At 63.2% G+C, this 57,671-nt stretch carries 49 protein-coding genes; 22 read left to right on the top strand and 27 right to left on the bottom strand.

The features are described 5' to 3' along the window. Positions 1-133 precede the first annotated feature (133 nt). Entirely contained in the window at positions 134-1,330 is a 1,197-nt protein-coding gene (locus IAE39_RS05480; RefSeq protein WP_201200056.1) for an alkaline phosphatase family protein, read from the bottom strand. A gap of 138 nt (positions 1,331-1,468) precedes the next feature. On the opposite strand from IAE39_RS05480, the gene IAE39_RS05485 reads away from it, so the two are divergent. The 4 genes from IAE39_RS05485 to IAE39_RS05500 all read left to right on the top strand — a co-directional run bounded on the left by IAE39_RS05485 (position 1,469) and on the right by IAE39_RS05500 (position 4,350). Further along, positions 1,469-2,119 (top strand): FadR/GntR family transcriptional regulator, encoded by a 651-nt coding sequence (locus IAE39_RS05485; RefSeq protein WP_201200058.1) that lies wholly within the window; start codon positions 1,469-1,471, stop codon positions 2,117-2,119. A 13-nt stretch (positions 2,120-2,132) separates the two neighbouring features. After that, positions 2,133-3,413, top strand: a complete 1,281-nt coding sequence (locus tag IAE39_RS05490) for a CynX/NimT family MFS transporter (protein ID WP_201200060.1) — start codon at positions 2,133-2,135, stop codon at positions 3,411-3,413. 177 nt (positions 3,414-3,590) lie between these two features. After that, positions 3,591-4,067, top strand: a complete 477-nt coding sequence (locus IAE39_RS05495) for a nuclear transport factor 2 family protein (RefSeq protein ID WP_201200062.1) — start codon at positions 3,591-3,593, stop codon at positions 4,065-4,067. Then, complete coding sequence (locus IAE39_RS05500; RefSeq protein WP_201200064.1) at positions 4,060-4,350, top strand: GIY-YIG nuclease family protein; 291 nt, start codon at positions 4,060-4,062, stop codon at positions 4,348-4,350. Before IAE39_RS05495 ends, IAE39_RS05500 begins: the two co-directional genes overlap by 8 nt. A gap of 112 nt (positions 4,351-4,462) precedes the next feature. Here IAE39_RS05500 and yejK read toward each other — a convergent pair whose 3' ends face one another. Next, complete coding sequence (yejK, locus tag IAE39_RS05505; protein ID WP_201200066.1) at positions 4,463-5,470, bottom strand: nucleoid-associated protein YejK; 1,008 nt, start codon at positions 5,468-5,470, stop codon at positions 4,463-4,465. A gap of 370 nt (positions 5,471-5,840) precedes the next feature. On the opposite strand from yejK, the gene IAE39_RS05510 reads away from it, so the two are divergent. After that, complete coding sequence (locus IAE39_RS05510; protein WP_003255106.1) at positions 5,841-6,122, top strand: HU family DNA-binding protein; 282 nt, start codon at positions 5,841-5,843, stop codon at positions 6,120-6,122. A gap of 50 nt (positions 6,123-6,172) precedes the next feature. Here IAE39_RS05510 and rlmF read toward each other — a convergent pair whose 3' ends face one another. From rlmF to IAE39_RS05535, 5 genes are all read right to left on the bottom strand, one after another. Beyond that, a complete protein-coding gene (gene rlmF / locus IAE39_RS05515; protein ID WP_201200068.1) occupies positions 6,173-7,123 on the bottom strand; it encodes a 23S rRNA (adenine(1618)-N(6))-methyltransferase RlmF in 951 nt (316 codons plus the stop codon). Between the two features lie 163 nt (positions 7,124-7,286). Continuing rightward, positions 7,287-10,133 carry a valine--tRNA ligase gene (locus tag IAE39_RS05520; protein WP_201200076.1) on the bottom strand — a complete coding sequence of 949 codons (2,847 nt, stop codon included), beginning with the start codon at positions 10,131-10,133 and terminating at the stop codon, positions 7,287-7,289. A gap of 209 nt (positions 10,134-10,342) precedes the next feature. Next, on the bottom strand, positions 10,343-10,708 hold the full coding sequence (locus IAE39_RS05525) for a DNA polymerase III subunit chi (protein ID WP_201200078.1): 366 nt from the start codon (positions 10,706-10,708) through the stop codon (positions 10,343-10,345). A gap of 5 nt (positions 10,709-10,713) precedes the next feature. Further along, a complete protein-coding gene (locus tag IAE39_RS05530) occupies positions 10,714-11,142 on the bottom strand; it encodes a DNA polymerase III subunit chi (RefSeq protein WP_201200080.1) in 429 nt (142 codons plus the stop codon). Positions 11,143-11,192: 50 nt separating this feature from the next. Continuing rightward, the gene (locus IAE39_RS05535; protein WP_201200082.1) at positions 11,193-12,686 is read right to left on the bottom strand and encodes a leucyl aminopeptidase; all 1,494 of its coding nucleotides are present in this window, start codon (positions 12,684-12,686) and stop codon (positions 11,193-11,195) included. Between the two features lie 301 nt (positions 12,687-12,987). On the opposite strand from IAE39_RS05535, the gene lptF reads away from it, so the two are divergent. Both lptF and lptG read left to right on the top strand, forming a co-directional pair. Continuing rightward, positions 12,988-14,103, top strand: a complete 1,116-nt coding sequence (gene lptF, locus IAE39_RS05540; RefSeq protein WP_201200083.1) for an LPS export ABC transporter permease LptF — start codon at positions 12,988-12,990, stop codon at positions 14,101-14,103. Next, complete coding sequence (gene lptG, locus IAE39_RS05545; protein WP_201200085.1) at positions 14,096-15,157, top strand: LPS export ABC transporter permease LptG; 1,062 nt, start codon at positions 14,096-14,098, stop codon at positions 15,155-15,157. Before lptF ends, lptG begins: the two co-directional genes overlap by 8 nt. A gap of 183 nt (positions 15,158-15,340) precedes the next feature. Here the strand turns inward: lptG and IAE39_RS05550 are convergent, their stop codons facing one another. The 13 genes from IAE39_RS05550 to arcD (IAE39_RS05610) form a co-directional block, all read right to left on the bottom strand. Continuing rightward, positions 15,341-15,829, bottom strand: a complete 489-nt coding sequence (locus IAE39_RS05550; RefSeq protein ID WP_201200086.1) for an RDD family protein — start codon at positions 15,827-15,829, stop codon at positions 15,341-15,343. Positions 15,830-15,919: 90 nt separating this feature from the next. Next, complete coding sequence (locus IAE39_RS05555) at positions 15,920-16,132, bottom strand: cold-shock protein (RefSeq protein WP_201200087.1); 213 nt, start codon at positions 16,130-16,132, stop codon at positions 15,920-15,922. Positions 16,133-16,490: 358 nt separating this feature from the next. Continuing rightward, on the bottom strand, positions 16,491-17,612 hold the full coding sequence (gene gcvT, locus IAE39_RS05560; RefSeq protein ID WP_201200088.1) for a glycine cleavage system aminomethyltransferase GcvT: 1,122 nt from the start codon (positions 17,610-17,612) through the stop codon (positions 16,491-16,493). 27 nt (positions 17,613-17,639) lie between these two features. Continuing rightward, complete coding sequence (locus tag IAE39_RS05565) at positions 17,640-19,016, bottom strand: L-serine ammonia-lyase (RefSeq protein WP_201200089.1); 1,377 nt, start codon at positions 19,014-19,016, stop codon at positions 17,640-17,642. 150 nt (positions 19,017-19,166) lie between these two features. Beyond that, positions 19,167-22,022 carry an aminomethyl-transferring glycine dehydrogenase gene (gcvP, locus tag IAE39_RS05570; RefSeq protein WP_201200090.1) on the bottom strand — a complete coding sequence of 952 codons (2,856 nt, stop codon included), beginning with the start codon at positions 22,020-22,022 and terminating at the stop codon, positions 19,167-19,169. Between the two features lie 11 nt (positions 22,023-22,033). Further along, positions 22,034-22,417, bottom strand: a complete 384-nt coding sequence (gcvH, locus tag IAE39_RS05575; RefSeq protein WP_201200091.1) for a glycine cleavage system protein GcvH — start codon at positions 22,415-22,417, stop codon at positions 22,034-22,036. Between the two features lie 314 nt (positions 22,418-22,731). After that, entirely contained in the window at positions 22,732-23,937 is a 1,206-nt protein-coding gene (gene gltS, locus IAE39_RS05580; RefSeq protein WP_201200092.1) for a sodium/glutamate symporter, read from the bottom strand. Positions 23,938-24,103: 166 nt separating this feature from the next. Next, complete coding sequence (locus IAE39_RS05585) at positions 24,104-25,612, bottom strand: sigma-54-dependent transcriptional regulator (RefSeq protein WP_201200094.1); 1,509 nt, start codon at positions 25,610-25,612, stop codon at positions 24,104-24,106. Positions 25,613-25,780: 168 nt separating this feature from the next. Next, positions 25,781-26,149: a DUF5064 family protein gene (locus IAE39_RS05590; protein ID WP_201200096.1), complete on the bottom strand. Its 369-nt coding sequence runs from the start codon at positions 26,147-26,149 to the stop codon at positions 25,781-25,783. Between the two features lie 56 nt (positions 26,150-26,205). Then, complete coding sequence (gene arcC / locus IAE39_RS05595; RefSeq protein WP_201200098.1) at positions 26,206-27,135, bottom strand: carbamate kinase; 930 nt, start codon at positions 27,133-27,135, stop codon at positions 26,206-26,208. A gap of 180 nt (positions 27,136-27,315) precedes the next feature. Next, a complete protein-coding gene (locus IAE39_RS05600) occupies positions 27,316-28,326 on the bottom strand; it encodes an ornithine carbamoyltransferase (protein ID WP_016713102.1) in 1,011 nt (336 codons plus the stop codon). A 69-nt stretch (positions 28,327-28,395) separates the two neighbouring features. Beyond that, the gene (gene arcA, locus IAE39_RS05605; RefSeq protein ID WP_201200100.1) at positions 28,396-29,649 is read right to left on the bottom strand and encodes an arginine deiminase; all 1,254 of its coding nucleotides are present in this window, start codon (positions 29,647-29,649) and stop codon (positions 28,396-28,398) included. A 33-nt stretch (positions 29,650-29,682) separates the two neighbouring features. Then, entirely contained in the window at positions 29,683-31,110 is a 1,428-nt protein-coding gene (gene arcD, locus IAE39_RS05610) for an arginine-ornithine antiporter (protein ID WP_201200102.1), read from the bottom strand. 434 nt (positions 31,111-31,544) lie between these two features. Here arcD (IAE39_RS05610) and arcD (IAE39_RS05615) point away from each other — a divergent pair, with 434 nt between their 5' ends. Continuing rightward, entirely contained in the window at positions 31,545-32,972 is a 1,428-nt protein-coding gene (gene arcD, locus IAE39_RS05615) for an arginine-ornithine antiporter (protein ID WP_201200103.1), read from the top strand. Here arcD (IAE39_RS05615) and IAE39_RS05620 read toward each other — a convergent pair. The 6 genes from IAE39_RS05620 to gap all read right to left on the bottom strand — a co-directional run bounded on the left by IAE39_RS05620 (position 32,952) and on the right by gap (position 39,819). Next, positions 32,952-33,365, bottom strand: coding sequence for a YbaN family protein (locus IAE39_RS05620; protein ID WP_201200104.1), 414 nt, complete (start codon positions 33,363-33,365; stop codon positions 32,952-32,954). The genes arcD (IAE39_RS05615) and IAE39_RS05620 overlap by 21 nt on opposite strands. Before the next feature lie 54 nt (positions 33,366-33,419). After that, complete coding sequence (locus IAE39_RS05625) at positions 33,420-34,013, bottom strand: biliverdin-producing heme oxygenase (protein ID WP_201200105.1); 594 nt, start codon at positions 34,011-34,013, stop codon at positions 33,420-33,422. Positions 34,014-34,215: 202 nt separating this feature from the next. Further along, the gene (locus IAE39_RS05630) at positions 34,216-36,804 is read right to left on the bottom strand and encodes a TonB-dependent receptor (protein ID WP_201200106.1); all 2,589 of its coding nucleotides are present in this window, start codon (positions 36,802-36,804) and stop codon (positions 34,216-34,218) included. Between the two features lie 258 nt (positions 36,805-37,062). Then, positions 37,063-38,025 (bottom strand): FecR family protein, encoded by a 963-nt coding sequence (locus IAE39_RS05635; RefSeq protein ID WP_201200107.1) that lies wholly within the window; start codon positions 38,023-38,025, stop codon positions 37,063-37,065. An 88-nt stretch (positions 38,026-38,113) separates the two neighbouring features. Further along, positions 38,114-38,626 carry an RNA polymerase sigma factor gene (locus IAE39_RS05640; RefSeq protein ID WP_201200108.1) on the bottom strand — a complete coding sequence of 171 codons (513 nt, stop codon included), beginning with the start codon at positions 38,624-38,626 and terminating at the stop codon, positions 38,114-38,116. Positions 38,627-38,817: 191 nt separating this feature from the next. After that, positions 38,818-39,819, bottom strand: coding sequence for a type I glyceraldehyde-3-phosphate dehydrogenase (gap, locus tag IAE39_RS05645; protein ID WP_201200117.1), 1,002 nt, complete (start codon positions 39,817-39,819; stop codon positions 38,818-38,820). Between the two features lie 263 nt (positions 39,820-40,082). On the opposite strand from gap, the gene edd reads away from it, so the two are divergent. The 11 genes from edd to IAE39_RS05700 all read left to right on the top strand — a co-directional run bounded on the left by edd (position 40,083) and on the right by IAE39_RS05700 (position 53,611). Continuing rightward, positions 40,083-41,909: a phosphogluconate dehydratase gene (gene edd / locus IAE39_RS05650; RefSeq protein ID WP_201200119.1), complete on the top strand. Its 1,827-nt coding sequence runs from the start codon at positions 40,083-40,085 to the stop codon at positions 41,907-41,909. After that, complete coding sequence (locus tag IAE39_RS05655; protein WP_201200121.1) at positions 41,906-42,868, top strand: glucokinase; 963 nt, start codon at positions 41,906-41,908, stop codon at positions 42,866-42,868. The genes edd and IAE39_RS05655 overlap by 4 nt, the downstream gene beginning before the upstream one ends. A 201-nt stretch (positions 42,869-43,069) precedes the next feature. Then, positions 43,070-43,795, top strand: a complete 726-nt coding sequence (gltR, locus tag IAE39_RS05660; protein WP_201200124.1) for a two-component system response regulator GltR — start codon at positions 43,070-43,072, stop codon at positions 43,793-43,795. Then, positions 43,776-45,230 carry an ATP-binding protein gene (locus IAE39_RS05665; protein ID WP_201200125.1) on the top strand — a complete coding sequence of 485 codons (1,455 nt, stop codon included), beginning with the start codon at positions 43,776-43,778 and terminating at the stop codon, positions 45,228-45,230. The genes gltR and IAE39_RS05665 overlap by 20 nt, the downstream gene beginning before the upstream one ends. Before the next feature lie 296 nt (positions 45,231-45,526). Further along, positions 45,527-46,774, top strand: a complete 1,248-nt coding sequence (locus tag IAE39_RS05670) for a D-mannose isomerase (RefSeq protein ID WP_201200126.1) — start codon at positions 45,527-45,529, stop codon at positions 46,772-46,774. Between the two features lie 107 nt (positions 46,775-46,881). Further along, positions 46,882-48,168: an ABC transporter substrate-binding protein gene (locus IAE39_RS05675; protein ID WP_201200128.1), complete on the top strand. Its 1,287-nt coding sequence runs from the start codon at positions 46,882-46,884 to the stop codon at positions 48,166-48,168. 181 nt (positions 48,169-48,349) lie between these two features. Further along, positions 48,350-49,258, top strand: coding sequence for a carbohydrate ABC transporter permease (locus tag IAE39_RS05680; protein WP_009683405.1), 909 nt, complete (start codon positions 48,350-48,352; stop codon positions 49,256-49,258). After that, a complete protein-coding gene (locus IAE39_RS05685) occupies positions 49,251-50,096 on the top strand; it encodes a carbohydrate ABC transporter permease (RefSeq protein WP_201200129.1) in 846 nt (281 codons plus the stop codon). The genes IAE39_RS05680 and IAE39_RS05685 overlap by 8 nt, the downstream gene beginning before the upstream one ends. Positions 50,097-50,099: 3 nt before the next feature. Beyond that, positions 50,100-51,254 (top strand): ABC transporter ATP-binding protein, encoded by a 1,155-nt coding sequence (locus IAE39_RS05690; protein WP_201200131.1) that lies wholly within the window; start codon positions 50,100-50,102, stop codon positions 51,252-51,254. A 41-nt stretch (positions 51,255-51,295) separates the two neighbouring features. Next, positions 51,296-52,639: a carbohydrate porin gene (locus tag IAE39_RS05695; protein ID WP_201200132.1), complete on the top strand. Its 1,344-nt coding sequence runs from the start codon at positions 51,296-51,298 to the stop codon at positions 52,637-52,639. Positions 52,640-52,756: 117 nt separating this feature from the next. Then, positions 52,757-53,611 carry a D-hexose-6-phosphate mutarotase gene (locus IAE39_RS05700; protein WP_201200134.1) on the top strand — a complete coding sequence of 285 codons (855 nt, stop codon included), beginning with the start codon at positions 52,757-52,759 and terminating at the stop codon, positions 53,609-53,611. On the opposite strand, the gene hexR is transcribed toward IAE39_RS05700, so the two are convergent. Then, positions 53,604-54,467 carry a DNA-binding transcriptional regulator HexR gene (gene hexR / locus IAE39_RS05705; protein ID WP_201200233.1) on the bottom strand — a complete coding sequence of 288 codons (864 nt, stop codon included), beginning with the start codon at positions 54,465-54,467 and terminating at the stop codon, positions 53,604-53,606. The two genes, IAE39_RS05700 and hexR, sit on opposite strands and share 8 nt — an antisense overlap. Before the next feature lie 211 nt (positions 54,468-54,678). Between hexR and zwf the strand changes: the two genes are divergently transcribed. From zwf to IAE39_RS05720, 3 genes are read left to right on the top strand one after another with little or no spacing between them, the layout of a single operon-like run. Further along, positions 54,679-56,148 (top strand): glucose-6-phosphate dehydrogenase, encoded by a 1,470-nt coding sequence (zwf, locus tag IAE39_RS05710; RefSeq protein ID WP_201200136.1) that lies wholly within the window; start codon positions 54,679-54,681, stop codon positions 56,146-56,148. Then, positions 56,135-56,848, top strand: a complete 714-nt coding sequence (pgl, locus tag IAE39_RS05715; protein WP_201200138.1) for a 6-phosphogluconolactonase — start codon at positions 56,135-56,137, stop codon at positions 56,846-56,848. The genes zwf and pgl overlap by 14 nt, the downstream gene beginning before the upstream one ends. 17 nt (positions 56,849-56,865) lie before the next feature. Further along, a complete protein-coding gene (locus IAE39_RS05720; RefSeq protein ID WP_201200140.1) occupies positions 56,866-57,546 on the top strand; it encodes a bifunctional 4-hydroxy-2-oxoglutarate aldolase/2-dehydro-3-deoxy-phosphogluconate aldolase in 681 nt (226 codons plus the stop codon). The last annotated feature ends 125 nt before the right edge of the window (positions 57,547-57,671 follow it).

The following is a 57,671-nucleotide window of genomic DNA, read 5'->3' on the forward strand; positions in this document are numbered from 1 at the left end:
TTGTAGGAGCGGCCTTGTGTCGCGAAAGGGCCGCAAAGCGGCCCCAGCAATTTTTGCCTTAACGCTGAAATACTGGGGCCGCTGCGCGGCCCGTTCGCGACACAAGGCCGCTCCTACAAAAAGCGCGTCCCGCTTAATAGCTGCTTTCCTCTATGACAAATGCCTTGGCGGCCGGCCTGTTGCGCACCGCTGCCGGCGTACCATCAAGCACCAGCACGTAATCGTTCTGCTGCGCCATCCCGTCCGGGTCTGTCCACTGCCCGTCCCTGGCTGCTACCTGGGCAACCACATGCCCGTTTTTCAGTATCGTCAGGTAACCATTGGCCTCGCTGTTCCAGCGCAGCCGCCCTTTGCTCTCATCGGCCCGCGCCTTGCGCACGCCGGTATCACCTAGCAAGGGTGTGCCGTCCAGCAGCCAGTCCGGCTGCAGCTTGAGGCCCATGTGGCGCAGGATGGTGGGTGCCACCGAGGTCTGTGCGGGCAGCCCGTACAGGTTGTCGGGCCCAGGCATTTCCGCGGGAATGCTCGGCTTGGTCAGCTCCTTGTTCATCGGTTTGTTGCTGGCAATGAAAATGGTTTTTTCCTGCTCCGAAGCGCTGCCATGGCCCTTGCCCCAGTAGTCGCGGCCATGATCGGTGCTGACGATTACCAGCCAGTCCTCCAGTGGAAACATGCGGCGTCTTTGCTCCACTTTGTCCAGTAGCCGACCGATCTCGCTGTCGGCCTTGCGCAAGGCCTGCAGATAGGGGCTGTTGCCGCCTTCGCCATAACCCTCCCGGTGGCCGATCTGATCAGGTTCGTCCAGTTGAATGAAGGTAAAGTCGGCGGGCGTGTTGCCAAGGATCTGCAATGTACGTTCAATCACCTGCTCATCGGACAACCCACTCTCGCGTACGTCGGCACCATGCGCATCCTCCAGCAGATAGGCCGTGTTGATGGGGGGCCAGTTGACGATGCTGGAGAGGTAGGCATTGGGCAGTGCCAGGCGCAGGCGTTTGAACAGGCTGGGAAACGCCGGGTTGGCACGCAGCGACTCGGCGTCTGAAACAACGCCGTGTTTGTCGCTCCATACACCTGTCAGCAAGGTGACCCAGCCGGGGGCGCTCAATGTGGCCTGCTCACTGGCTTTGCCGTTGACACCCCCCGCGTACGCCTTGCCATGGTAAAGGCGTTGTTTCAGCTGGGTGGCGTCGCCCAGTTTCAGGTATTGCTCGAGCTGCACCCCGTCCAGGCCGATGAACAAGGCCTTGGGCCGGCGTGGAGGTTGAGTGGGATCACACCCCGGCAGCAAGGCCAGGAACAGCAGTAACAGCAGGCTCGCTAGTCGCATGTAGAGGCATCCTTGAAGTACGCCACGAGCGTTGCAACAAAGCGCGTTGCCAACAACTGGCAGAAATGACAGGTGGTTTACGGCGTCGCTTGTCATCCGGTAAGCTGCATGAATTCATCGGATGATTGGTTGAGTCGAATGAGTACAGAGCTGACCAAGCGCTCCTTGGTTGAATTGGCGGTTGAGCGCATGCGCGAGCGTATCGTGCTGGGCGATTGGCAGGTCGGTCAGCGCCTGCCCACCGAGCCGGAACTGGCCCTGCAGCTGGGCATTAGCCGCAACACCGTGCGCGAGGCCATGCGTGTGCTGGCTTTCAGCGGCCTGGTAGAGATACGCCAGGGTGACGGCAGCTACCTGCGTACCGCCCAGGACCCACTGCAAGCAGTGCAGGCAATGTCCCGCTGTAGCGCCGAGCAGGCCCGTGAAACACGCCACATTCTTGAAACCGAGGCCATTGGCCTGGCTGCGTTGCGGCGTACCGAAGCCGACCTGCAAGGGCTGCGAGATGCGCTGGCCGGCAGTGCCGGGCACTTTCATGGGGATATCGACACCTATGTAACGTGCGACCTGGTGTTTCACCAGCGGCTGGTCGATGCCGCGCACAACCCCGCGCTTAGCGAGCTGTACCGCTATTTCTCTGGCGTGGTGGCGGCGGCGCTGCAGCACAACATGGCGACCGTGCCACGCTGTCAGGCCACGTTCGACCTGCATGGGCAGATCCTGAACGCGATCGAGCAACGCGACGCGGAGCGGGCCAAACGCCTGAGCCGTACCCTCATCGAATCCTGAACCCGAGAAGGCCATGGCTGAATCCATCACCCGTAACACCCCGTCGCACGAGCGAGACCTCGATGAGTTGCTGATCGACGCCGAAGCTGACGACGAGCAAGTCCAGCAACAGCCCGTGCAACTGCGCCGCCCCTGGCTGCTGTTGCTCGGCCTGGTGCTGGTGGCGCTGAACCTGCGGCCGGCGCTTTCAAGCATGGCGCCGGTGCTGGGCCAGGTGTCCGAAAGCCTGGGGCTCAATGCCTCGCAAGCCGGCTTGCTGACCACCTTGCCGGTGTTGTGCCTGGGGCTGTTTGCGCCGTTGGCGCCGATGCTGGCAAGGCGTTTTGGCAGCGAACGGGTGATCGTTGGCATCCTCGTCATCCTGGCGCTGGGCATTGTGCTGCGCAGCAGCTTTGGCGTTGCCGGGGTGTTCCTTGGCAGCCTGATGGCGGGGGCCAGTATCGGCATTATCGGTGTGTTGTTGCCGGGTATCGTCAAGCGCGATTTCCCCCGGCATGCGGGCACGCTGACTGGCGTGTACACCATGGCACTTTGCCTGGGGGCAGCGATGGCGGCAGGTGCCACCGTACCGTTGGCCCGGCATTTCGATGGAAGCTGGGCTCTGGGGCTGGGCTTCTGGGTGCTGCCGGCCGTGCTGGCCATGCTGGTGTGGCTGCCGCAGGCCCGCCAGGGGCATGGCCTGCACAAGGTGGCTTACCGCGTGCGCGGCTTGTGGCGTGACCCGCTGGCCTGGCAGGTGACGCTGTACATGGGGCTGCAGTCGTCGCTGGCCTACATCGTCTTTGGCTGGTTGCCTTCGATCCTGATCGGGCGTGGCCTGAGCCCGACCGAGGCGGGCCTGGTGCTGTCGGGATCGGTGATCGTGCAATTGGTCAGCGCGCTCAGCGCGCCCTGGCTTGCCACTCGCGGCAAGGACCAGCGCCTGGCGATCGTGGTGGTCATGCTGATCACCCTGGCAGGGCTGTTTGGCTGCCTGTACGCACCGCTTTCCGGGCTGTGGGGCTGGGCGGTGGTGCTGGGCCTGGGGCAGGGCGGCACCTTTGCCCTGGCACTGACCTTGATCGTACTGCGCTCGAAGGACGCGCACGTGGCGGCGAACCTGTCGAGCATGGCCCAAGGGGTAGGTTATACCCTGGCGTCGATGGGGCCGTTTGCGGTGGGGCTGGTACATGACCTGACTGGCGGCTGGGCGGCAGTGGGGTGGATCTTTGCTGTGCTAGGGGTGGGCGCCATTGTGTTCGGGCTTGGGGCCGGTCGGGCTTTGCATGTGCAGGTGAGTAGCGAAAAAGTCTGAGACTGGTGGTGGCAGTACCGGCCTCTTCGCGGGCAAGCCCGCTCCCACAGGATCACCACAGATTCAAAGTTTGTGCGGTCCCTGTGGGAGCGGGCGAGCCCGCGAAGAGGCCGGTACTGGCATATGCACCCGGGGCAGATTATCGTGCTGCTTTCTACCCTAGGACGGACCAGCCCAATGAGCGATGCCAACCGCGACCTGATCACGCGCTTTTACCAGGCCTTCCAGCGCCTGGACGCCGAGGCGATGATCGCCTGCTACAGCGACGACATCGTTTTCAGTGACCCGGTGTTCGGCACCCTGCGCGGCCGGGATGCGGGCGACATGTGGCGGATGCTCACTACCCGTGCAAAGGATTTCACCCTGTCGTTCGACAATGTCCGCGCCGATGAGCGCGGTGGCGCTGCGCACTGGGTGGCGACCTACCTGTTCAGCCAGACCGGCCGGGTGGTGGTCAACGACATCCAGGCGCGCTTCGTCATTCGTGATGGGCTGATCTGCCAGCATGACGATACCTTCGACCTGTGGCGCTGGTCGCGGCAGGCGTTGGGTATGCCAGGTGTATTGCTGGGCTGGTCGCCGCTGGTGCAGAACAAGGTGCGCTTGCAGGCATTCAAGGGGCTACGTGCGTTCCAGCAGGCCCGGGGTGAGTGAAGTCGTCGAAGTGGTTGTCGGCAAGCCTTGGTACGTCTACCTGGTAAGGGCGGCCAATGGTTCGTTGTATTGCGGCATCAGCGATGACCCGCAGCGGCGTTTCGTGGCACATCAGAAAGGGCAGGGGGCGCGCTATTTCAAGACCAGCCCGGCGCAGGCGCTGGTTTATGTGGAGCAGTGGCCGGACAAGGGCGAGGCTTTGCGCCAGGAGCGTTTGGTGAAACGGCTGCGCAAGTCGGCGAAGGAGGCGCTGGTGGCCTCTTTTCAAGGCAGTCCAGCCTGATGTTGGTGGGCCATGTGGGAGCGGGTTTACCCGCGAACACCGGCGAAGCCGGTGCCATGCACCGCGTGGTGTCTTTCGCGGGTAAACCCGCTCCCACAGGGCTCTGAGGTTATTAATCCTTGCGCCGCTTCAACTGGTCCACCAGGGTGGTCGGCAGCCCTTTGATGATCAAGGTCCCGGCTTCCTCGTCATACTCCACCTTGTCCCCCAGCAAGTGCGCCTCAAAGCTGATCGACAGCCCCTCGGCGCGCCCGGTAAAGCGGCGGAACTGGTTGAGGGTGCGTTTGTCCGCCGGGATTTCCGGCGACAGGCCGTAGTCCTTGTTGCGAATGTGGTCGTAGAACGCCTTGGGCCGGTCCTCGTCGATCAGGCTGGACAGCTCTTCCAGCGTCACCGGCTCGCCCAGCTTGGTCTGGGTGGTGGCGTAGTCGACCAGGGTCTGGGTCTTTTCGCGGGCTGACTCTTCGGGCAAGTCTTCGCTCTCGACGAAGTCGCTGAAGGCCTTGAGCAGGGTGCGGGTCTCGCCAGGGCCATCGACGCCTTCCTGGCAGCCGATGAAGTCGCGGAAATAATCCGAAACCTTCTTGCCGTTCTTGCCCTTGATGAACGAAATGTACTGCTTGGAGTTCTGGTTGTTCTTCCACTCCGACAAGTTGATGCGCGCCGCCAGGTGCAGCTGGCCAAGGTCGAGGTGGCGGGAAGGGGTGACGTCGAGTTCGGCGTTTACCGCCACGCCTTCGCTGTGGTGCAGCAGGGCGATCGCCAGGTACTCCGTCATGCCTTGCTGGTAGTGGGCAAAGAGGATGTGGCCGCCAGTGGACAGGTTGGACTCTTCCATCAGCTTCTGCAGGTGCTCGACGGCAGTGCGGCTGAAGGCAGTGAAGTCTTTTTCGGCATCCAGGTACTGCTTCAGCCAGCCGCTCAGCGGGTAGGCACCAGACTCACCGTGGAAAAAGCCCCAGGCCTTGCCTTGCTTGGCGTTATAGCTGTCGTTGAGGTCGGCCAACAGGTTTTCGATGGCGTCGGAAGCGGCCAGTTCGGAGTCACGGGCATGCAGTACGGCGGGGCTGCCATCGGGCTTTTTGTCGATCAGGTGAACGATGCAATGTCGGATTGGCATGGAATTCTCGGCGAGCTGCAAAAGTTGGCAAGTTTAACCCAGACACCAGGTGGTGCAGTGGCCGGATGTTGGCAGAAATGCCGGTTGTTCGTTTTTTGTTCAGTTTTGTGCGTTTTAAGCTAAAACCCCCGAAAAACCTGCATTAAATCGAAGTGCGCAGCGGATATTTATCCATTCCTGTGGTAGCTTTGCGCGGTCTTGTGCCCCTCGTGTGGCGCATTGCTGGCAGCTTGCTGTCGTCGTGTCGAACCAAACGCCGATTTACGTATCTACATACGCGATTGGCGCGGCCCTCCACTTCAAGGGGCTGGCCCGATAACGTCGTAGTTCGCTGCATAACCATCGAATTTGATAGGGAAGGAACACCACCATGGCATTGACCAAAGACCAACTGATTGCCGACATCGCCGAATCGATCGCCGCGCCAAAAGCCACCGCCAAGAACGCTCTGGAGCAACTGGGCCAGATCGTTGCCGACCAACTGGAAAACGGCGCTGAAATCACCCTGCCAGGCATCGGCAAGCTGAAAGTCTCCGAGCGTCCTGCCCGTACCGGCCGCAACCCTTCGACTGGCGCTGCCATCGAAATCGCTGCCAAGAAAGTCGTCAAGTTCGTTCCAGCCAAAGTGCTGACCGACGCCATCAACAAGTAATTGTTGAAGCTTTGACGAAACCGCGCCCGGCTTGCCCGGGCGCGGTTTTTTCATGCCTGTGATTTACGCTGGGCGTGCCAGGCCTGGCGCGCTGCATCGTCGTGGAAGCTCCAGGCGACCATGCGGCTCTGCTTTTGCCCTTGGCCCATTTCGATAATGCGCACGGCCTTGGAGCCGGCCTTCTTCAGCGCGGCTTCGATCCCCGGCAGGTTGCTGGCCTTGGACACCAGGCTGGTGAACCACAGTATTTGCCCGGCGTACTGCACGCTTTCGCCGACCAGTTGGGTGACAAAGCGGATTTCGCCGCCCTCGCACCACAGTTCGTTGTTCTGGCCCCCGAAGTTCAGCACCGGCAGCTTGCGCTTGGGGTCCTGCTTGCCAAGGTTCTTCCATTTGCGCTGGCTGCCGCGGGTGGCTTCGTCGCGTGAGGCATGGAAGGGCGGGTTGCACAGGGTCAGGTCGAAGCGTTCGCCCTCCTGCAGCAGCCCACTGAGGATGTGTGCCCGGTTGGCCTGCTGGCGCAGGGTGATGGCCTTGCCCAGGCCATTGGCCTGGACGATTGCCTTGGCCGAAGCCAGGGCTACCGGGTCGATATCTGAGCCGAGGAAGCGCCAGCGGTAGTCGCTGTGGCCCAACAACGGGTAGATGCAGTTGGCGCCCACACCGATGTCCAGCGCACGCACCTGCGCGCCCTTGGGGACTTCGTCGGCATTGTCTGTTGCCAGCAGGTCGGCGGCTACGTGGATGTAGTCGGCGCGGCCGGGAATGGGTGGGCACAGGTAGTCGGCGGGGATGTCCCAGTGCTGGATGCCGTACTGGGCCTTGAGCAGGGCACGGTTGAACACCCGCACGGCTTCGGGGTTGGCGAAGTCGATGCTGGGTTTGCCGTGGGGGTTGGTGATGGTGAAGCGCGCCAGGTCCGGGTGGGCCTTGATCAGGCTGGGGAAGTCGTAGCGGCCCTGGTGGCGGTTGCGCGGGTGCAGGGTGGGTTTTTCGGTCATGGTCGGATCCGGTGTTGCAGGCCGTGGGGCTGCTTTGCAGCCCTATCGCGACACAAGGCCGCTCCTACAGGATAGCGGCGCCTGTCAAACCGGCGCCGTCCCTGTAGGAGCGGCCTTGTGTCGCGAAAGGGCCGCACAGCGGCCCCAACGGTCTATCAGGTTGTTACAGCGCTGCAATCCGCGCATGCTGCTCGGTGAAGTTGGCCAGGGCCTGTTCGGACTCGGCCAGCTTGGCGCGTTCCTTCTCGATCACCGCAGGCGGGGCCTTGTCGACGAAGGCGGCGTTGGACAGCTTGCCACCCACGCGTGCGACTTCACCCTGCAGGCGCTGGATTTCCTTGTTCAGGCGCGCCAGCTCGGCATCCTTGTCGATCAGCCCGGCCATCGGCACCAGCACTTGCAGGTCACCCACCAGGGCGGTGGCCGAAAGCGGCGCCTCGTCGGCGTCGCTCAGTACCGTGAACGACTCGACCTTGGCCAGCTTCTTCAGCAGGGCTTCGTTTTCCTGCAGGCGGCGCTGGTCTTCGGCGTTGGCGTTCTTCAGGAACAGCGGCAGCGGCTTGCCCGGGCCGATGTTCATCTCGGCGCGGATGTTGCGCAGGCCGACCATCAGCTCTTTCAGCCACTCGATGTCACCTTCGGCAGCGGCGTCGATGCGCGCCTCAACGGCCACCGGCCATGGCTGCAGCATGATGGTCTTGCCGTTGATACCGGCCAGCGGCGCGATGCGCTGCCAGATTTCTTCGGTAATGAACGGCATGAACGGGTGCGCCAGGCGCAGTGCCACTTCCAGCACGCGCACCAGGGTGCGGCGGGTGCCACGGGCGCGCTCGACCGGGGCGTTTTCGTCCCACAGTACTGGCTTGGACAGCTCCAGGTACCAGTCGCAGTACTGGTTCCAGATGAACTCGTACAGTGCCTGGCTGGCCAGGTCGAAGCGGAACTGCTCCAGCTGGCGGGTCACTTCGGCTTCGGTACGCTGCAGTTGCGAGATGATCCAGCGGTCAGCCAGCGACAGCTCGTAGGCTTCGCCGTTCTGGCCGCAGTCCTCGCCCTTGTCCAGCACGTAGCGGGCGGCGTTCCAGATCTTGTTGCAGAAGTTGCGGTAGCCTTCGACGCGGCCCATGTCGAACTTGATGTCACGGCCAGTCGAGGCCAGCGAGCAGAAGGTGAAGCGCAGGGCGTCGGTGCCGTAGCTGGCGATACCTTCGGGGAACTCGGCCTTGGTCTGCTTGGCGATCTTCTCGGCAAGCTTGGGCTGCATCATGCCGCTGGTGCGCTTTTCCAGCAGGGCGTCGAGTGTGATGCCGTCGACGATGTCCAGCGGGTCGAGCACGTTGCCCTTGGACTTGGACATCTTCTGGCCCTGGCCGTCACGCACCAGGCCGTGTACGTAAACGGTCTTGAACGGTACCTGCGGGGTACCGTCCTCGTTCTTGATCAGGTGCATGGTCAGCATGATCATGCGCGCAACCCAGAAGAAGATGATGTCGAAGCCCGTCACCAGTACGTCGGTGGAGTGGAACTTCTTGAGGAATTCGGTCTGCTCCGGCCAGCCCAGGGTGGAGAAGGTCCACAGGCCCGAACTGAACCAGGTGTCGAGTACGTCGTCGTCCTGGCGCAGGACCACATCGGCGCCCAGCTTGTGTTTGGCGCGCACTTCTTCCTCGTTGCGGCCAACGTAGACCTGGCCGGCCTCGTCGTACCACGCCGGGATGCGGTGGCCCCACCACAACTGTCGGCTGATGCACCAGTCCTGGATATCGCGCATCCAGGAGAAGTACATGTTTTCGTACTGCTTGGGCACGAACTGGATGCGGCCGTCTTCCACGGCGGCGATGGCAGGTTCTGCCAGCGGCTTGGTGGAGACGTACCACTGGTCGGTCAGCCACGGCTCGATGATGGTGCCGGAGCGGTCGCCCTTCGGCACTTTCAGCGCGTGGTCGTCGATGCTGACCAGCAGGCCCTGGGCGTCCAGGTCGGCAACGATCTGCTTGCGCGCGACAAAGCGGTCGAGGTTGGCGTACTGGGCCGGCAGCTGGGTGTCGACCTGCTCGTTGACGCTGCCGTCGAGGTTGAAGGCCTGGGCGCTGGCCAGCACGAAGGCGTTCTTGTCGAAGATGTTCAGCAGTGGCAGGTTATGGCGCTTGCCGACTTCGTAGTCGTTGAAGTCGTGGGCCGGGGTAATCTTCACGCAGCCGGTACCGAACGCCGGGTCGCAGTAGTCGTCGGCGATGATCGGGATGCGGCGGCCGACCAGCGGCAGTTCGACGAACTTGCCGATCAGGGCCTGGTAGCGCTCGTCGTTCGGGTTTACCGCAACGGCGGCATCACCCAGCAGGGTTTCCGGACGGGTGGTGGCAACTACCAGGTAGTCCTGGCCTTCGGCGGTCTTGGCGCCGTCGGCCAGCGGGTAGCGCAGGTTCCACAGGTGGCCCTTCTCGTCGTGGTTCTCCACTTCCAGGTCGGAAATGGCCGTGTGCAGCTTGGTGTCCCAGTTGACCAGGCGCTTGCCGCGGTAGATCAGGCCGTCTTCATGCAGGCGCACGAAGGCTTCCTTGACCGCTTCGGACAGGCCGTCATCCATGGTGAAGCGCTCGCGGCTCCAGTCTACCGACGAGCCCAGGCGGCGGATCTGGCGGCTGATGTTGCCACCCGACTGATCCTTCCATTCCCAGACCTTTTCCAGGAACTGTTCGCGGCCCAGGTCATGGCGGTTCTGGCCCTTGGCTTCGAGCTGGCGTTCCACCAGCATCTGCGTGGCGATACCCGCGTGGTCGGTACCTGGCTGCCACAGGGTATCGCGGCCTTGCATGCGGCGGAAACGGATCAGGGCGTCCATGATCGCGTTGTTGAACCCGTGGCCCATGTGCAGGCTGCCGGTCACGTTCGGCGGCGGGATCATGATGGTGTAGGACTCGCCTGCACCTTGTGGGGCGAAATAGTTCTCGGACTCCCAGGTGTTGTACCAGGAAGTTTCGATAGCGTGCGGCTGGTAGGTCTTATCCATGCGCGGCGGGACCCTGTGCATTTATTCGGGAAAGCCGGGAAGTATAACCAAGCTGGGGGCCGCAGGCGACAAGCTGCTGCTATCTGGCAGGGCAGGCATGGCCTCTTCGCGGGTAAACCCGCTCCTACAGGTGAAGTACCGCCTTCAGGCCAGTGGTGATCCTGTGGGAGCGGGTTTACCCGCGAAGCAGGCAACAGCGATGTCCGGTATTACTCCGAACGTTTGATCAACCGCTCGATCCGCGCATCCAGCCGGCGCTTGATCTCGTTCTCGATATGCGGGGTAAAATCGTTGATCACGTCCTGCATGATCATTTGCGCAGCAGCACGCAGTTCGCTTTCCAGGTGCAGCAGGGTGTCCTGGCGGCGCGTTTGCGGGTCTTCATCGGGCAGGGCCGCTGCAGGTGCCGCAGCAGGCGCGGGGTTGCCGGCGGGCTCGTCGAGCAATAACGGGATTTGCTCCACCGTTTCGGTCAGCAGCGGTGGTTGCAGGTCGGCGTCGCCCAGCAACTGGCGGATCGACTCAAGGTCGTCGAGCAGATGGGCGGAGTCGGGCAGGGGAGAGTGCTTGTCCATCGTCGTCAAAGTCGCTGTAAGCGGTGGTCTTGCAGAGCATAGCCCTGTTCGCGGTAGAAACGGAATCGCTCTCGGGCCGATTGGCGAATGCCGGGCTCCTCGACGACAATTTCCGCCACCCGTTCGAACTGGCCGACAAAGCCCGGCACACCGGCACCCAGGTTGATCAGCAGGTCATGGTGGTCGCCGGCATTGTCAGCCAGGCCCAGGGCCACGCCAGCATCGGCATGCACCTCGGCCAGGTCGTGGGGTACGAAGGCTTCGCCCTTGAAACGCCACAGGCGCAGGTCCAGCTCGTTGCGCTGCTCGGCGTCCTGGCAATGCAGATAGACCCGGTGGCCGAGGCGCCAGGCCTTCTCGCACAGCTTGCAGGCGAAATCGAGCCGCGCCGACAGCGAGTCGGTTGGCAGTATGTAGAAGTCGACTTTGCTCATGATCGGTATCGCCGGCCGGCGGTGCGCAAGACACCGCCGGCATCACGGCGTCAGGCGCCGGCGCGGTCCAGCAGGTACTGGGTCAGCAGCGGGACCGGGCGGCCAGTGGCGCCCTTGTCCTTGCCGCCGCTGATCCAGGCGGTACCGGCGATGTCCATGTGCGCCCAGTTGTAGGCCTTGGCGAAGCGCGACAGGAAGCAACCGGCGGTAATGGTGCCGGCCTTCGGCCCACCGATGTTGCCCATGTCGGCAAACGGGCTGTCCAGCTGCTCCTGGTATTCATCGAACAGCGGCAGCTGCCAGGCGCGGTCGTCAGCGCGCTTGCCGGCGTCGAGCAACTGGCCCACCAGGTCGTCGTTGTTGCCCATCAGGCCGGTAGTGTGGCTGCCCAGGGCAACGATGCAGGCGCCGGTCAGGGTGGCGATATCGATCACTGCCTGTGGCTTGAAGCGCTCGGCGTAGGTCAGGGTGTCGCACAGCACCAGGCGGCCTTCGGCGTCGGTGTTGAGGATTTCCACAGTCTGGCCGCTCATGGTGGTGACGATGTCACCCGGGCGGGTGGCGCCGCCGCTCGGCATGTTCTCGGCACAGGCCAGCAGGCACACCAGGTTGATCGGCAGTTGCAGTTCGAGCACGGCACGCAGGGTGCCCAGTACGCTGGCGGCACCGCACATGTCGTACTTCATTTCGTCCATGCCGGCGCCAGGCTTGAGGCTGATGCCGCCGGTGTCGAAAGTGATGCCCTTGCCCACCAGCACGAACGGCTTGTCGGCCTTCTTGCCGCCCTGGTAGTTGAGCACGATCAGGCGTGGCGGTTGGTCGCTGCCCTGGCCCACGGCGTAGAACGCACCCATGCCCAGGTCCTTGATCTTCTTCTCGTCCAGCACTTCAACCTTCAGCGCCTTGTGGGCTTTGCCCAGGTCCTTGGCCTGCTCGGCGAGGAAGCTTGGGTGGCACACGTTGGGCGGCAGGTTGCCGAGGTCGCGGGTGAAGGCCATGCCGGTGGCGATGGCGCTGGCGTGCTTGACCGCGCGTTCGACTTCGGCCTGGCCGGCCTTGTCCACCAGCAGGGTCACTTTTTTCAGGGCGCGTGGCTCGGCTTTCTGGCTCTTGTAGCGGTCGAACACATATTCGCCGTCTTGCAGGGTTTCGGCCAGCAGGCGGTATTTGCCGTAATGGGCATCGCGGTTGCTGACAGCGATATCGTCCAGGGCCAGCACGGCGTCCGCGCCATTCAGGCCCTTGAGCACGCCGGCGACGCTGGCGACCAGCTTGCGCCAGGCGCGGTCGCCCAGGGCCTCGTCCTTGCCGCTGCCTACCAGCAGCACGCGCTCGGCCTTCAGGCCCGCAAGGTTCTGCAGCAGCAGGGTCTGGCCTGGCTTACCGGCCAGGTCGCCGCGCTTGAGTACCGCACTGATGGCGCCTTCGCTGGCCTGGTCGACGGCCTTGGCAACTGCGCCAAGTTTGCGGCTTTCACCTACCGGAATGACCAGAGTGGCGGTTTTTACGGATGCAGCGGCTACGCTTTTTACAACCAGTTCCATGTCAGGGTCCCCGAATGATCGATACGTATGGCGCTGTGTGCTCCAGCGCTCTGGACGGGCCTGGCCGCGTCGACGCGTGCCAGCGGAAAAGCAGCCAGTTTGAGCCTGCGGCAAGCGTGCTGACAACCCCGTTGTGCACCTTCATGCGCGGCCAAGTGACAGGGGCAGTCAATCACAGGATAATGCGCGCACTTTACATGGAGGTTCGCCTTTGGCGAACCGGCATTGGTCTTGGATGTACTAAGTCATTGTTTGGCGCCATTTCATGGCAGTCCGCCTTGGCAACCCAGGAGTGTCTGGTTTGATCGTCTTTCGTTATCTGTCCCGCGAGGTCCTGGTGACCTTGAGCGCCGTCAGCGCCGTGCTGCTGGTGATCATCATGAGCGGGCGCTTCATCAAGTACCTGGCCCAGGCCGCCCAGGGCGTGCTCGACCCGGGGGTATTGTTCCTGATCATGGGCTTCCGCCTGCCGGGCTTCCTGCAGCTGATCCTGCCCTTGGGTCTGTTCCTCGGCATTCTCCTGGCTTACGGGCGCCTTTACCTGGAAAGCGAGATGACCGTGCTGTCGGCCACCGGCATGAGCCAGCAGCGCCTGCTGGGCCTGACCATGGCCCCGGCCGCACTGGTTGCCCTGCTGGTGGCCTGGCTGAGCCTGAGCCTGGCACCGCTGGGCGTGGCCCAGGTGCAGCAGATCATCGCCCAGCAGGACACCCTGACCGAGTTCGACACGCTGGTGCCGGGCCGTTTCCAGACCTTGCGCGACGGTTCGCGGGTGACCTACACCGAGCAGCTGTCGGACGACCGCGTCAAGCTCGGGGGCGTGTTCATCTCCGAAAAACGCTTCAACCAGGATAAAACCAAGGACCGTGCGCCGTCGGTGCTGGTCGCCGAAAAGGGCCACCAGGAAATCCAGGCCGATGGTAACCGCTACCTGGTGCTGGAAAACGGCTATCGCTACGACGGTAACCCTGGCCAGGCCGATTACCGTGCGATCAAGTACGATACCTATGGCGTGCTGCTGCCCAAGCCGGAAGTCGCCGAGGAAGTCACCGAGCGCGAAGCCATCCCGACCCTCGACCTGTTCGGCAAGACCGACCTGCGCGAGCGCGCCGAGCTGCAATGGCGGCTGTCGCTGCCCATCCTGGTGTTCGTGGTAACGCTGCTGGCGGTGCCACTGTCCCGGGTCAACCCGCGCCAGGGCCGCTTCCTCAAGCTGCTGCCGGCAATTCTTCTGTACATGGCTTACCTGACAATGCTGATTTCCGTGCGCGGCGCCCTCGAGAAGGGCAAGCTGCCGATTGCCTTGGGCATGTGGTGGGTCCACGGCCTGTTCCTGCTGATCGGCCTTGGCCTGATGTACTGGGAACCTTTGCGCCTCAAGCGCGCCGCCCGCCGTGCGGAGGTGGCCCATGGCTAAGCTCGACCGCTACATCGGCCAGAGCGTGCTGCTGGCCATCCTGGCCGTGCTGGGCATCATCCTCGGCCTGGCTTCGCTGTTCGCCTTCATCGACGAGATGAGCGACCTGAGTGACACCTACACGGTGATGGAAGCGGGCAACTACGTGCTGCTGACCGCACCGCGGCGCTTGTACGACATGCTACCGATGGCCGCGCTGATCGGCTGCCTGATTGGCCTGGGCAGCCTGGCCAGCAGCAGTGAACTGACCATCATGCGTGCCGCCGGGGTTTCCATCGGCCGCATTGTCTGGGCGGTGATGAAACCGATGCTGGTACTGATGCTGGTTGGCCTGCTGATCGGCGAGTACGTGGCTCCGGTGACCGAGAACAAAGCCCAGGCCGACCGTTCCCTGGCCCAGGGCGGTGGTGAGGCGCAGAGTTCCAAGCGTGGTATGTGGCACCGCCAGGGCGAGGAGTTCGTGCACATCAACGCCGTGCAGCCCAACGGCCTGTTGCTGGGGGTAACCCGCTACCGCTTCGACAGCGAGCGCAAGATCCAGACATCCAGTTTTGCCCGTCGTGCCCAGTACAATGACGATCACTGGTTGCTCAGCGATGTCAGCACCACCTTCTTCCGCGGTGACCACACCGAGGTGGTGAAGGCCCCGAGCGAGCGCTGGGATGTATCGCTGACCCCGCAGTTGCTCAATACCGTGATCCTGGCGCCGGAGTCGCTGTCGATTACCGGGTTGTGGGACTACATCCACTACCTGTCCGATCAGGGCCTGAACAACGCCCGTTACTGGCTGGCATTCTGGACCAAGGTGCTGCAACCGATGGTTACTGCGGCACTGGTGCTGATGGCGATTTCATTCATCTTTGGTCCGCTGCGTTCGGTGACCCTTGGCCAGCGCGTGTTCACCGGTGTGCTGGTGGGCTTCGTGTTCCGTATCGGGCAGGACCTGCTCGGGCCTTCGAGCCAGGTGTTCGGCTTCCCGCCATTGCTGGCGGTGGTGATCCCGGCGGGTATCTGTGCGTTGGCCGGTGTGTGGTTGTTGCGTAGGGCAGGTTGATGGCCTGAGCTGCACAAGGAAGCCGACCTCAGGGTCGGCTTTTTCATGGGTGTTAACCTGTGCGGGCCTATTCGCGGGTAAACCCGCTCCCACAGGGATCGCATGGATTTCGAACCCTGTGCTGTACCTGTGGGAGCGGGTTCACCCGCGAAGAGGCCCTCAAAGGCAAAACAAATCCCCAGCTTATTTCTTCTGCTTCGGCACCCGCACCAACTGGCTTTCCGAATAAATGTCATGCCAGCCACGCTTGCGCTTGTCGATCAGTACCCAGAAGAACCCCAGCCCCAAACACAGCCACGACGCGATCGACACCACAAAGCGCAGCAGCGCCTGCCACAGGCTGATGGCCGAGCCATCGGCGTTCTGTACTCTCACGCCCCACACCTGCATGCCCAAGGTCTGCCCGCCATGGGTCCAGAACTTGGCAAAGAAACCGAACAAGGCAAACAGCAATACCGTCGACAGCAGCGGGTCGCCATCCAGCGCACCGGCCTCGGTCAGCTCGCGCATGCGTGCTTCGCCGATGATCGCCATCTGGATCATCTTGTAGGCGCCGGCGGTCACGATCAGCAGCGCCGTGCACAACAAAAAGTCATAGAACATCGCCGCCAGGCGCCGGCCCAGGCCGACCGGCGGAAATTCACCCTGGGGTGTGAGCAGAGGCTTGGTCATGCAGGACAGCTCCAGAAATCGAAGCCGCTATTCTACGGGCAAAAAAAAGCCCCTGCACTTGGCAGGGGCTTTTGGGTGTCTGGTATTCGCTTAGGCGATGACCTGAACCTTGTCAGCCTGCTGGCCTTTCTGGCCCTGGACTGCTTCGAAGCTGACTTTCTGGCCTTCTTTCAGGCTCTTGAAGCCGTTGCCTTCGATAGCGCGGAAGTGCACGAACAGATCCGGACCGCTTTCTGGGGTGATGAAGCCGTAACCTTTTTCGTCATTGAACCACTTGACGGTACCGTTCTGACGCTCAGCCATTGTCTTATTTCCTATGGAGCTTAAATTTTGATGACAGTTACTTTCGCACTTTTTTGTAAGCGAAAGATTACTGGGCTGTTTTGCAGGAAAGTAAGAGACGTCGAACGGGTTGTAGCAACTCTCGGCTACTGGCCCAGGTCACGAACTGTTGCGACCCATGCAAACACAGTGCAGTGAATGTACGCCAACTCCCGAGCGAAAAACAAGCCCTTGGTCGTATGGAAAACCGGCCGTTTGCCGATAACCGACCGCTTTGTCGGAAACGGCATGGCGCCTGGCCTGGCGCCATGTTCAAAAGTTATTGGGCAGGTTCGAAAACGAATATGTGGCGCCTGCCCAAAACCTTCACAAAGCTGTTTCAACCCCGGTAGTAACGTTGTGCTACGAAAGGCATTTTGCTGACTTTCAAGGCAACCTTCTTGCCGCGCACCACGGCAAACAGCGCGGTGTCGACTGCGGCATGTTCACTATCGATATAACCCATTGCAACAGGTGCGCCGAGTGTCGGGCCAAAACCACCACTGCACACTTTGCCGACCGGTTTATCGTTGGCATCGACAATGTCCGCACCTTCACGCACGGGGGTGCGCTCTTGCGGCAACAGGCCCACACGTTTGCGTGCGACACCGTCGCGCTGGTGAGCAAAGATTGCTTCGGCGCCCGGGAAACCGGCGGCACGTTCGCCGTCGGCGCGGCGGACCTTGGAAATGGCCCACAGCAGGCTGGCTTCGATCGGCGTGGTCTCGCTGTTCATGTCGTGGCCATACAGGCACAGGCCCGCTTCCAGGCGCAGCGAATCGCGAGCGCCCAGGCCAATCGGCTGCACCTCCGGCTCGGCCAGCAGGCGGCGCGCGAGGGCGTCGGCTGCGTGGGCCGGGACCGAGATCTCGTAGCCGTCTTCGCCGGTGTAGCCCGAGCGGCTGACGAAGCAGTCTTCACCCAGCAGTTTCACCGGGCGGAACTGCATGAAGGTCATGCCGGCCACTTCCGGGGCCAGGCGCTCCAGTACCTTGACTGCCGCCAGGCCTTGCAGGGCCAGCAGGGCACGCTCCTCAAACAGCGGCTGTATTTCGCAGCGGTTGCCGATGTGCTTTTGCAGGTGGGCCAGGTCCTGGTCCTTGCAGGCAGCGTTGACCACCAGAAACAGCGTGTCGTCGCCCAGGTTGGCGACCATCAGGTCGTCAAGGATGCCGCCTTGCTCATTGGTGAACATGGCGTAGCGCTGCATGCCCACCGGCAAGTCGATGATGTCCACCGGCACCAGGCTTTCCAGGGCCTTGGCCGCGTCGGCGCCGCGCAGGATGATCTGGCCCATGTGCGAGACATCGAACAGGCCGGCCTGCTCGCGGGTGTGCAGGTGCTCCTTGAGCACGCCCAGCGGGTACTGCACCGGCATGTCGTAGCCAGCGAACGGCACCATGCGCGCACCCAGTTCCAGGTGCAGGGCATGCAGTGGGGTCTTGAGCAGTGTTTCGGACATCGGTGACTCCTTGCTGTTGTTGTAGGGTCAACATTCGATGATGTTGACAGCCAGGCCGCCACGGGCGGTCTCTTTGTATTTGCTTTTCATGTCAGCGCCGGTCTGGCGCATGGTGCGGATGACCTTGTCGAGCGACACGAAGTGCTGCCCGTCGCCGCGCAAGGCCATGCGAACCGCGTTGATCGCCTTCACCGAACCCATGGCGTTGCGCTCGATGCACGGCACCTGGACCAGCCCGCCGATCGGGTCGCAGGTCAGGCCCAGGTTGTGTTCCATGCCGATTTCAGCGGCGTTCTCGACCTGCTGCACGCTACCGCCCATCACTTCGCACAGCGCCCCGGCGGCCATCGAGCAGGCCACACCCACCTCGCCCTGGCAGCCCACCTCGGCGCCAGAGATGGAGGCATTTTCCTTGTACAGGATGCCGATGGCTGCGGCGGTGAGCAGAAAGCGCACCACCCCGTCGTCGCTGGCGCCCGGTACGAAGCGCATGTAGTAGTGCAACACCGCCGGGACGATGCCTGCGGCGCCGTTGGTGGGTGCGGTAACCACCCGCCCGCCGTAGGCGTTTTCCTCGTTCACCGCCAAGGCGTAGAGGTTGACCCAGTCAAGCACCGATAGCGCATCACGCAGGCTGGCTTCCGGGTGGCGGCTCAGCTGGCGATACAGGGCCGGTGCCCGGCGCTTGACCTTGAGGCCGCCGGGCAGGATGCCTTCATGCTGGCAACCGGCTTCGACGCAATCCTGCATCACTTGCCAGATGCGCAGCAGCCCGGCGCGTGTTTCGGCTTCCGGGCGCCACGCCGCCTCGTTGGCCAGCATCACCTGGCTCACCGACAGGTTTTGCGCGGTGCAGTGGCCGAGCAGTTCCTTGGCGGTCTTGAACGGGTAGGCCAGCACGGTGCTGTCCTCGACGATGCGGTCGTGGCCGGCGGCGTCCTCGTCGACGACGAAACCGCCGCCCACCGAGTAGTACTCGCGGCTGCGGATTTGCAGGCCGGCGTCGTCGAAGGCGCGGAAGATCATGCCGTTGGGGTGGTAGTCCAGCGGCTTGCGGATCATTGCCAGGTGCTGCTTTTCGATGAAGGCAATGCTGTGCTCGCCGAGCAGGTTGATGCGGCCGCTGTCGCGGATGGCCTGCAGGCGGGCGGGGATGCTGTCGGTGTCGATGACGTCGGGGTGTTCGCCTTCAAGGCCCAGTAACACGGCTTTGTCACTGCCGTGGCCCTTGCCGGTAGCCCCCAGCGAGCCATACAGCTCGGCCTTGACGCTGGCAGTGCGGGCCAGCAGGCCGTCACGCCGCAGGCCTTCGGCAAACCGCGCCGCGGCGCGCATCGGGCCGACCGTGTGTGAACTGGAGGGGCCGATGCCGATCTTGAACAGGTCGAAGACGCTGAGTGACATGGTGACCTCCAAACCGGCTCTTCAGGTTGGTGGGACCCTGTGGGAGCGGGTTTACCCGCGAATGCGGCGGTAACGCCACCATTGCATTCGCGGTTAAACCCGCTCCTACACAGAGCCCGCCACCCAAGGGGAGGTGGCGGGGAGGGGCTATCAGGCGTCCTGATAGCTCTCGATCGACGGGCAGGCGCACACCAGGTTGCGGTCGCCGAACACGTTGTCGACCCGGCCGACCGGTGGCCAGTACTTGCCTTCCACCAGGCTCGGCAGCGGGTACACCGCCTGCTCGCGGCTGTAGCCGTGGGCCCATTCGCCAACCAGCTCGGCCGCAGTGTGCGGGGCGTTTTTCAGCGGGTTGTCGTCCTTGTCCAGGCTACCGTTCTCGACCGCGCGGATTTCTTCGCGGATCTGGATCATCGCGTTGCAGAACCGGTCCAGTTCTTCCTTGGACTCACTTTCGGTCGGTTCGATCATCAGCGTGCCGGCCACCGGGAAGGACATGGTCGGGGCATGGAAACCGAAGTCGATCAGGCGCTTGGCCACGTCGTCGACGCTGATGCCGCTGGTGTCCTTCAGCGGGCGCAGGTCGAGGATGCACTCGTGGGCCACCAGGCCATTGCCGCCGGTATACAGGACAGGATAGTGCTCTTCCAGGCGGCGGGCGATGTAGTTGGCGTTGAGGATCGCCATTTGCGAGGCACGCTTGAGGCCGGCACCGCCCATCATGCGGATGTACATCCAGGTAATCGGCAGGATGCTGGCGCTACCGAATGGCGCAGCGCACACCGCGCCCTGGGTGTTTTCCAGCTGCGCATGGCCTGGCAGGAACGGCGCCAGGTGCGACTTGACGCCAATCGGGCCGACGCCCGGGCCACCACCGCCGTGCGGGATGCAGAAGGTCTTGTGCAGGTTCAGGTGGGAAACGTCGCCGCCGAACTTGCCCGGGGCGCACAGGCCGACCATGGCGTTCATGTTGGCGCCGTCGATGTACACCTGGCCACCGTTGTCGTGAATGATCGCGCAGATCTCGCCGATCGCTTCCTCGAACACACCGTGGGTGGACGGGTAGGTGATCATGATTGCGGCCAGGCGCTCGCGGTGCTCGATGGCCTTGGCGCGCAGGTCCTCGACATCGACGTTGCCGCGGGCGTCACAGGCCGTGACCACCACACGCATGCCGGCCATGTTCGCGGTGGCCGGGTTGGTGCCGTGGGCCGACGACGGGATCAGGCAGATGTCACGGTGGCCTTCGCCACGGCTGCGGTGGTAGGCACGGATGGCCAAGAGCCCTGCGTACTCGCCTTGCGAACCGGCGTTGGGTTGTAGTGACACGGCGTCATAGCCGGTAGCGGCGCAGAGCATGGCTTCCAGCTCGGTGGTCATCTGCAGGTAGCCCTGGCTCTGCTCGGCCGGGGCGAACGGGTGGAGGTTGCCGAACTCGGCCCAGGTGACCGGGATCATTTCGCTGGCAGCGTTCAGCTTCATGGTGCACGAGCCCAGCGGGATCATGCTGCGGTCCAGCGCCAGGTCCTTGTCGGCCAGGCGGCGCAGGTAGCGCATCAGTTCGGTTTCGCTGTGGTAGCGGTTGAACACCGGGTGCTCGAGGATGGCCGACTGGCGCAGCAGGGCGGCAGGCAGCAGCGAACCGGTGGTGGCGGCCAAAGCGGCGAAGTCAGGCTGGGCCTGGTCGCCAGCGAACAGCTGCCACAGGGCCTCGACGTCAGCCTGGCTGCTGGTTTCGTCCAGCGACAGGCCCAGGTGGGCGGCGTCGACCTGGCGCAGGTTGATGCCTTGGGCGCGAGCCTGGTCATGCAGGCTGGCGGTGCGGGTGCCGGTGGCCAGGGTCAGGGTATCGAAGGCACTGCTGCCCGCCACCTGAACGCCCAGCGCTTTCAGGCCGGCGGCCAGGATCGCGGTCAGCGCATGGGTGCGCTCGGCAATGCGCTTGAGGCCGGCCGGGCCGTGGTACACGGCGAACATGCTGGCGATGTTGGCCAGCAGCACCTGGGCGGTGCAGATGTTGCTGGTGGCCTTTTCGCGGCGGATGTGCTGCTCACGCGTTTGCATGGCCAGGCGCAGGGCAGTCTTGCCAAAACGGTCGATCGACACGCCGACCAGGCGGCCTGGCATGTCGCGCTTGAACGCGTCACGGGTAGCGAAGTACGCCGCGTGCGGGCCGCCGAAGCCCAGTGGCACGCCAAAGCGCTGGGCGCTGCCGATGGCCACGTCGGCCTCGAATTCGCCCGGTGGGGTCAGCAGGGTCAGGGCCAGCAGGTCGGCAGCCACGGCAACCAGCGCGTTGGCGGCGTGGAAGCGCTGTACCACCTCGCGGTAGTCGAACACGTCACCGTTGCTGGCCGGGTACTGCAGCAGCGCGCCGAAGAAGGCGCTGACATCGCCCACCTCGCGTTCGTCGCCGACTACCACTTCGATGCCCAGCGGCTCGGCACGGGTGCGCAGCACGTCGAGGGTTTGCGGGTGGCAATGTACCGAGGCGAAGAACGCGTGGCTGGCCTTGTTTTTCGACAGGCGCTTGCAGAAGGTCATGGCCTCGGCGGCAGCGGTAGCTTCGTCGAGCAAGGATGCGTTGGCGATCGGCAGGCCAGTCAGGTCGCTGATCAGGGTCTGGAAGTTCAGCAGCGCTTCCAGGCGGCCCTGGGAAATTTCTGGCTGGTACGGGGTGTAGGCGGTGTACCAGGCCGGGTTTTCCAGCAGGTTGCGCAGGATCGGCGCCGGGGTGTGGGTGTTGTAGTACCCCTGGCCGATGTAGCTCTTGAACAGCTGGTTCTTGCCGGCGATGGTCTTGAGTGCGGCCAGTGCATCGGCTTCACTCTGGCCGTCGTGCGAACCGAGTACGCTGGTGCCTTTGATGCTGTCGGGGATGACCGCAGCGGTCATGGCTTCCAGCGAGTCGAAGCCGAGGGCGGCAAGCATGGCCTGCTCGTCCGCGGTGCGCGGGCCGATGTGGCGGGCAATGAATTCGTTGGCGGTGCCGAGGTTGATGGTCATGGCGGGGTCCCTCAGGCGTCGTCGTTGGCTTTGAGCAGGCGGTCGTAGGCGTCCTGGTCGAGCAGGGCGCTGACAGCAGCGGCATCGGCGGGCTTGAAGCGGAAGAACCAGCCTTCGCCCATCGGGTCTTCGTTGACCAGTTCCGGGCTGTCTTCAAGCTGGGCGTTGACCTCGACCACTTCACCGGTCAGTGGCATGTACACGCCGCTGGCGGCTTTGACCGACTCGACGGTGGATGCTTCGCTGCCTTTCTCATACTGCTGCAACTCTGGCAGTTGCACGAAAACCACATCGCCAAGTGCATTCTGGGCGTAGGCGGTGATGCCCACGGTGACGCTGCCATCGGCTTCGACGCGCAGCCATTCGTGGTCTTCAGTAAAACGCAACTCGCTCATGGGGAATCCTCGGGAAGCAGGGCGTAGGGCGCGGTGGATCCGCGCTCTTGGGGTTGGGATTCCCTTAGCAAAAATGCGGCCAAGCTATAAAAAACGTTATAAATCAATGAGTTGATGATTTTGCGTAATCATTCGGTCATGTTTTTGGAATGAAATCGCTACAGCGGGAGGAAGATGAAAAAGGGTTTGGGGATCAAACCCTTGCGTAGACGCACTGGAATGGCGTTGTATTGATTTCGGTACGGTGTATTTAAATCAATACAAAGTTGACTGCACTGGCCCCCATCGCGGCGGCCAGTGCAGGAGAAAATCGCTTAACCCGCGACAAACATCGGCAGTGCCAGGTACAACTTGATCACGATGACATTGATGATGTCGATGAAGAACGCCCCTACCATCGGCACCACCAGGAAGGCGATATGCGAGGCGCCGTAGCGCTGGGTCACCGCCTGCATGTTGGCGATCGCTGTGGGCGTTGCGCCCAGGCCAAAGCCACAGTGCCCGGCAGCCAGCACCGCTGCATCATAGTTACGGCCCATGACCCGGAACGTCACGAAGATCGCAAACAGTGCCATGACCAATGTCTGTGCGCCGAGCAACACAAAGAATGGCAGGGCGAGTGCTGCCAGGTCCCATAGTTTCAGCGACATCAAGGCAATTGCCAGGAACAACGACAAACTGACGTTGCCCAGTACCGAGACTTCGCGCTCGAACACATGATAGAAGCCGAAGGCCGAGAGGCCGTTGCGCAGCAATACACCGACGAACAACACACAAACGAACGTTGGCAGTTCGAATGCGGTGCCTTTCAACACGCCATTGAGCAACGAGCCAGCGAGCAAACTGACCGCGATCAGTGCCAGTGTTTCGACAAATGAAAACGAGGTGATCAGGCGCTCTTTGTCAGGTTGCTCGAAGCCCTTGGGCAGTTGCGGTACTTCTTCTTCAAGCCCGGGTGTTTTTACCTGCTTGATCAGCAACCGAGCGACGGGGCCGCCAATCAGGCCACCCAGTACCAGGCCGAAGGTGGCAGAAGCCATTGCCAGTTCGGAGGCCGAAGCCAGGCCAAACTTCTCGCTGAACGTTGCCCCCCAGGCCGCGCCGGTGCCGTGGCCGCCGGACAGGGTAATTGAGCCGGCCAGCAGGCCCATCAGCGGGTCGAGCCCCAATGCCGTGGCCAGGCCGATGCCCATGCCGTTCTGTACCAGCAGCAGGCCGGTGACTACCAGCAGGAACACGCTGACCACGCGGCCGCCCTTTTTCAGGCTGGCAAAGTCTGCGCTCAAGCCGATGGTGGCGAAGAACGCCAGCATCAAGGGGGCTTGCAGCGAGGTATCAAACTGCACGTGTACATCGAAACTGCGCAACGCCAACAGTGCCAAGGCGACTACCAGGCCGCCGGCAACCGGTTCGGGAATGTTGTAAGTGCGCAAGAAACCAATGCGTGCGACCAGGCCGCGTCCTAGCAACAGCACTAATGAGGCGGCTACAAGTGTCCCGTAAAAATCGAGTTCAAACATCAGGTGCTCTCGTTATATCCAGTAGCGGACCACTCCCCGTTCTGCGGCGGATAAGTGGGGTGACAGGTGGGATTACACTGTCACCATTCTACGAGGCATGCGTGGGAGAGTACCTTTCACTGGCGTAGGAAAAGCCTGAATAACAACTGGGCTTTTACAACGTCTATCAGCCTTTACCCGGTATTCCGTATTTACGCAGGCGCAGGGCGATGGCGGTGTGCGAAGTTTGCAGGCGCCCGGCCAGTTGCCTTGTGGAGGGGTAGCTGGCATACAGGCGCTGCAACAACTCCCGTTCGAAGTCGCCCACGGCCTGTTCCAGGCTGGCTACTTCGCCATCTTGCCCGCGGGCCACCGAGGTGCCGGCAATGTCCAGGTCGCCGATGTCCACCAGGTTGCCTTCGCAGATGGCGGCCGCGCGGAAAATCACGTTCTGCAATTGGCGCACATTGCCCGGCCATGGGTTGGCCAGCAGTGCCGAATGGGTGGCCGGGGTCAACCGGCAGGCCGGGCGCTGGATCTGCGTGCAGGCCTGCTGCATGAAGAAGTGCGCCAGCATCAGGATGTCCTGGCCACGGTCGCGTAGCGGCGGTACCTGCAGGTTGAGCACGTTGAGGCGGTAGAACAGGTCTTCGCGGAAGCTGCCTTCGGCAACCATGCGCTCCAGGTCACGGTGGGTGGCGCTGATGATGCGCACATCCACATTCACTTCGCGGTCGCCGCCTACCCGGCGGAAGCTGCCATCGCTGAGAAAACGCAGCAGCTTGGCCTGCAGGTACGGCGACATTTCGCCAATTTCATCCAGGAATACCGTGCCTTGGTTGGCCAGTTCCATCAGCCCGGGCTTGCCACCGCGTTGCGCACCGGTGAAGGCGCCGGGGGCGTAGCCGAACAGCTCGCTCTCGGCCAGGCTTTCGGGCAATGCAGCGCAGTTCAGGGCCAGGAACGGTGCCGAGTGACGGCTGCTGATGGCATGGCAGGCACGGGCCACCAACTCTTTGCCGGTGCCGGTTTCACCATGCACCAGCAGCGGTGCGTCCAGTGCCGCCACGCGCAGGGCGCGGGCTTTGAGGGTACGGATGGCCGGCGACTCGCCGAGCAAGGCATCGAAACCTTCGGCATGGTCGTGGTGCAGGGCCGACAGGCGTTCACCCATGCGGGTCGGCGGGTACAGTGTCAGCAGGCCACCGGCGTTGGTGATCGGCATGGCGTCCAGCAGCAGGCTCTGGCCGTTCAGCTGCATCTCGCGCATCGGCAGGTGGAAATTGTTGTCCAGCAGCGCTTGCAGCAGCGCCGGGTCGTCGAACAGCTCACCAACCGAGCGCCCGGCCGATTCGCGGCCGCACAGTTCGATCAGCGCCGGGTTGGCCAGTAGTACCTTGCCAGCACTGTCCACCGCCAAGACCGGGTCGCTCATGGCGGCCAGCAGGGCATCGAGCTGCAGGTGGCGGCGCTGGCCGGGGAGGATGTCGACCACGTCCACCGACTGCACGCCGTGAACTTCGAACAGCGCGTCGTGCAGCTCTTCAAGTACGGCGGGGCTGAGGGTGGGGGCGTCGATGTAGACGTTCGGCGGGACCATCTCCACGGCGTCCAGGTTGAGGTTGCGGGCACCGAGCAGGGCGAGGACTTCCTGGGTGATGCCGACGCGGTCGATGAAGCTGACGTGGATGCGCATGGGAGACGGTGAAGTGGTGGCCGGGGAGGGCGGTAGTATGCCTTAACATCGCCGGGGCCGCTGTGCGGCCCATCGCGACGCAAGGCCGCTCCTACAGGGGAACGCGTATCCTTGTAGGAGCGGCCTTGTATCGCGATTGGGCTGCAAGGCAGCCCCAAAATCCTGAAATTACTCCAGATGCTCAGGCTTGATCGGGTCGCCCGACTTCACATCCAGTTTTTCGCGTATGTCTGCAAACATGTAGTCATAAAGCTTGTGCGGCGAGCTCAGGTTCTCGAACTTCTTCGGCGACGGCAGGTACGCTTGCGCCTTGCGGGTCAGCAGCATGAGAAAACTGGGCAGCGCCTGATCCTTGGGCAGGAAGAACGCTTCATCTACCGTCTTGCCTTCGATGCTGCCATGCATGCGGAACTGAATGCCTCTACCTTCCTTGGGGTCCGACACTGCCTCGTATTCGATGTTCAGGTCATAGCTGTGGTCATCTTTGTTCAGCGCGGTGCGCTCGATGTGTACATGACCGGGGTGGTACTGGGCCATGGAAAGCTCCTTGGGAAGGTCGAAAATGGCGGGCCTTGCCGGCCCGCCCACTGCATTCAACGGTAGCTGATCCCCGGCTTGGCGGTAGAAACCCGCGTGCCGGCGGTGCCTTTGACAATTTCTTCAATGTTCTCCAGTGAACTGATCACCGCCACTTTGCCAGTGTGGCGGGCGAAATCACTGGCCGCCTGCACTTTCGGCCCCATTGAACCGGCGGCAAACCCTAGTTTTTCCAGTTCGTCAGGATGGGCCTGGGCGATGGCCTTCTGTGTCGGTTTGCCGAAATCAATGTACGCCGCATCGACGTCGGTGGCGATTATCAGAAGGTCGGCATCCAGCTGTTCTGCCAGCAACGCCGAGCACAGGTCCTTGTCGATGACCGCTTCGACACCTTTGAGCTTGCGGTTTTCATCGTACATGGTGGGGATGCCACCACCGCCGGCACAAATCACGATGCTGCTTTTTTCCAACAGCCACTTGATCGGGCGGATTTCAAAGATGCGCTTGGGTTTCGGGCTGGCCACCACACGGCGATACTTGTCGCCGTCGGGCTTGACCACCCAACCCTTTTCCTTGGCCAGGCGTTCGGCCTCGTCCTTGGCGTAGACCGGGCCGATGAACTTGGTCGGGTCCTTGAAGGCCGGGTCGTTGGCGTCCACTTCAACCTGGGTCAGCAGGGTGGCGAACGGTACTTCGAAGGCCAGCAGGTTGCCCAGCTCCTGTTCGATCATGTAGCCGATCATGCCTTCTGTCTCGGCCCCCAGCACGTCCAGCGGGTAGGCTTCATCGGGCTTGTAGGACAGGCCCTGCAGCGACAGCAGGCCAACCTGCGGGCCGTTACCGTGGGCGATGACCAGCTCGTTGCCGGGGTGGATCTTGGCGATCTGTTCGGTGGCGGTGCGGATATTGGCGCGCTGGTTGTCAGCGGTCATGGGCTCGCCGCGACGCAGCAGGGCGTTGCCGCCCAATGCAACAACGATACGCATGGGGAATGTCCTTTAACGTAAGAAGGGAACGCTGCTATTGGGCCGCGCCGCTCCCTGTGTAGGAGCGGGTTTACCCGCGAATGCGTCGGCAGCACCAGCATCTCAACCAGGGCTGACGCATTCGCGGGTGAACCCGCTCCTACACAGGGGAGCGGGGTGGCCGCGCTATCGAGTCAGCCCTTACAAGTCAGCCAGGGTCGAAACCAGGATCGCCTTGATCGTGTGCATGCGGTTTTCCGCCTGCTCGAAGGCGATGCAGGCTGGCGACTCGAACACGTCGTCGGTCACTTCGATGCCATTGGCCAGGTCCGGATACTGCTCGGCAATCTGCTTGCCCACCTTGGTTTCGGAGTTGTGGAACGCCGGCAGGCAGTGCATGAACTTGGTCCGTGGGTTGCCGGTGGACTTCATCAGTTGCGCATTCACCTGGTAAGGCTTGAGCTGCTTGATGCGCTCACCCCAGGCTTCGATCGGCTCACCCATCGACACCCACACGTCGGTGTGCACGAAGTCCACGCCCTTGACCGCGGCAACCGGGTCTTCGGTGAGGGTGATGCGCGCACCGCTTTCTTCCGCGTACTTCTTGCAGCGCTCGACCAGGTCGTCATGCGGCCACAGTGCCTTGGGGGCGGCGATGCGCACATCCATGCCGAGCTTGGCGCCGATCAGCAGCAGCGAGTTGCCCATGTTGTTGCGGGCGTCGCCCAGGTAGGCGTAGCTGATGTCGTGCAGCGGTTTGTCGCTGTGTTCACGCATGGTCAGCACGTCGGCAATCATCTGGGTCGGGTGGTATTCGTCGGTCAGGCCGTTGAACACCGGCACGCCGGCAAACTTGGCCAGCTCTTCGACGATTTCCTGCTTGAAGCCACGGTACTCGATAGCGTCGTACATGCGCCCCAATACGCGGGCGGTGTCCTTCATGCTTTCCTTGTGGCCGATCTGCGAAGAGTTGGGGTCGATGTAGGTGACGTTCGCCCCCTGGTCGTAGGCGGCCACTTCGAAGGCGCAGCGGGTACGGGTGGAGGTTTTTTCGAAGATCAGGGCGATGTTGTTGCCCTTCAGGTGCTGTTGTTCAGTGCCGGTGTACTTGGCGCGCTTGAGGTCGCGGGACAGGTCCAGCAGGTAACGCAACTCGCGGGTGGTGTGGTGTTCCAGGCTCAGCAGGTTGCGGTTGTGGATGTTGAACGCCATGACTTTTCTCCTTGAGTTTGGTGAACGCACCGGCCGCCGCTTTGTGAGGGCGGCCGGGGGTAATGGGCGTTAGTAATCGATAGGGTCGCGCACGATCGGGCAGGTCATGCAGTGGCCGCCGCCACGGCCCCGGCCCAGTTCGCCGGCGCTGATGGTGATGACCTCGATGCCGGCCTTGCGCAGCAGGGTATTGGTGTAGGTATTGCGGTCGTAGCCGATGACTACGCCCGGCTCGATGGCCACCACGTTGTTGCCGTCATCCCACTGTTCGCGCTCGGCGGCGAAGCTGTTGCCGCCGGTCTCGACCACGCGCAGCTTGACCCCAAGCTGCTCACCGACCACTTCGATGAACGACTTGTTGATGCGGCGTACATCCATGCCGTAGGGCTTGCCTTCGTCCGGGCGAATGATGAACGGCACGATCTCTTTCACCACTTCCGGGAAGACCGTGACCAGGTCGCGGTCGCAGAAGCTGAACACGGTGTCCAGGTGCATGGCCGCGCGGGACTTGGGCAGGCCGGCAACGATCACTTCCTTGACCGCGCCTTTGGCGAACAGGTTCTGCGCCAGCTGGCCGATGGCCTGGCGCGAAGTGCGCTCGCCCATGCCGATCAGCACGATGCCATTACCGATCGGCATCACGTCACCGCCTTCGAGGGTGGCGTTGCCGTGTTCCTTGTCGGGGTCGCCGTACCACACCTGGAAGTCGGCGTCGGTGAATTCCTTGTGGAACTTGTAGATCGCGGTGGTCAGCAGGGTTTCCTGGCGTCGTGCCGGCCAGTACATCGGGTTCAGCGTAACGCCGCCGTAGATCCAGCAGGTGGTGTCGCGGGTGAACTGGGTGTTGGGCAGCGGTGGCAGGATGAAGCTGGAGTGGCCCAGGTAATCGTTGTACATCTTGACCACTTCGGCGCCTTCGCTCTGTGGCAGGTCCTGGCCGGCCACGCCGCCGATCAGGAACTCGGCCAGGTGGCGCGGATCAAGGCCTTCGAGCCAGCTGCGCACTTCGTTGGTCAGCCCCACGCCGACGGTGTCGGGGGTGATCTTGCGGTCAAGGATCCACTTCAGGGCTTCGGGTTGCTTGACGATGTCGGTCAGCAGGTTGTGCATTTCCAGCACATCCACACCGCGCTCGCGCATCTTGGTGACAAAGTCGAAGTGGTCACGCTTGGCCTGGTCAACCCAGATCACGTCGTCGAACAGCAGCTCGTCACAGTTGCTCGGCGTCAGGCGCTTGTGCGCCAGGCCCGGGGCGCAAACCATCACTTTGCGCAGTTTGCCGGCTTCGGAGTGGACACCGTACTTCTGTTTTTCAGCGGACATGGTTTCATTCCTCCAATTGAACGAAGACGTGGGTCAAAGGGTCAGGAAGCCGTCATACAAGCCATAAGCTGCCACCAGGGCGCCGATGACCACGGCTGCGAAGATCAGTTTTTCCACGTTGGTGAAGATGGGTTGGCCGACTTCACGCTTGGCCTTGGCGAACAGGATCGCGCCAGGGGCGTAGAGCAAGGCCGAGAGCAGCAGGTATTTCACGCCGCCGGCGTACAGCAGCCAGATGGCGTACAACAGGGCGATACCGCCAATGATCAGGTCCTTCTTGCGCTCGGCCAGGGCCTGTTCGTAGGTTTCGCTGCGCAGTGCCAGCAGGAAGGCGTAGGCCGCCGACCACAGGTAGGGCACCAGGATCATCGAGGTGGCGAGGTAGATCAGCGACAGGTAGGTACTGTTGGAGAACAGCGTGATCACCAGGAAGATCTGCACCATGGCGTTGGTCAGCCACAGGGCGTTGGCCGGCACCTGGTTGGCGTTCTCGCGGCGCAGGAACTCCGGCATGGTGTGGTCCTTGGCGGCGGCGAACATGATCTCGGCGCACAGCAGCACCCACGACAGCAGGGCCCCCAGCAGCGAGATGATCAGGCCGACGCTGATCAGCACTGCCCCCCAGTGGCCGACCACATGCTCCAGCACGGCGGCCATCGACGGGTTCTGCAGCTTGGCCAGTTCCGGTTGGGTCATGATGCCCAGCGACAGCACGTTGACCAGTACCAGGAACAGCAGCACGGTGACAAAGCCGATGACCGTAGCCTTGCCCACGTCAGAACGTTTTTCCGCCCGTGACGAGAAGATGCTCGCGCCCTCGATGCCGATGAACACCCACACGGTGACCAGCATCATGTTGCGCACCTGGTTCATCACGCTGCCGAGCTCGGGTGTGCCTACCGCCCAGATGTCGGCGGTAAAGATGTCGAGCCTGAAGGCGAACAGGCAGATCAGGGCGAACAGCACCAGCGGTACCACCTTGGCCACGGTGGTGACCAGGTTGATGAATGCCGCTTCCTTGATGCCGCGCAGCACCAGGAAGTGCACCGCCCACAGCAACACCGACGCGCCAATGATGGCGGCGGGAGTGTTGCCTTCGCCGAAGACCGGGAAGAAGTAGCCCAGGGTGCTGAACAGCAGCACGAAGTAGCCGACGTTGCCCAGCCAGGCACTGATCCAGTAGCCCCAGGCCGACGAGAAGCCCATGTAGTCGCCAAAACCGGCTTTGGCGTAGGCATACACCCCGCCGTCCAGGTCAGGCTTGCGGTTGGCCAGCGTCTGGAACACAAAGGCCAGGGTCAGCATGCCGACCGCAGTGATGGCCCAGCCGATCAGAACCGCGCCAACCCCCGCGCTGGCGGCCATGTTTTGCGGCAGCGAGAAGATGCCGCCACCAATCATCGAACCGACTACGAGCGCAACTAACGCGCCGAGCTTTAGTTTTCCGGATGAATCAGACATTTAACAACTCCTGCCAGGAGAAAGTTGACGACAGAATAAATCCGACGCCTCAGCCATTCGCTGACTTGGGTCAGTTCATGGTGACGTGAAGTAGGAAAAATCCTTCACGGTGCTCCTGGAGAGTGCCGACAGCTTAAGCTGCAGGCCTTGCGCGCTGGCACCTCCATGTCTTTCTAGAGCAAACGCTCTGTTCAGCCTGCGATGCTTGAAGCTAGCCGCTTTTGTGGCTTTCGCAAATTTTTCACAAGAATTTTGAGTTTTATCAGGAACTTTTCTAGTTGCTGTCGAGCTGCTAGTTTCTAAGGAGGTCTGCATAGACAAAGCAGTTATGAGTGCTATAGCTTCAATGACCGTAATCCTTATAAGTAACAGCATTTATATGGCCCGCAAGGCTGTTTCAAAGGCATGACAGCGGGTAAAAAAACGGGGGACGCATGAGCGAACCGGGACAGAAGCTGCGCCTGGGCGCGCTGATCGCGCTGGTGGTCGGCTCGATGATTGGCGGCGGGATCTTCTCGTTGCCGCAGAACATGGCGGCACGTGCCGATGTGGGGGCGGTGCTGATCGGTTGGGGTATCACTGCGGTCGGCATGCTGGCCCTGGCCTTCGTGTTCCAGACCCTGGCCAACCGCAAGCCGGAGCTGGACTCGGGGGTGTATGCCTACGCCAAGGCCGGTTTTGGTGAGTACATGGGCTTTTCCTCGGCCTGGGGCTACTGGATCAGCGCCTGGCTAGGCAACGTCGGTTACTTCGTGTTGCTGTTCAGCACCTTGGGCTTCTATTTCCCGGTGTTTGGCGAGGGCAACACGCCAATCGCCATCGGCTGTGCCTCGCTGCTGTTGTGGGCGGTGCACTTTTTGGTACTGCGTGGCATCAAGGAGGCGGCGTTCATCAACCAGGTGACCACCGTGGCCAAGGTGGTGCCGCTGCTGATGTTCGTGGTCATTGCCGCGTTTGCCTTCCGCGCCGATATCTTCACCCGTGATATCTGGGGCTTGAGCAACCCACAGTTCGGTAGCGTGCTGGAGCAGGTGCGCAACATGATGCTGGTGACCGTGTTCGTGTTCATCGGCATCGAGGGCGCCAGTGTGTATTCCGGGCGTGCCCAGCGCCGTTCGGACGTGGGCAAGGCCACCGTAATCGGTTTTCTTGGCGTGCTGGCGCTGCTGGTGCTGGTCAACGTGCTGTCGCTGGGGGTAATGACCCAGCCCGAACTGGCCGGGCTGCAAAACCCGTCACTGGCCTCGGTGCTGGAGCATATCGTCGGCCCTTGGGGCGCCTTGCTGATCAGCCTGGGGCTGGCCGTTTCGCTGCTCGGCGCCTTGCTGTCGTGGGCGTTGCTGTGTGCCGAGATTCTCTACGCCACGGCCCGCGACAAGACCATGCCGCGCTTTCTGGCCAAGGAAAACGCCAACCAGGTGCCAGCCAATGCCCTGTGGCTGACCAACTGCATGATCCAGGGCTTCCTGCTGATCACGCTGTTCTCGGCCGGCACTTACACCAGCCTGATCTACCTGGCGTCGTCAATGATCCTGGTGCCCTACCTGTGGTCGGCGGCCTATGCAGTATTGTTGGCGGTGCGTGGCGAAAGTTATGCCGGGCAGCCGGGGCTGCGGCGCAAGGACCTGCTGGTGGCACTGGTCGCCTTGCTGTACGCCATCTGGCTGCTGTACGCCGGTGGGCTCAAGTACCTGCTGCTGTCGGCACTGCTATACGCCCCGGGGATCATCCTGTTTGCCAGGGCCAAGCACGAGCAGGGGCAAGCGCTGTTCACCACCTGGGAAAAACTGATTTTTGCTGCTGTGTTGGCCGGGGCGGCGCTGGCAGCCTACGCCTTGTACTCAGGGTTGCTGAGCTTGTGACGGGGCAGGGCAGGCGTGCTCCGGGCGCGACCAGATCCACAGGTTGCCCAGGGTCATGCCGGCGATGGCCAGGAACACTGGCCAGTGGTGTTCCAGAAAGGTCAGCATCAGGCCGGCACACAGCAGCATGCTGAGGGTGGCGCTGACCTTGGCCCGTCGCTGGATCACCTTGCCATTGCGCCAGTTGTACAGGATCGGCCCGAACAGCCGGTGGTTTTCCAGCCAGGCCGAGAGGCGCGGTGAACTGCGGGTTGCTGCCCAGGCGGCCAGCAGGATGAATTCGGTGGTCGGCAGGCCAGGGATGACGATCGCGACCAAACCCACCCCCAGGCTCACGTAAGCCAGTATTCCATACAGCAGGCGGGCGAGTTTCGAGCGGGCGGGTCGGGTCATGGTCTCACTGCATAAAACGGTGCGGCCACCGGAAGGGTGGCCGGCTATGGCGTATCAAACCAGCGCGGCATCTGCAGCATAGGCGTGCTTGAGCAGCTCGGTGAAGCGTTCGAAGGCGGCGACTGCACCGCGCTCGGCAGCGGCTTCCTCTTCGGCCGACAGCTCCAGGCCATCAAGGATGCGGGTGAACTGCTTCCAGCCTTCGGCACGGCCACCGGCCGGTTCGCCCAGGTGGCGGGCACCGAAGCTGTCGGACAGTTCCAGCGCCACGGCACGCTTGATCAGAAACGCAGCGCCCAGTTTGGAGCCTTCGGAGACGAAGATCCAGCCCATTGCCTCGCCCAGGCTCGGTTTGCCCAGCGCACCGGGCACGGCGGCCGGTACTTCGGTGTCGAGGTCGGCGAGGTCCAGGCGGGCTTGCTCGGCCCGGCAGCGCTCGGCCAGGTCGGGGACGATGGCGATCAGTTGCGGGTCGTTGTACAGCGCCTGCAGTTCGGACTGGAACAGGTACTGGGCGACGACGAAGCGGGCGAAGCTCTCGCGGCTGTCGAACGGCTTGTGGGATTTGACCAGGGCATCCAGCTCGGCGTGCGGGGCGTGGGTGATCTGGTTCAGGCGCTGGGAGCGCAGGGCTGGGCGGTCGGTCATGGGGCAGTCCTTGGAAAAAGGGGCGTCTAGATACAAGACGAAACAGCGGGGGCGGGACAGTAAAAAAAGCCGGTATTTGTGTTTGCGGTGCCGGCCCTTTCGCGGGTGAACCCGCTCCCACAAGGATTACGCAGACTTATGGCCTGTGATTTCTCTGTGGGAGCGGGTTTACCCGCGAAGAGGCCGGTACAGGCGAACGGGATCAGATATCCCAAACCACATTGATACCGAAGTTGCGCCCCGGCATGCTCAGGCGGTCGATGTTGGCGGGCTGGGTCACAGCCGCTTCACCCTGGCCGTCGTAGCTGCGTACCGAGTCCCACTGCCAGTACTTCTTGTCGGTGAGGTTGTACAGCCCTGCGTTGATGGTGACGTCGTCGGTAACCTTGTAGAAGCCGGTCAGGTCCAGCACGCCGTAGCCTGGGGTGCGGAACTTCGAAGTGGAGCCGTCGGGCGAATAGAAGGTGCTGTCGTCGACACGGGTCTTGCGCTTGACCAGCGTCCAGCTCAGCAGGCCGCCGTAGTTCTGCTGCTCGTAGCCCAGGCCAAACACACCCTTGAGCGGGTTGACGGTGTTCAGTGGCTCGCCGGTATCGTCGTTGCGGCCATAGGTGTAGGCAATCGAACCCTGGGTATACAGGCCCTGCGGCGCACCGAAGTGGTCCAGGTTCAGGCGGCCTTTGACCTCGGCGCCCTTGATGGTGGCGTGCTTGATGTTGTTGGCCTGGAAGGTCTGTTCCAGGTTGGCACCTTGCACGGCGTCTTCGTCGATGAAGTCGCGGTACTTGTTGTAGAACACCGCCACGTCGAAGTTGCCGGCGTCGAAGTTGCCGCGCAGGCCGGTTTCGTAGCTTTTGCTCTTCTCCGGCTCAAGGTTCGGGTTGCCTTCCACGCGGTAGCCTTGCTCGATGTTCTCGAAGCGGCCGTACATGGCCTTGGCGGTCGGGGTGCGGAAACCTTCGGCGTATTGGCCGTACCAAGTGTAGTTGTCATTGAAGGCATAGGTCAGGCCGAACTTGGGCGAAACGCGGTGCCATTTCTTGTCCGAGTCGTCCTGCGAGGTTGGCGCCGTACCGGTGGATGCCAGGCCACGCAGGAATTCTTCGGTGAACTTCGGTTCCATGCGCGTGTAGTCGTAGCGTGCGCCTGGCATGAAGGTCCAGTTGTTCCAGCGGATTTCATCCTGCACGAACAGGCTGTAGGTATTCACGGTCGGGTCCGGGAAGTCGCTGACCAGGGCCTGGCCGTCAGCCGGGCGCTCGGCACCGGCGGCAGAGCAACCGGAGCCCACGGCCAGGCAGGTGCCGGTACCGCTGCGCGATCCGGTGACCTTCTCGTGCTTGAGCGTGGTGCCGTAGGTCAGCAAGTGGTCGGTGGCGCCGATGCTGAAGGCCTTGTCCAGCTGGGCGTCGAATACCCACTGGCGGTCCTTGTAGGTGGTGTCGCGGGTACGCAGAACCTGGCGGCCAGGCGGCGCGTAGACTTCCTCTGTGTGCTGGTCGGTCTTGGCGATCTGGTAGTTCAGGCTCCACTTCACATGGTCGGCGACCAGCGAATCGAGGCCGAACTCATGGTTGATGCCGTAACGCTCGCGGGTGATGGTGTCGTTACCGGTACGTGCCTTGTAGTAACCCATGCCACCAAAGCCTGGAATGAACGGCCCGCCCACTGCGCTGAGGATGTTCTGGTCGCGGTCGTCCTTGTAGCGCTCGTAGGTGAAGCCCAGGCGCGCGTCGTCGGCGTAGTTCCAGCCCAGCTTGGCCAGCACGTTGGTGGTGCGTGCGTCCATCGGGTTGGCTTCGGTACGCGACAGGCCATCGCCACTGTGGTGGCCGTGGGTTTCGGTTTCGTGGCCATTACGCTGGCTCAGGTGCAGCAGGCCATCGAAGTCACCCTCGCGACCGGCGACGGTGGCCGAGGTCAGCCAGCTTTCGTCAGCCGAACTGTAGCCGGTCTTCAGGCGTGCACCGACGTCCTTGCCCGGCTTGATGATGTCGTCCGGGTCGAGGGTGAAGTAGCTCACCGCGCCGCCGATGGCGTTGCTACCGTACAGCACCGAGGCCGGGCCGCGCAGGATTTCCACGCGCTTGACGATTTCCGGGTCGACATAGTTGCGCTGGGTTTGCGCGTAAGGGCCGTAGAAGAAGCTGTCGGGGATCGACACGCCATCGACCTGGGTGAGGATCCGCTCGCCGTCGATACCGCGGATGTTGTAGCCGTTCAGGCCGCTGCGCTGGCCGGTGCCGGATACCGACACGCCTGGCTCGTAGCGCACCAGGTCCTGGATATTGTTGACGTTCTGCCGGTCCAGTTGCTCGCGGGTCTGCACGCTGACGGTGCTGGGTACCTGGCTGACGTCCTGGGCGCTACGGGTGGCGCTGACGGTTACCTGTTGCAGGGCGATCACGTTGCTGCCGGTCTGGCGCTCGAGGACCACATTGCCGTTGCTGATCTTGCGAAAGCTCAGGCCAGTGCCGTGCAGCAGGCGCTTGAGTGCGGCATCTGGCGGCAGCGAGCCCTGTACCCCTGGCGACGCCACGCCGTCGGCCAGTTCGGCACTGAAGCCGACCTGCCAGCCGGTGACCTGGCTGAAGGCGTTGATTGCCGATACCAGCGGCTGCTGGCCGATGCTGAAGCGGTAATCGCCCATGCGTGGGCTGCTGGCCTGGGCCGGTTCGGCGGCCAGCGCCGGCAGGCTGCAGGCACCGCTGGCCAGTAGGGCCAAGGTCAGTAGGGACAGTTGCCCTGTACGGCGGGGTAGGGTGGACGAGCGGGTAGGACCTGTGGACATCGGAAGCGCTCCCAGACGCGCGGGCTGTTATAGGTGATGGCTGTTCTCGTTTTCAAACAAGAATCAGTTGCATTGGCTATAACGAGACGGGTGGGGGGGCGTGACCGCGTAAAAATAATTTGGAAGGCGCTCACTGGCAGTCTGCGAACCCTGTGGGAGCGGCTTTAGCCGCGAAGAATCCAGCGCTGTGCATGGCACCGGCTTTGCCGGTGTTCGCGGCTAAAGCCGCTCCTACAACGATGTGTGTGGCTGATGCGGTCAGTTCAGGATCACCAGCGCCGGGTACTCATGCAGCTGGGCCGAGGTGATGTGGGCCAGCGCGCGCAGGGTTTCCAGCGGCTGGTCGAGGCGGTAGTTGCCGGTGACGGCAACGTCTTCCAGTTGCGCATTGCGGTTGATGATCCAGCCCGGGTAGTAACGCCGCACTTCGGCCAGCACCTGGCTCAACGGGCAGTTCTCGAACACCAGGCGGCCGTCGATCCAGGCCAGGTCCTTGTGCATGTCGGGCCGCTGGCGCTGGCCAAAGCCCTGCGGGCCGACGCTGATGCTGTCGCCGGCACTCAGGCGAATGCGCTGGTCGCGTGCGCCCTGCAGGTCGACATCGCCGCGCTGCACCCGCACCTGTGCTTCGCCGTCAAGGTAGCGCACGGCAAAGTCGGTGTCGCGTACCTGCGCACGCAATGGCCCCGCCTCCACTTCCAGCGGCAACAGTGCGCCAGCGGAGACCTGGAAGTACGCCTCGCCCTGCAGCAAGCGGGCGACCTGGCGCCCGTCACGACGGTCGCTGGCAAACGCCGAGTTGGTGTTGAGCAGTACTTTTGCGCCGTCTTCCAGCTGCAGGCGCTGACGTTCGCCTACCACGGTCAGGTGGTCGGCCTGCAGGCGCGTGGGCAGGTTGCCGACGGTGAACAGCCCGACCAGCAGCACAGCTGCGGTGGCCAAAGGCTTCCAGTGGCTGCGCAGGCGCCCGCGCCACGAGCGGCGCTGCTGTTGGTGCAGCTGCGTGGCCACCTGGTGCAGCGGCGCACCGTTCCACAGCGCTTCTGCCTCGACGTAGGCCTCGGCGTTTTCCGGTGCGGCGCTCAACCACGCTTCAAACGCCTGGGTGTCTTCGGCATCGGCACATTGCAGACGTACCAGCCAGTCCAGCGCCTCGTCCATGGCACGAGCACGGGCGCTGGGCCCGGCAGGTGACGGGCGAGGGGCAGGGCGGTCGGTCACGGTGAATCCTTGGATGGTTTTTTGCGAATGATCAAGGCTCGGGCAGAGTGTGGCAAGCGCTTTGCGCTACCGCTCGCCTGTTCGCGGCTCACTTGAGGCGATCGGCTACACCCATGCAGATGGCCATGATCAGTTTCAGTTCCTTCTGTACCGTGCTGGCCGAAACATTCAGTTGTTCGGCAATTTCCAGGTAGGTGGCGCCATGCAGGCGGCTGAGGATGAAGATGCGCTGCTGGCGCTCGCTCAACTGGTTGAGGCTGACACTGAGGTGCCTGAGCAGCTGTTCGGCATGGGCCGCGTCCTCGCTGCTGCTGGCCGGGGCGGCGACGCTGTGCAGCACCTCGTCGGGCACGTCGTCGACCAGCATGCGCGCCTGCACACGGCGTGCGCGCAGGTGGTCGAGCGCCAGGTTGCGCGCCGTCTGGAACACGAACGGCTCGATATGCTCGATCGGCCGCTCACCCAGGGCACGGGACACCCGCAGGTAGGTTTCCTGCAGCAGGTCCTCGGCCGTGCTGGGGTTGCCGACCATGCGCTGCAGGGTGCGCAGCAGGGTAAGGCGCTGAACGAGGAAGACAGAGTTGAACCGGGACTGACTCACGGGGGGACCTGGCCGACGAAAGGTTAATGATAATGCTTATCATCTGTGCCGAAGGTCAAGTGTGGAAGTGTTAGGAAAAGGTAAAGATTGTGAGTCTGCAGGCGTATGGCGGAATATTTTTTGCGCCTATGAGATCGAGCGCCGCGCGGGCGGCGCTCGGTCTCACAGGCGCAGATAATGGCAAGCCGAACTCACCGCGCCCGGCACAACGCCAAACAGTTATCCAGCATGCGGTTGCTGAACCCCCACTCGTTGTCATACCACGCCAGCACCTTGAGCATGCGCCCGTTGGCCCGGGTGTGGTTGGCATCGAAGATCGACGACAGCGGGTTGTGGTTGAAATCGCAGGAAACCAATGGCAAGGCGTTGTAGCCCAATACCTTGGAATGCTTGCTGGCCTCGAGGAACAGTTGGTTGACCTGCTCGGCCGTGGCCTCGCGCTTGAGGTTGACGGTCAGGTCCACCAGCGACACGTTGATCACCGGCACCCGCACTGCCATGCCGGTCAGCTTGCCGGCCAGCTCCGGCAGCACCAGGCCCACGGCCTCGGCGGCACCGGTCTTGCTCGGGATCATCGACTGGGTCGCCGAACGCGCGCGGTACGGGTCGCCGTGGTACACGTCGGTCAGCACCTGGTCGTTGGTGTAGGCGTGAATGGTGGTCATCAGGCCCTGCTCGATACCGAACTCGCGGTGCAGCACCTGGGCGATCGGTGCCAGGCAGTTGGTGGTGCAGGAGGCGTTGGAAATGACCTGGTGGGAGGCTCGCAGGATGTCATGGTTGACCCCGTACACCACCGTGGCATCGACACCCTTGCCCGGCGCCGAGACAATTACCTTGCCCGCCCCGGCGGCCAGGTGCGCGGCAGCCTTGGCGCGCTCGGTGAACAGCCCGGTGCACTCGAACACCACGTCGATCGCTTCGGCCCTCCACGGCAGCTCGGCCGGGTTGCGAATGGCACTGACCGCGATGCGGTCACCATTGACCGTGATGCTTTCGTGGTCGGCCTCGACCGTGGCGTCGAAGGTACCGTGCACGCTGTCGTACTTGAGCAGGTGGGCATTCATGGCGCTGTCGCCCAGGTCGTTGATGGCGACGACCTGCAGGTCCTGGCGGTAGCCTTGGGTATACAGTGCGCGCAGGACGTTGCGCCCGATGCGGCCGAATCCGTTGATGGCGATGCGTAGGGTCATGGCAGTACCTCTGGCAGTCCGAGTGAAACCTGTGGCACAAAGGAGCTTCACTGAAACGGTTTTGTTGTTGGAATTACAAGATTATTCACTATCAGATAGAAAACAAGCCTTTTTAGTGGCAGTATTTTGTTTAAATATACAACGAGTGGTTGGGCGATGTGCCTCCACCGATGCAGCGGGCTCCTTACCCTGAGCCTAGGCCGCAATCGTTTGGAGGGGAAATGCCCGTAAACCGCCCTTACAATTAGCCTGGAGTCCAGTACATGCACCCGCGCATCCTTGAGGTCACCCAGCGGCTGGTCGAACGCAGCCGTGCCACCCGCGAACGCTACCTGCAGCTGATTCGCGGCGCGGCCAGTGACGGGCCCATGCGTGCCAGCCTGCAGTGCGCCAACTTCGCCCACGGCGTGGCCGGTTGCGGCAGCGATGACAAGCAGGCCCTGCGCCTGATGAACGCGGCCAACGTGGCCATCGTCTCGGCCTACAACGACATGCTGTCGGCCCACCAGCCGTACCTGCACTTCCCCGAACAGATCAAGCAGGCCCTGCGCGAGGTTGGCTCGGTCGGCCAGTTCGCCGGTGGCGTGCCGGCCATGTGCGACGGCGTGACCCAGGGCGAGCCGGGCATGGAGCTGGCCATTGCCAGCCGTGAAGTGATTGCCATGTCCACTGCGGTAGCGCTGTCGCACAACATGTTCGACGCCGCGCTGATGCTGGGCATCTGCGACAAGATCGTCCCCGGCCTGATGATGGGAGCGCTGCGCTTCGGTCATTTGCCGACCATATTCGTCCCGGGCGGGCCGATGGTTTCCGGCATTTCCAACAAGCAGAAGGCCGATGTGCGCCAACGCTATGCCGAAGGCAAAGCCAGCCGCGAAGAGCTGCTGGAATCGGAAATGAAGTCCTACCACAGCCCAGGCACCTGCACTTTCTACGGCACTGCCAACACCAACCAGCTGGTGATGGAAGTAATGGGCCTGCACCTGCCGGGCGCATCGTTCGTCAACCCGTACACCCCACTGCGTGATGCGCTCACCGCCGAGGCCGCGCAGCAGGTCACGCGCATGACCAAGGCCAGCGGCAGCTTCATGCCTCTGGGCGAAATCGTCGATGAAAAGGCGCTGGTCAACTCCATCGTCGCCTTGCACGCCACCGGCGGCTCGACCAACCACACCTTGCACATCCCGGCGATCGCCCAGGCGGCGGGTATCCAGCTCACCTGGCAAGACATGGCCGACCTCTCCGAAGTGGTGCCGACCCTGTCCCACGTCTACCCCAATGGCAAGGCCGACATCAACCACTTCCAGGCGGCCGGCGGCATGGCCTTCCTGATCCGCGAGCTGCTCGACGCGGGGCTGCTGCACGAAGACGTCAACACCGTCGCCGGCCATGGCCTGCGCCGCTATACCCAGGAGCCGTTCCTCGACAATGGCAAGCTGGTGTGGCGCGAAGGGCCGCAACACAGCCTGGACGAAAGCATCCTGCGCCCGGTGGCGCGGCCGTTCTCGGCCGAAGGCGGCCTCCGGGTGATGGAAGGCAACCTCGGCCGTGGCGTGATGAAAGTGTCGGCCGTCGCCGCCGAGCACCAGGTGGTCGAGGCCCCGGCACGGGTGTTCCACGATCAGCAGTCGCTGGCCGAAGCGTTCAAGGCCGGTGAGCTGGAGTGCGATTTTGTCGCCGTGGTGCGTTTCCAGGGGCCACGTTGCAACGGCATGCCGGAACTGCACAAGCTCACGCCATTCCTTGGCGTGCTGCAAGACCGTGGCTTCAAGGTGGCGCTGGTGACCGACGGGCGCATGTCCGGTGCCTCGGGCAAGATCCCGGCGGCCATCCACGTTTGCCCCGAAGCTTATGACGGTGGCCCGCTGGCACGGGTGCGCGATGGTGATATCGTGCGGGTCGATGGTGTCGAAGGCACGCTGCGGGTGATGGTGTCGGCCGAAGAACTGGCCAGCCGTGACCTGCCGCCGGCGCCCCAGGGCAACGACCTGGGCTGCGGGCGCGAGCTGTTCGGCTTCATGCGCATGGCGTTCAGCCCGGCAGAGCAGGGCGCCAGTGCCTTTACCTCGGCCCTGGAGAACCTCAAATGAAGGACCTGCTGGTTGGCGACATCGGCGGCACCAATGCCCGTTTTGCGTTGTGGCGTGACAACCAGCTGCATGAGGTAAAAGTCTTCGCCACCGCGGACTACACCAGCCCCGAGCAGGCCATCGAGGCGTATCTGCATGGCCAGGGCATCGCCCGCGGCGGCCTGGCGGCGGTGTGCCTGGCGGTGGCCGGGCCGGTCGATGGCGATGAGTTTCGCTTTACCAACAATCACTGGCGCCTGAGCCGGGGTGCCTTCTGCAAGACCTTGCAGGTCGGGCGGCTGTTGCTGATCAACGACTTCACCGCCATGGCGCTGGGCATGACCCGCCTGCGCGAGGGTGAGTTCCGCGAGGTGTGCCCCGGCCAGGCCGACCCGGCGCGGCCGGCGCTGGTGATCGGGCCAGGTACCGGGCTGGGCGTGGGCTCGCTGTTGCGCCTTGGCGAGCAGCACTGGCAGGCTTTGCCAGGGGAGGGCGGGCATGTCGACCTGCCGGTGGGCAATGCCCGCGAAGCGGCGATCCACCAGCAGATCCACGGGCAGATCGGCCATGTCAGTGCCGAGACGGTGCTCAGTGGCGGCGGCCTGGTGCGGCTGTACCAGGCGATGTGCGCGCTGGACGGCGACATACCTCGGCACACTTCCCCGGCGCAGATCACCGATGCCGCGCTGGGCGGCGAGCCGCGGGCGCTGGCGGTGGTCGAGCAGTTCTGCCGGTTTCTCGGCCGAGTCGCTGGTAACAATGTTCTCACGCTGGGCGCGCGGGGCGGGGTCTATATTGTCGGCGGCGTGATCCCGCGTTTTGCCGAACTGTTCGTGCGCAGCGGGTTCGCTGCGAGCTTTGCCGACAAGGGTTGCATGAGTGGCTATTTCGCTGGCGTGCCGGTGTGGCTGGTGACGGCAGAGTTTTCCGGGTTGCTGGGGGCCGGGGTGGCTTTGCAGCAGGCGCTGGATCACGGGTAGTTGAAGGGGGCCGCTGTGCGGCCCATCCGACCGGTCCGGCGCCCCGGCAAGGCCGCTCCTACAGTGGACCGCAGATCTTTCTGGCATTGCGCGGTCCCTGTAGGAGCGGCCTTGCCGGGGCGCCGGACCGGTCGGATGGGGCGCACAGCGGCCCCAATAACAGGCAACCAAGACCTGTAACAAACAAGAGGAAGGACCACCTTGAGCACTGCCGGCAAATCGATCCTGATGGTCGACGACGACCAGGAAATCCGCGAACTGCTGCAAACCTACCTGAGCCGCTCCGGCTTCCAGGTGCATGCCGAAGCCGACGGTGCAGGCTTTCGCCGCGCGCTGGAAAGCACCCCTTGCGACCTGGTCATCCTCGACGTCATGCTCCCCGACGAAGACGGTTTCAGCCTGTGCCGCTGGGTCCGCCAGCACCCGCGCCAGGCCCGTGTGCCGATCATCATGCTCACCGCCAGCTCCGACGAGGCCGACCGGGTCATCGGCCTGGAGCTGGGCGCCGACGACTACCTGGGCAAACCCTTCAGTCCGCGCGAGCTGCAAGCGCGGATCAAGGCCTTGCTGCGCCGCGCCGAGTTCGGTCAGGCGGCGCCGGGCAGTGCCGTGCTGGCCTTCGATGACTGGCGCCTGGACACGGTCAGCCACCGGCTGTTTCACCGTGATGGCGAAGAGGTGATCCTCTCTGGCGCCGATTTCGCCCTGCTCAAGCTGTTCCTCGACCACCCGCAACAGATCCTCGACCGCGACACCATCGGCAACGCCACCCGTGGCCGCGAACCGATGCCGCTGGACCGCATCGTCGACATGGCGGTCAGCCGCCTGCGCCAGCGCCTGCGTGATACCGACAAACCTCCTCGGCTCATCCGCACCGTGCGCGGCAGTGGCTACCTGCTGGCGGCACATGTCTGCTGTGCGCCCTGAGCGGCGCTGGCGCCTGCTGCCGCGCTCGCTGCTAGGGCGCATGCTGCTGCTGACCCTGCTGGTCGTGCTGCTGGCCCAAGGCTTGTCCAGCATCATCTGGGTTGCCCAGTTGCGCGCCAGTCAACTGCAAGGCCTGCGTGCCAGTGCCAGCAGCCTGGCCCATTCGATGAGCGCCAGCGTCAGTTACTTCCGCTCGCTGCCGGTGGGCTATCGGCCGTTGGTGCTCGACCAGTTGCGCAGCATGGGCGGCACGCGGTTTTTTGTGTCGCTCAACGCCACGCCGCTGGACATGCAGGCACTGCCCGTCACACCGCGCAAGCAGGCGGTGATCGATGTGTTCCAGCAGGTACTGCATGAGCGGCTGGGTTCGCAGATGGAAATTTCCGTGGAGTTCGTCGGGCCAGACGACCTGCGCATCTTCAACAGCGGCCTCAAGCTCGACGAGTTGCCACGTTCCTGGGCGCATTACTCGCTGACCCTGGAACCGCTGAAACCACCGGTACTGGTCACGCAGATTCGCCTGGCTGAGGGCGAGTGGCTGTACATCGCTTCGCTGCTGCCCGAGCCGTACACCAGCCTGGAAGCCGAACGCCTGCCCCGCCAGCAGATCGGTTTCATTGTGCTGACCACGGCCTTGTTGCTGTTGTTCATCGGCTTGCTGGTGCACTGGCAGAGCTGGCCGCTCAAGCGCCTGGCACGGGCTGCGCGGGAGATGTCGCTGGGTGCCGATGTGGCGCCAGTGGCCGAAGGTGGTGGCAGCGAAGTGGTCGAGGTCAGCCGGGCATTCAACAGCATGCGCGAGCGCATCAGCCGCTACCTCACCGAACGCAGCCAGCTGTTCAGCGCCATTTCCCATGATCTGCGTACGCCGATCACCCGCTTGCGCCTGCGTGTCGAACTGCTGGAGGACGAGCGCCTGCAGGCCAAGTTCAGCCAGGACCTCGACGAGCTGGAGCTGCTGGTCAAAGGCGCGTTGCAGTGCGTGAAGGACACCGACATCCACGAGAACATCGAGCCGGTCGACCTTAACCAGGTGCTGGAGATCCTGGCCGAACCTTACCTGGGCGATGGCCGCATCACGCTCGATGGCCGGGCACTGGCGCCATACCCGGGCAAGCCGTTGGCGCTGCGGCGCTGCATCGGCAACCTGATCGACAACGCCATCAAGTATGGCGAGCGGGCACGGCTGCGCATCATCGACGGGGCCGAGGGCTTTGTGCTGCAGGTGGACGACCAGGGACCGGGGGTGCCGCAGCAGCAACTGGAGCAGGTGTTCGAGCCGCATTTCCGCCTGGCCGGGCAGCAGCAGGGGTATGGGCTGGGGTTGGGCATTGCGCGCAACATTGCCCATAGCCATGGGGGGGAGGTGAGCTTGCTGAACCTGCGTGAGGGCGGGTTACGGGTGACCTTGTACCTGCCGCGGGGTCTGGACTGATTTTTTGTGTTGGCTGTGCTGGCCTCTTCGCGGGTAAACCCGCTCCTACAACGACCGGGTAAGGGCCTCTTCGCGGGTAAACCCGCTCCTACAACGGCCGCGTAAGGGCCTCTGCGTGGGTAAACCCGCTCCTGCAGGGATTGCGCTGCACGTGTAGGAGCGGGTTTACCCGCGAAGAGGCCCGCACAGGCAACCGAAATGTCACCGCCCAGTGACAATCCCGCCGTCCTTCGTGACATCCGCCCATACCCCGCTGGCTAGAATTCGCAAACGACTGGCAAGGATCACGCTGGCCCATGAACACCCTCAATCTGCCGCCCACCAGCTGGCTCAACGCCCCGGCCCATTCCGCCTGGCGCCTGGCCGAAGCACAGCGCCTGCTAACCTTCGCCAAGGCCGCGAAACTGCCCGATGGCTTCGGCAACCTGGACGCCAACGGGCAACTCGCCCACGGTGCCCGCGCCGAAACCATGAACACCGCCCGCATGGCCCATTGCTTCGCCCTGGCCCACCTGCAGGGTATCCCCGGTTGCCTGGCCTACGCCGAACATGGTGTGGCCGCCCTGCGCGGGGCCATGCAGGACGCCAGCTACGGCGGCTGGTTCGCCCACCCCGGGGGCCAGGAAGACAGCGGCAAGGCCGCCTATCTGCACGCCTTCGTCGCCCTTGCTGCCAGTTCGGCCGTGGTGGCCGGTGCAACCGATGCCCACGCCTTGCTGGCAGACGCCATCCAGGTGATCGAAACGCACTTCTGGAGCGAAGCCGAAGGTGCCCTTCGGGAAACCTTTTCCCGCGCCTGGCAACTGCCTGAGCCGTACCGTGGCGCCAACAGCAACATGCACGCGACCGAGGCCTTCCTGGCCCTGGCAGACGTCACCGGCAACAGCCTTTGGTTGCAACGCGCCCTGCGTATCGCCGAACGCATCATCCATGGCCACGCCGCTACCAACGGTTATCGGGTCATTGAGCATTTCGACGCCCATTGGCAGCCGCTGCCGGATTACAACCACGAACACCCCGCCGACCACTTCCGGCCGTATGGCACTACGCCCGGGCATGCCCTGGAATGGTCGCGGTTGCTGTTGCATCTGGAGGCCAGTCTCGAGCAGGCCGGCCTGCAGGCTCCGCAGTGGCTGCAAGGGTGTGCCCGCGCCCTGTTCGATACAGCCTGCCAGCAAGCCTGGAACGCCGATGGCGAACCGGGTTTCGTCTACACCCTGGACTGGGCCGATCGCCCGGTAGTGCATGCACGCTTGCACTGGGTGCACGCGGAAGCCTGCGCCGCTGCAGCAGCCCTGTTGCAGCGTACCGGCGAGGCACGGTACGAGCAGTGGTACCGCAACTGCTGGGGCTTTATCGCCAACCACTTCGTCGACCCTGTCGCTGGCAGCTGGCACCACGAACTCGATGCCCACACCCGGCCAGCCGGGACTATCTGGCCGGGCAAACCTGACCTGTATCACGCCTATCAGGCACTGCTGCTGCCAGGCTTGCCGCTGGCACCGAGCCTGGCCAGCAACCTGGCCGGCAATGTAACCAGATGATGACATTCACGCATCGCTTCGTTACCTGGCGAAGCGGGCTCGCTGTTTAGACTCCATGCTACGCAAGCGATCGACTTGCACGGCATAACAACAAGAAAGGTGCTTCGATGAATTCCACGCTCCGTCTCGCTGCCGCTATATCCCTGGCCTCTTTACTCCCGCTCGGCGCCCAGGCTGCCGAATCCAAAGGCAGTGTCGAAGTGGTGCACTGGTGGACGTCCGGCGGTGAAAAAGCGGCGGTCGATGTGCTCAAGGCACAGGTCGAAAAAGACGGCTTTACCTGGAAGGACGGCGCCGTTGCCGGTGGTGGCGGTGCCACGGCCATGACCGTACTGAAAAGCCGCGCCGTCGCTGGCAACCCGCCAGGTGTGGCGCAGATCAAAGGCCCGGACATCCAGGACTGGGCGGCCACCGGCCTGCTCGACGCCGATGTGCTCAAGGATGTGGCCAAGCAAGAAAAGTGGGACTCGCTGCTCGACAAGAAGGTTGCCGACACCGTGAAGTACGACGGTGACTACGTTGCCGTTCCGGTGAACATTCACCGCATCAACTGGCTGTGGATCAACCCGGAAGTGTTCAAGAAGGCCGGTATCGACAAAGCGCCCGCCACCCTCGACGAGTTCTACGCTGCTGCCGACAAGCTCAAGGCCGCTGGCTTCATCCCCCTGGCCCACGGTGGCCAGCCGTGGCAGGACAGCACCGTGTTCGAAAGCGTGGTGCTGGCGGTGATGGGCGCCGATGGCTACAAAAAGGCCATGGTCGACCTCGACAGCGCGACCCTGACCGGCCCGCAAATGGTCAAGGCGTTGACCGAGCTGAAAAAGGTCGCCACCTACATGGACCCGGATGGCAAGGGCCAGGACTGGAACCTGGAAGCGGCCAAGGTCATCAACGGCAAGGCCGGCATGCAAATCATGGGCGACTGGGCCAAGAGCGAGTGGACCCTGGCGAAGAAAACCGCCGGCAAGGATTACCAGTGCGTGCCATTCCCCGGTACCGACAAGGCCTTCTTGTACAACATCGACTCGCTGGTGGTGTTCAAGCAGAACAACCCCGGCACCTCTGCCGGCCAGCAGGACATCGCGCGCAAGGTGCTGGGTGAGGATTTCCAGAAGGTCTTCAGCACCAACAAGGGTTCGATCCCGGTGCGTAACGACATGCTCGCCGACATGGGCAAGTACGGTTTCGACGCCTGCGCACAAACCTCCGCCAAGGACTTCCTCGCCGACGCCAAGACCGGCGGCCTGCAGCCGAGCATGGCGCACAACATGGCCACCACGCTGGCCGTGCAGGGCGCGTTCTTCGATGTGGTGACCAACTACATCAACGACCCCAAGGCCGACCCGGCCGATGCGGCGAAGAAGCTGGCAGCGGCGATCAAGGCTGCCCAGTAAAAGCTGACGCGACTCCGTTGTAGGAGCGGCCTTGCGTCGCGATGGGCTGCGCAGCAGCCCCAAAACCTGCGCACTCAATCTTTCAGGTAGGTGTCGACCTTGAGTCCCTCGGGGCTGCTTTGCAGCCCATCGCGACGCAAGGCCGCTCCTACAGGGGAGTGCGGCGCCTTTGAGGTGAACCATGACCACAACCACCGCCCAACTGCGGGCCTCACCCCTGGACGCACTGCAGCGCTGGCTACCCAAACTGGTGCTGGCGCCGAGCATGTTCATTGTCCTGGTGGGCTTCTACGGCTACATCCTCTGGACCTTCGTGCTGTCCTTCACCACCTCGACCTTCCTGCCCACCTACAAGTGGGCCGGCCTGGCGCAATACGCCCGGCTGTTCGACAACGACCGTTGGTGGGTCGCCAGCAAGAACCTGCTGCTGTTCGGCGGCCTGTTCATCGCCATCAGCCTGGCCATCGGCGTGCTGCTGGCGGTATTGCTCGACCAGCGCATCCGCCGCGAGGGCTTTATCCGCACCATTTACCTGTACCCCATGGCACTGTCGATGATTGTCACCGGCACCGCCTGGAAGTGGCTGCTCAACCCCGGCATGGGCCTGGACAAGCTGCTGCGCGACTGGGGCTGGGAGGGCTTTCGCCTGGACTGGCTGATCGACCCTGACCGGGTGGTGTACTGCCTGGTGATCGCCGCCGTGTGGCAGGCTTCGGGGTTCATCATGGCGATGTTCCTTGCCGGCCTGCGCGGCGTCGACCAATCGATCATCCGCGCCGCGCAGATCGACGGCGCCAGCCTGCCGCGCATCTACTGGACGGTCGTGCTGCCCAGCCTGCGACCGGTGTTCTTCAGCGCACTGATGATCCTCTCGCACATCGCCATCAAGAGCTTCGACCTGGTGGCAGCGATGACCGCCGGTGGCCCGGGCTACTCGTCCGACCTGCCCGCCATGTTCATGTATTCGTTCACCTTCAGCCGCGGCCAGATGGGCATGGGCTCGGCCAGCGCCATTCTCATGCTGGGGGCAATCCTGGCGATCCTCGTGCCGTACCTGTACTCGGAGCTGCGGAGCAAACGCCATGCATAGCCCTACCAACAAGGCGCCGCTGAGCGCAAGCCGTATCGCCATCCACGCCGTATTGCTGGCTGCCGTGCTGCTTTACCTGGTGCCGCTGGTGGTGATGCTGCTGACCAGCTTCAAGTCCCCGGAAGACATCAGCAGCGGTAACCTGCTGAGCTGGCCGACGGTGATCACCGGCATCGGCTGGGTCAAGGCCTGGGGCACGGTCAGCGGGTACTTCTGGAACTCGATCATGATCACCGTGCCGGCGGTGCTGATCTCCACCGCCATCGGTGCGTTGAACGGCTATGTGCTGTCGATGTGGCGCTTCCGCGGTTCGCAGCTGTTCTTCGGCCTGCTGCTGTTCGGCTGCTTCCTGCCGTTCCAGACCGTATTGCTGCCGGCCTCGTTCACCCTCGGCAAGCTCGGCCTGGCCAGCACCACCAGCGGTCTGGTGCTGGTGCACGTGGTGTATGGCCTGGCCTTCACCACGCTGTTCTTCCGCAACTTTTACGTGAGCATCCCCGACGCGCTGGTCAAGGCGGCCCGCCTTGACGGTGCCGGGTTCTTCAACATCTTCCGCCGCATCATCCTGCCGATGTCGACGCCGATCATCATGGTCTGCCTGATCTGGCAGTTCACCCAGATCTGGAACGACTTCCTGTTCGGCGTGGTGTTTTCCAGCGGCGACTCGCAACCGATCACCGTGGCCCTGAACAACCTGGTCAACACCAGCACCGGGGCCAAGGAATACAACGTCGACATGGCGGCGGCGATGATCGCCGGCCTGCCAACCCTGCTGGTCTACGTGGTGGCAGGCAAATATTTCGTGCGCGGGCTGACCGCCGGCGCGGTCAAGGGGTAAGTCATGGCAACGCTCGAACTGCGCAATGTGAACAAGACCTACGGCAGCGGCCTGCCAGATACCCTCAAGGACATCCAGCTGTCGATCAGGGACGGCGAGTTCCTGATCCTGGTCGGCCCGTCGGGCTGCGGCAAGTCGACCTTGATGAACTGCATCGCCGGCCTGGAGCAGATCACCGGTGGGGCGATTCTCATCGACCAGCAAGACGTCAGCGGCATGAGCCCCAAGGACCGCGACATCGCCATGGTGTTCCAGTCCTATGCGTTGTACCCGACCATGAGCGTGCGCGAGAACATCGAGTTTGGCCTGAAGATCCGCAAAATGCCCCAGGCCGCCATCGACGAAGAGGTGGCGCGGGTGGCCAAGCTGCTGCAGATCGAGCACCTGCTGGCGCGCAAACCGGCGCAGCTGTCCGGTGGCCAGCAACAGCGGGTGGCCATGGGCCGGGCGCTGGCGCGGCGGCCGAAGATCTACCTGTTCGACGAGCCGCTGTCCAACCTGGACGCCAAGCTGCGGGTCGAGATGCGCACCGAAATGAAACTGATGCACCAGCGCCTGAAGACCACCACCGTGTACGTCACCCATGACCAGATCGAAGCCATGACCCTGGGCGACAAGGTGGCGGTGATGAAGGACGGCATCATCCAGCAGTTCGGTACCCCGCAGCAGATCTACAACGACCCGGCCAACCAGTTTGTCGCCAGTTTCATCGGCTCGCCGCCCATGAACTTCATTCCGGTGCGTCTGAAACAACAGGACGGTCGCCTGCTCGCCCTGCTCGACAGCGGCCAGGCGCGTTGCGAGCTGCCATTGGGGCTGGCCGCCGACCCACTGGATGGCCGCGAGATCATCCTTGGCATACGCCCCGAGCAGATTGCCCTGGGGGCAGGGGAGGGCAACGGCCTGCCAGGCATCCGTGCCGAGGTGCAGGTGACCGAGCCCACCGGGCCGGACCTGCTGGTGTTCGTCACCCTCAACCAGACCAAGGTGTGCTGCCGCCTGGCGCCGGATGTGGCGTGCCAGGTCGGTGCCAGCCTCAACCTGCAATTCGACCCGGCCCGGGTGCTGCTGTTCGACGCCAACAGCGGCGAGCGCCTGCACCTGGCCAGCAGTGCCACCACCGCAAAGGACAACGTGGCTCACTTCAAAGGCCGTTAACTCGTCTACACCATCAATAAGAAAAAAGAGGACGCAAAGGGATGGAACAGCGCAAACGCATCAGGACACTGGGTTCGCTGGCATTGCTCGCCGTGGTCGGCAGCGGCAGCGCGCAAGCTGCCGAGGCTTTCTCCAGTGAGTCGAAATGGATGACCGGCGACTGGGGCGGCACCCGTACCGAGCTGCTGGACAAAGGCTATGACTTTACCCTCGATTACGTCGGCGAGGTGGCCGGCAACCTGCACGGCGGCTACAACGACGACAAGACGGCCCGCTACAGCGACCAGTTCGCCCTGGGCGCGCACCTGGACCTGCAGAAGATTTTTGGCTGGCACGACGCCGAGTTCAAGCTGGCGATCACCGAGCGCAGTGGCCGCAACCTGTCCAACGACCGTATCAGCGACCCGCGCGCCGGGCAGTTCAGCTCGGTACAGGAAGTGTGGGGCCGTGGCCAGACCTGGCGCCTGACCCAGATGTGGATCAAGCAGAAATACTTCGACGGTGCGCTGGATGTGAAATTTGGCCGCTTCGGCGAGGGCGAGGACTTCAACAGCTTCCCTTGCGACTTCCAGAACCTGGCCTTCTGCGGCTCGCAAGTGGGCAACTGGGTCGGCGGCATCTGGTACAACTGGCCGGTAAGCCAGTGGGCGCTGCGGGTGAAATACAACATCACCCCGGAATTCTTCGTGCAGGTCGGTGCCTTCGAGCAGAACCCGTCCAACCTGGAAACCGGCAACGGCTTCAAGCTCAGTGGCAGTGGCACCAAGGGCGCGATCCTGCCGGTGGAGGCGGTGTGGTCACCCAAGGTCAACGGCCTGCCGGGTGAGTACCGCCTGGGCTACTACTACAGCACGGCCAAGGCCGACGATGTATTCGACGACGTTAACGGCAACCCGCAGGCGCTGAGCGGCGAGGCCTTCAAGTCGCACTCCAGCAAACACGGCTGGTGGGTGGTGGCGCAGCAGCAGGTCACCGCCAACGCGGGGGACGTCAACCGTGGCCTGAGCCTGTTCGCCAACTTCACCGTGCACGACAAGGCCACCAACGTGGTCGACAACTACCAGCAGGTGGGGCTGGTCTACAAGGGCGCCTTCGATGCCCGGCCCAAGGACGATATCGGTTTTGGCGTGGCACGTATTCATGTGAATGACGACGTGAAGAAACGCGCCGAGCTGCTGAACGCCCAGAGCGGCATCAACGACTACGACAACCCGGGTTTCGTGCCGCTGCAGCGTTCCGAGTACAACGCCGAGCTCTACTACGGCTTCCATGTCACCAACTGGCTGACCGTGCGGCCCAACCTGCAGTACATCAAGAGCCCGGGCGGGGTGGATGACGTGGACAACGCGCTGGTCGCAGGCTTGAAGATTCAGTCGTCATTCTGAGGGCATTTGTTGTAAATTTACGCCAATCCATTTTCGGCTCCCGGCAACCACTGGCCTGCAGTGGTTGTCGGGGATAGGCCGAGACAGCGCTATCTCAAACAACAAGAGCTCTGAACCATGCCCGAACATCCGCTCCATCGCTTCTTCACCTCGCAGCGGCCACGGCCGACATTCGAGTGGGAGCGTTACCAGCAGCGCGATGTATTGATCATCGATCACCCCCGTTGCCAGGCGGTGTTCAGCCGCCAGGGCGCACAGTTGCTGCACTTTCAGCCGGCGGGCGAGCGGCCCTGGCTGTGGTGTGCCGAGCAGTGGCCGCAAGTGGGCGCGATCCGCGGTGGCGTACCGGTGTGCTGGCCTTGGTATGGCCGCCACCCCAGCGAAGACCTGTGGCCTGCGCATGGTTGGGCACGGCTGCTGGACTGGAAGCTGGTAGACAGCCGCGAGGACGAGGAGGGCGTGACGCTGAAGTGGCGGCTGGACCTGTGCGACTGGCAAGTCGACCTGCATGCCCGGCTGGGCAGCCGCATGGAGCTGAGCCTGAGCACTGAGCACCAGGACAGCGAACCCTGCCAGTTGAGCCATGCCCTGCTGGCCTACTGGCGTATCAGTGACGTGTCCGAGATAGCGCTATCCGGGCTTGAGGATATCGAAGGCTACGACCGCCTGAACCGCCAGGCCTGCCGTGAAGATGGCGCCCTGAAGCTCAAGGGCGGCTGCCAGAAGGTCTACCCCGGCACGCCGCGCGTACAACTGCAGGACCCGGCCTGGCAGCGCGAGCTGTGCATCGATACCGGTGACAGCGATGACACCGTGGTCTGGCACCCCGGCAATCGCCCACTGATGGGCGTGACCGGCCGCGAAACGCAGGGTTTTGTCTGCGTCGAAGCCGCCAGCGGCAGCGGTGAGGGCCTTAGCCTGGCGCCGGGGCAGCGTGCGCACCTGCGCTTGCAGGCGCACCGGCTTAGCTGAGTTCGTCGTCCTCGATCGGGTAGCGGCTGGCGTTCAGGCTTTCCTTGATCTTGCGCAGGTGCGGCTGGAAGTCCACGCCGCGGCGCAGGGTCATGCCGGTGGCCAGCACGTCGAGCACGGTCAACTGGATGATTCGCGACGTCATCGGCATGTAGATGTCGGTGTCCTCCGGCAGCGGAATGTGCAGGCTCAGGCTGCAGGCGTTGGCCAGCGGCGAGCCGGCGGCGGTCAGGCCCAGTACCGAAGCGCCGTTTTCGCGGGCCAGGCGTGCCACTTCGACCAGTTCGCGGGTGCGCCCGGTGTAGGAAATGATCACGAACAGGTCGCCGGTGTGCGCTACCGAGGCCAGCATGCGTTGCATCAGCACGTCGGCATGGGCTGACACCGCCAGGTTGAAGCGGAAGAACTTGTGCTGCGCATCCAGGGCTACCGGGGCCGAGGCGCCGAGGCCGAAGAAGTGGATCTGCCGGGCCTGGATCATCATGTCCACGGCGCGGCTGACCTGCGCCGGGTCAAGTTGCTGGCAGGCGCTGTCGAGCGAGGCGATGGCACTGGCGAAGATCTTCTGGGTATAGGCGGCCGGGTCATCGTCGGCCTCTACTGCACGGCTGACATAGGCGGCGCCGCTGGCCAGGCTCTGTGCCAGTTGCAGCTTCAGTTCCGGGTAGCCGCTGACGCCGAACGAGCGGCAGAAGCGGTTGACGGTCGGCTCGCTGACCTTGGCCGCCTGGGCCAGCGCAGCGATGCTGAAACGGGTGGCTTGTTGCGGGTTGAGCAGGATGACTTCGGCGACTTTGCGTTCGGCCTTGTTCAGCTCGTCGAGGCGGCCCTGGATCTGTTCCAGGAGGTTTCGCACGCGGTCCATGGGTGTGTCCTTGGGTCGGGAAGACAGCCGGCTGTGGGAGCAGCAGGCTTTTTGCACGGTCGTCTATCGTACTGTCGGTGCGGTTGGCGTACCACTTGTCTGTAACACTTGTGTGTAATGTTGTGGTTTTTACTACATTATCCCTTGAAAACCGTATGTGAAAGCGGTATTCCTAGACCAACTTTAGGAAAGAACCAACATCATGGCTGCGATCAGTGTCGAACCTTGCACCTTTGCCCTGTTTGGCGCCCTCGGCGACCTGGCATTGCGCAAGCTGTTTCCTGCGCTCTACCAGCTCGACCGGGCCAATTTGTTGCACCCGGACACCCGCCTGCTGGCGCTGGCCCGTGAAGCCGGCAGCGCGCAGGCGCACCTGGACCACATCGAAGCCCATTTGCGCCGGCATGTGCCCGAGGCCGATATCGAGCCCGCCGCGCTGGGCCGCTTCCTCGCCAGGCTGAGCTATCAGCACCTGGACTTCCTGCAGCCCGAGGGCTACCAGGCACTGGCCGAGCAGTTGCCCGGTGAACTGCCGTTGATCGCCTACTTTGCCACGGCGGCGGCGGTGTACGGGGCCATCTGCGAGAACCTTGACAAGGCCGGCCTGGCTGCGCGCACCCGGGTGGTGCTGGAAAAGCCCATTGGCCACGACCTGGAGTCGTCGCGCCGGGTCAATGATGCCGTGGCGCGGTTCTTTCCGGAAAACCGGGTCTACCGCATTGACCACTACCTGGGCAAGGAAACGGTGCAGAACCTGATTGCCCTGCGCTTCGCCAACAGCCTGTTCGAAACCCAGTGGAACCAGAATTCCATCTCCCACGTGGAGATTACCGTCGCGGAAAAGGTCGGCATCGAGGGCCGCTGGGGCTATTTCGACAAGGCTGGCCAGCTGCGCGACATGATCCAGAACCACCTGCTGCAGCTGCTGTGCCTGATTGCCATGGACCCACCCAGCGAACTGTCCGCCGATGCCATCCGCGACGAGAAGGTAAAGGTGCTGAAGGCCTTGGCACCGATCACCGGCGACGGGTTGAGCACCCGCGTGGTGCGTGGCCAGTACATTGCCGGCTACAGCGACGGCAAGCCGGTGCCGGGCTACCTGGAGGAAGACAACGCCAATGCCCAGAGCGACACCGAAACCTTCGTCGCCCTGCGCGCCGACATCCGCAACTGGCGCTGGTCGGGCGTGCCGTTCTACCTGCGCACCGGTAAGCGCATGCCGCAAAAGCTCTCGCAGATCGTCATCCACTTCAAGGAAACGCCGCATTACATCTTCGCCCCGGAACAGCGTTTGCAGATCGGTAACAAGCTGATCATCCGCCTGCAACCGGACGAAGGCATTTCTTTACGGGTGATGACCAAGGAGCAGGGCCTGGACAAGGGCATGCAATTGCGCAGCGGCCCATTGCAGCTGAATTTTTCCGACACCTGGCGCAGTGCGCGAATTCCGGATGCCTATGAGCGTTTGCTGCTCGAAGTGATGCGTGGCAACCAGAACCTGTTCGTGCGCAAGGACGAAATCGAGTATGCCTGGAAGTGGTGCGACCAGTTGATCGCCGGCTGGCGTAACGCGGGCGATGCGCCCAAGCCTTACGCGGCGGGGTCCTGGGGGCCGATGAGCTCGATTGCACTGATCACACGCGATGGGAGGGCGTGGTATGGGGATATCTGAACTGAAACTGCCGGCGGCGGTGAAGGTACACGCGCTGGCAGATGCCAAGGCGCTGGCCGCCACTCAAGCCCACGACGTGGCCGAACGCCTGCGTGCGGCGATTGCTGCCAGGGGCCAGGCCTGCCTGGTGTTGTCCGGTGGCCGCAGCCCGGTGCCGTTCCTGGAAAAACTCGCCAGCGAGCGCCTGGACTGGGCCAAGGTCACGGTCAGCCTGGCCGATGAACGCTGGGTGCCGGTTGAACACGCCGACAGCAACGCCGGGCTGCTGGCCCGCCACCTGCTGAAGGGCGAGGCGGCCAAGGCGCGCTTCGTTGGCCTGTACCAGCAAGCGGAAAACCTTGATGCCGCTGCGCTCAAGGCCGACCAGGCCCTCGCTGCGCTGCCGCCAATCGACGTGCTGGTGCTGGGCATGGGGGACGATGGCCATACCGCCTCGCTGTTCCCCGCCAGCCCGAACCTGGAAGCAGGCCTGGACCTGGCCAACCCGCGCCGCTGCCTGCCGTTGCTGGCGCCGAGCGTGCCGCACCAGCGTTTGTCGATGACCCGTTCGCTGCTGGCCAGCGCTGCCTTTATCGCGCTGTCCGTGCAAGGCCAGGGCAAACTCGCTACCCTGCGCGCCGCGCTGGCTGGCAACGACCTTACTGAAATGCCGATTCGCGCTTTTCTTCACGACCCCCTGGACATCTACTGGTGCCCATGAGCCAAGGATCCACAGTCATGACCACCCTCGAACGCCCACAGCCAAAGCTCTCGATGGCCGACAAAGCCGCGCGGATCGACGCCATTTGCGAAAAGGCGCGCATCCTGCCGGTAATCACCATCGCCCGTGAGCAAGACATCCTGCCACTGGCTGATGCCCTGGCCGCAGGCGGCATCCGTACCCTGGAAGTGACCTTGCGCTCGCAGCATGGCCTGAAGGCCATTCAGGTGCTGCGTGAGCAGCGCCCGGAACTGTGCGTCGGCGCCGGCACCGTGCTTGATCGCAGCATGTTTGCTGCCGTTGAAGCTGCGGGTGCGCAATTTGTCGTTACCCCGGGTATTACCCAGGACATTCTCGAAGCGGGTGTCGACAGCGAGATCCCGCTGCTGCCAGGCATCAGCACGCCGTCCGAAATCATGATGGGCTACGCCCTGGGCTACCGCCGCTTCAAGCTGTTCCCGGCAGAAATCAGCGGTGGCGTGGCGGCGATCAAGGCCTTTGGCGGGCCGTTCGGTGATATTCGTTTCTGCCCTACGGGCGGCGTGAACCCGGCCAACGTGCGCAATTACATGGCCTTGCCGAATGTGATGTGCGTGGGGGGTACCTGGATGCTCGACAGCAGCTGGATCAAGAACGGCGACTGGGCGCGGATCGAAGCGTGCAGTGCCGAAGCGATGGCGCTGTTGGACGCCAACTGAATTTGTTGTGTGCTTTACGGCTTATTGGGGCGCTTGGTCGGCGCCCCTTTTTTTGCCTGAGGTTTTTGCATTGCCTTTGCTGGCCTCTTCGCGGGTAAACCCGCTCCTACAACGGGTTGCGTTCC

Origin of the sequence: Pseudomonas sp. S37 (assembly GCF_016658545.1) — a bacterium.
Lineage (GTDB): Bacteria > Pseudomonadota > Gammaproteobacteria > Pseudomonadales > Pseudomonadaceae > Aquipseudomonas.

Excerpts from the sequence above, each read along its gene's own strand:
- IAE39_RS05665 (WP_201200125.1), top strand. The coding sequence starts at position 43,776 with ATGTCTGCTGTGCGCCCTGAGCGGCGCTGGCGCCTGCTGCCGCGCTCG.
- gltS (WP_201200092.1), bottom strand. The coding sequence starts at position 23,937 with ATGTTTGAACTCGATTTTTACGGGACACTTGTAGCCGCCTCATTAGTG.
- arcD (WP_201200103.1), top strand. The coding sequence starts at position 31,545 with ATGAGCGAACCGGGACAGAAGCTGCGCCTGGGCGCGCTGATCGCGCTG.
- IAE39_RS05480 (WP_201200056.1), bottom strand. The coding sequence starts at position 1,330 with ATGCGACTAGCGAGCCTGCTGTTACTGCTGTTCCTGGCCTTGCTGCCG.
- IAE39_RS05695 (WP_201200132.1), top strand. The coding sequence starts at position 51,296 with ATGGAACAGCGCAAACGCATCAGGACACTGGGTTCGCTGGCATTGCTC.
- IAE39_RS05485 (WP_201200058.1), top strand. The coding sequence starts at position 1,469 with ATGAGTACAGAGCTGACCAAGCGCTCCTTGGTTGAATTGGCGGTTGAG.
- pgl (WP_201200138.1), top strand. The coding sequence starts at position 56,135 with ATGGGGATATCTGAACTGAAACTGCCGGCGGCGGTGAAGGTACACGCG.
- IAE39_RS05495 (WP_201200062.1), top strand. The coding sequence starts at position 3,591 with ATGAGCGATGCCAACCGCGACCTGATCACGCGCTTTTACCAGGCCTTC.
- edd (WP_201200119.1), top strand. The coding sequence starts at position 40,083 with ATGCACCCGCGCATCCTTGAGGTCACCCAGCGGCTGGTCGAACGCAGC.
- IAE39_RS05590 (WP_201200096.1), bottom strand. The coding sequence starts at position 26,149 with ATGGCCCAGTACCACCCCGGTCATGTACACATCGAGCGCACCGCGCTG.
- IAE39_RS05720 (WP_201200140.1), top strand. The coding sequence starts at position 56,866 with ATGACCACCCTCGAACGCCCACAGCCAAAGCTCTCGATGGCCGACAAA.
- IAE39_RS05565 (WP_201200089.1), bottom strand. The coding sequence starts at position 19,016 with ATGTCACTCAGCGTCTTCGACCTGTTCAAGATCGGCATCGGCCCCTCC.
- IAE39_RS05680 (WP_009683405.1), top strand. The coding sequence starts at position 48,350 with ATGACCACAACCACCGCCCAACTGCGGGCCTCACCCCTGGACGCACTG.
- yejK (WP_201200066.1), bottom strand. The coding sequence starts at position 5,470 with ATGCCAATCCGACATTGCATCGTTCACCTGATCGACAAAAAGCCCGAT.
- gcvH (WP_201200091.1), bottom strand. The coding sequence starts at position 22,417 with ATGAGCGAGTTGCGTTTTACTGAAGACCACGAATGGCTGCGCGTCGAA.
- IAE39_RS05510 (WP_003255106.1), top strand. The coding sequence starts at position 5,841 with ATGGCATTGACCAAAGACCAACTGATTGCCGACATCGCCGAATCGATC.
- arcA (WP_201200100.1), bottom strand. The coding sequence starts at position 29,649 with ATGTCCGCTGAAAAACAGAAGTACGGTGTCCACTCCGAAGCCGGCAAA.
- arcC (WP_201200098.1), bottom strand. The coding sequence starts at position 27,135 with ATGCGTATCGTTGTTGCATTGGGCGGCAACGCCCTGCTGCGTCGCGGC.
- IAE39_RS05685 (WP_201200129.1), top strand. The coding sequence starts at position 49,251 with ATGCATAGCCCTACCAACAAGGCGCCGCTGAGCGCAAGCCGTATCGCC.
- zwf (WP_201200136.1), top strand. The coding sequence starts at position 54,679 with ATGGCTGCGATCAGTGTCGAACCTTGCACCTTTGCCCTGTTTGGCGCC.
- IAE39_RS05675 (WP_201200128.1), top strand. The coding sequence starts at position 46,882 with ATGAATTCCACGCTCCGTCTCGCTGCCGCTATATCCCTGGCCTCTTTA.
- gap (WP_201200117.1), bottom strand. The coding sequence starts at position 39,819 with ATGACCCTACGCATCGCCATCAACGGATTCGGCCGCATCGGGCGCAAC.
- IAE39_RS05535 (WP_201200082.1), bottom strand. The coding sequence starts at position 12,686 with ATGGAACTGGTTGTAAAAAGCGTAGCCGCTGCATCCGTAAAAACCGCC.
- gcvP (WP_201200090.1), bottom strand. The coding sequence starts at position 22,022 with ATGACCATCAACCTCGGCACCGCCAACGAATTCATTGCCCGCCACATC.
- rlmF (WP_201200068.1), bottom strand. The coding sequence starts at position 7,123 with ATGACCGAAAAACCCACCCTGCACCCGCGCAACCGCCACCAGGGCCGC.
- arcD (WP_201200102.1), bottom strand. The coding sequence starts at position 31,110 with ATGTCTGATTCATCCGGAAAACTAAAGCTCGGCGCGTTAGTTGCGCTC.
- IAE39_RS05520 (WP_201200076.1), bottom strand. The coding sequence starts at position 10,133 with ATGGATAAGACCTACCAGCCGCACGCTATCGAAACTTCCTGGTACAAC.
- IAE39_RS05700 (WP_201200134.1), top strand. The coding sequence starts at position 52,757 with ATGCCCGAACATCCGCTCCATCGCTTCTTCACCTCGCAGCGGCCACGG.
- IAE39_RS05530 (WP_201200080.1), bottom strand. The coding sequence starts at position 11,142 with ATGAGCAAAGTCGACTTCTACATACTGCCAACCGACTCGCTGTCGGCG.
- IAE39_RS05690 (WP_201200131.1), top strand. The coding sequence starts at position 50,100 with ATGGCAACGCTCGAACTGCGCAATGTGAACAAGACCTACGGCAGCGGC.
- IAE39_RS05625 (WP_201200105.1), bottom strand. The coding sequence starts at position 34,013 with ATGACCGACCGCCCAGCCCTGCGCTCCCAGCGCCTGAACCAGATCACC.
- IAE39_RS05490 (WP_201200060.1), top strand. The coding sequence starts at position 2,133 with ATGGCTGAATCCATCACCCGTAACACCCCGTCGCACGAGCGAGACCTC.
- lptG (WP_201200085.1), top strand. The coding sequence starts at position 14,096 with ATGGCTAAGCTCGACCGCTACATCGGCCAGAGCGTGCTGCTGGCCATC.
- IAE39_RS05585 (WP_201200094.1), bottom strand. The coding sequence starts at position 25,612 with ATGCGCATCCACGTCAGCTTCATCGACCGCGTCGGCATCACCCAGGAA.
- gcvT (WP_201200088.1), bottom strand. The coding sequence starts at position 17,612 with ATGTCCGAAACACTGCTCAAGACCCCACTGCATGCCCTGCACCTGGAA.
- IAE39_RS05630 (WP_201200106.1), bottom strand. The coding sequence starts at position 36,804 with ATGTCCACAGGTCCTACCCGCTCGTCCACCCTACCCCGCCGTACAGGG.
- IAE39_RS05600 (WP_016713102.1), bottom strand. The coding sequence starts at position 28,326 with ATGGCGTTCAACATCCACAACCGCAACCTGCTGAGCCTGGAACACCAC.
- IAE39_RS05525 (WP_201200078.1), bottom strand. The coding sequence starts at position 10,708 with ATGGACAAGCACTCTCCCCTGCCCGACTCCGCCCATCTGCTCGACGAC.
- IAE39_RS05550 (WP_201200086.1), bottom strand. The coding sequence starts at position 15,829 with ATGACCAAGCCTCTGCTCACACCCCAGGGTGAATTTCCGCCGGTCGGC.
- IAE39_RS05655 (WP_201200121.1), top strand. The coding sequence starts at position 41,906 with ATGAAGGACCTGCTGGTTGGCGACATCGGCGGCACCAATGCCCGTTTT.
- IAE39_RS05555 (WP_201200087.1), bottom strand. The coding sequence starts at position 16,132 with ATGGCTGAGCGTCAGAACGGTACCGTCAAGTGGTTCAATGACGAAAAA.
- IAE39_RS05670 (WP_201200126.1), top strand. The coding sequence starts at position 45,527 with ATGAACACCCTCAATCTGCCGCCCACCAGCTGGCTCAACGCCCCGGCC.
- IAE39_RS05620 (WP_201200104.1), bottom strand. The coding sequence starts at position 33,365 with ATGACCCGACCCGCCCGCTCGAAACTCGCCCGCCTGCTGTATGGAATA.